Below are 57671 nucleotides of genomic sequence, written 5' to 3'. Positions count from 1 at the left end.
TGATCGGTGGCTGGGCAGCGTCTTATGTCGGCCACGCAGCGATGGGTGACTTTACCGGCGGCACCGCTGATTCCGTGGGTGAAATGTTCGGCGGACTGCTGGCCAGCCCGGCCAAGCTGTTATTCTGGCATACGATCTTTATGGCGCTGGTCGTGCTGGTTGTGGCCCGTGGCCTGAAAGGCGGTCTTGAGCGCGCGGTCACCATCCTGATGCCGGCGTTGTTTATTCTGCTGCTGATGGTCGTTGGTTATGCCACCACCACGGGGCATTTCGGCGAAGCGGTTTCATTCCTGTTTAACCCGGATTTCAGCGCCCTGACCGTCAATGGTGTGCTGGTGGCCCTGGGCCATGCATTCTTCACCCTGAGCTTGGGTATGGCCATCATGATGGCCTACGGCTCTTACCTCAGCCGCGATGTCTCCATTGGCCGCACGGCGGTGAGCGTTGCCATTATGGATACGGTTGTAGCCCTGCTGGCGGGCCTGGCCATCTTCCCGGTGGTGTTCGCCAACGGTCTTGAAGCCGGTGCCGGCCCTGGCCTGATTTTCCAGACCCTGCCACTGGCGTTCGGTAACATGCCCATGGGTACCCTGTTCGGCACCCTGTTCTTCGTACTGTTGCTGTTCGCCGCCTGGACATCCGGCATCTCACTGCTGGAGCCGGTGGTTGAGTGGGTAGAGGAAAAAACCAGCTTTGCCCGTGTGGGTAGCGCCGTGATTGCCGGTGGTGCCTGCTGGTTGCTCGGTATTGCCTCCATCCTGTCCCTGAACGTGTGGGCCGACGTGGCGCCGCTGGGTATGTTCGCTGCATTCGAAGGCAAGACCATTTTCGATCTGCTGGACTACTTCACTGCCAACATCATGCTGCCGCTCTCCGGCCTACTGACGGCCATCTTTGTAGGTTGGTTCGTGGCCAAGGAATCCCTGAAGAGCGACCTGGCCCTGCAGGAAGGCACTTTTGGCCTGTGGTACAACCTGATCAGGTTTGTAACGCCGATTGCCGTGGCAATCGTGTTTGTCTATAACCTGCTGGCGTAATCAGCCGGTCTGATTATCAGGCAATAAAAAACCCGGCGCTGGAGACAGCTGCTGGGTTTTCTTGTTCTAGCGGTTACTGTTTACCAGTCGCTTTCGTCATCTTCGCTCATGGCCCGCAATTCCTCCATAAACGGTCGAACCGCCCGTTTATCGCTTTCCGGTGCGTTCCTTGCTGTATCCATGGCGGAAGTAGCGGATTGCATCATCGCCCGCATCTGGGCTTTTTGTTCTTCGGTCATATGAGGGCTATTTTCGATTTCAGCCAACGCCTGCTGAATTTCCTGTTGCGCCACGCCTTCCTGTTGATCTATCTCCAGGGCGAACCAGGCACGGAACACCCGGTCGCCGGTCTCGCCCCATTGGTCAAGACTAGAGAAACCATGTTGTTTAACGACTTTTTCAAGTTCGCCGTACATGGCATGGCCTTTCAGATCTTTGAGGCTGGAAGAGAACACGGTGGAGAAATCCATGTTTTCGTCGTCCTGTTCGGCTTCCAGGGCGTCGAGAAAGTCTTGATGTTCTTCGGCCAGGGTTTCGGCGGCGCCGAGGCTGTCGATGAATGACCGGACGGTCTTTTCTGTGAGGTCGCGTGCCAGAGCCTGGGGGGCGAGCGTGAGGGCAATCAGGGCGAGTGCGATGATGATGGGCGTAAACAGTTTCTGGCTAATGGATTGGTGTAACGGCATGTCGCGCTCCTTTGCGGGTGTTGATTCCGGGTGTTTGTGGTCTGCTTTTGAACGGGCCCCGGCGTTATTGCGTCAGATTAGCCTGCGTTGCACGGTTCTGCCAGCGCAGATGTTGTCAGACTTTCCCGCCCAGCAGGATGCGCACAGCGGTGCAGGCATCTTCCAGTTCTTCATCCCTGGGTTCGCGGCCGCCGATGATATCGCTGTACAGACAGGATTCGGCGATGCGCACCATAAAGTAGGACAGGCTCTGGATATTCATCGGTGGGCTCAGGTGGCCGGCGCGAACTTCGTCTTTTAGTAAGCGGGTGTTCACTTCCACGGTGCGGGCGTGCAGGGTGGAGTGAGACGAGGTGAGCATTTTCAGGGCGTATTCAGGGTCCTGGTGCAGGAATTTGCGCAGGGGGCTGAAGTGCAGCATGGTCATGTTGATGTGGCGGAATACGCCGACCACGTAGTCTACGCCATGGCCGGGGGTTTGGGCCCGGGCTTCTTTGTACAGTGGCTCATACAGGGACCATAGGATTTCACCAATCAGGAGGTCTCGGTTGCCGACCCAGCGGAACAGGGTGGCTCGGCCGATGTGCAGGTCATCGGCGAGGGCGGCGAGGCTGATTTTCTCCCCTTTTAGCCACATTCTTCTGGCGCGACGGAAGGCGTCCAGGGGGGTGGTTTTGGTGATTTGCTCGGTCACTTTGGGCTCTTTGGTTGGTGTGGAGTCATTCTAGCGGTTGCAGAGCTTTGGGGCTATGGCCCTTTGGCCTTGGTGCTGTTTTCCTTCCTGGCCTGCGGGTTGGGGAGTTTGTGGGAGTGGGGGCCTGCTTTCCAAAAAACGCTACGAGCACATCCATGTGCGCTTCGCTCCGGCCATCCATGGCCTCCGAGATTTTTGGAAAGCAGGCCCCCACTCCCACAGCCAGACTCGGTCAGATAGTCGGTGAACGAAAGTTTCCTGCATGGTCGGGGTAGTGTGTGAGGGATTGGTTAAACCCAAAGATCCCCTATCGGTGTATCAGTGCCAAAGTGATGCTGTACCTGGGCCTGGAAAAGTTCGGCGGTGGCGATGGCGTCTATCAGGGCGTTGTGGCCGGCGTAGTGGGGTAAGCCATAGCGGGTTCGGCTGTCGGCCAGGCGGATGGAGATGGGTTGTTTGCCCATGAGTTGTTGCCACCGGCTTGGGTTTCGTTTGGGGTGCAGGTGGGCTTCGATGGCCATGGTGTCTATGACCGGGAAGCGGAGTTGTTCTTTCAGGCGCCACTGCAGGGCCCGGTTCAGGAATGGGCGTTCGATGTTGCGGTAGTGGACCACGGGGATTCGGCCGTTGAGGTGTTGGAAGAGGGTGTCGAGCACGTCGGTAAGGTCCGGGGCGTATTCGATTTCGCTGTGGGTGATGCCGTGGATGGTGACGGTGTCTTGCTGCAACGGCAGTTGCGGCCGGACGATCTGGTGCCAGGCTTTGCCGAGTTGAATGCCGCCGAGGGTAAAGGGGACCAGGCCGATGCTGACGATGGAATGGCGGTCGGCATCCAGTCCCGTGGTTTCGAAGTCGAGGGCGACCAGTGGCACCTCTTCAACGGCGGTTTGTGGGTCAGGGCAGCCGGTTTGGTAGAAGGCTCGGATTCGGGCATCCTGCGCTTTTTCTGCGGCTTTTCGGTAGTTGTCTGGCCAGTCCTGTTTGCTGTTTCCGCTTTTGATGCTGTCAGACATTCTTGGTGGCTCCTCCGGCGTTGTAACGGAAGCGCAGGAACTTCTGGGCGTTGCTGACGATCTGGAAGGCGTCTTTCAGATGACTGCGTTCGAACGGGGACAGGTCTTCCGGGCGTACGTTGTTGTCGGGCTCCCGGCCTTCTTCGATGGCCAGGGCCTGGTGGCGGATGCGGACAATGGAGATGAATTCCAGGGCGTCGCGCAGGTTGCCGGCATCGTCTTCCAGCAGGAGTTTGGTCTGGGCGATGTCTTTCAGGCGCTCGAAGGAGTTCTGGGAGCGGCTGCCGCTGGCTAGTGCGTGTACCCGAATCAGGTCCGACAACGGCGCGGTGCCCCTGCGTTTCAGGTTGAAGGTTTTCTGGTGCTTGCCGTCTTCTTCAAGCACGAAAGTGCGGAAGAAGCCGAGCGGTGGTGTGCGGTTCAGGGCGTTCCTGGCCAGGAAGGTAAGGAAGCGCTGACTGCCGCTGGCTTTCTCTACAATCAGGGTTTTCAACTGTTCGGTGAAGTCGGTTTGCCCGTAAATGCCATCCAGGTCGAAGAAGATATTGCTATTGAGCAGGGCTTCCGCCTTGGGGTTTTCGATCCAGTCGGTGAAGTAGCCTTTCCAGACACTCAGCGGTTGTCGCCATTTCGGGTTGGTGGCCATGATATCGCCGGTGCAGTACGCGTAACCACATTCGGCCAGTCCATCGGACACGAACTTGGCCAGCGCCAGAAAATATTCATCGTGCTCTTCAGGTATGAAACTGTCGTCCAGCACCATGGCGTTGTCCTGGTCGGTAACAACCAGCTGTTCATCCCGGGCCATGGAGCCCAGGGCCATGAAGCAGTAGGGCACCGGTGGCGGTCCGAGCTTTTCTTCACCCAGTTCCAGCAGACGTTGGCTGAAGCTGCGACCGATACCGGCCATGGCGCTGCCGATCATGTGGGAGTTGGCGTCTTCGTTGACCATGCGTACAAAGCTGTCGCGGACTTCCAGGCTGATTCTCTTCAGGCCTTTGACGTCGTTCTGGTGGTAGATGTTACTGACCAGGTACAGGCTGCTCTGGCTTTCATACTTGACGATGTCTGACAACGCAATCACGCCCCGCACTTCGTCGCCTTCCATCACCGGCAGGTGGTGCACGTTGTTGTGGAGCATGGTGAGCATGGCTTCGAAGATGAAGGAGCGGGCGCTGATAGTGATCAGTCCTTCCGACATGATGTCGCTGATCGGGGTTTCCGAGGCCAGGGCATGGGTAACCGCACGGGTACGTAGATCCCGGTCGGTGATGATGCCCTGCAATTTCGGGCGTTCGCCGCTTTCATCCATCAACAGCAGCGCCGATACGCCATTGTCTGTCATGATTCTGGCGGCTTCCTGCAGGCGAACGGTGGTCGGAGCGGAAACCGGTTCCCGGGATATCAGGCGGGTAACCTTGGCGGTCATCAGTTCGTTGGATTTCTCTCTACGCGAAACCGCCGAACGCAGTCGGCTGCGGTCTTCAATCTCAACAAAGTCTGCAAAGTTTTCGTCGGTTTCCCACAGGTGCTGAAAGGTGGTATCCGGAATCTTGTAGATCAGGCAATCTTCGATGGCTTTGGCGGGAAACCGGACTTTCTTGTTCATCATCAATCCGAACTGGCCAAAGATTTCGCCCTCGCCCACGCGGTTATACAGTTCACCGGAGCGGCGGAAAATCTCCACGGCGCCGCTGCGGATATAGTGGAGCCAATGATTGGTCTGGCCGAGTTCAAGTATCTGGGTGCCGGCGCGGTAGTAGACCACCTCAATACCGCTGACAACTCGTTCAAGAAGTTCTTCAGGCATGTCATTGAACGGGGGGTATTGGGCAATGTGGTTGCGGATGTCCAACAGTTCGGCCTGCATGGGCTCTCCAGAGTGACTGAGTCTTGATTAAATGTTTGCGTTTGGCTGACCGGGTATTCCAGAGTCTGGCCAAACTATAGCAGCTGTCTGTTCACTTGGTGTACCTTGGCCACGGTGGGTAAGCACGAGAGAGTGTTTTATGGTCAACAAGTTACTGGTTACCGGTGGTATCCGGTCTGGAAAAACAGGGCTGGCGGAGCAACGGGCGCGAGACGCCGGCACAGATGTGGTTTACGTGGCTACCGCCACCGCCGGTGATGATGAAATGGCCCTGCGTATCCGGCGCCACCAGCAGCAACGCCCGGCACACTGGCAGTTGGTTGAGGAGCCGGTTTACCTTGGCCAGGCGCTGTCAGGCCTGGCTGCCGGGCATGATACCTCGCCGCTGGTTCTGGTGGACTGCATGAGTCTCTGGTTGAGTAATCTCCTGTTCGCCGACCGCTCGCTGTTTCAGCCTGAACGTGCCGCCTTCCTGACTGCCGTGGAAACCTATCCGGGCCCGTTGGTGATCGTCACCAATGAGGTAGGGCTGGGCACCATCGGCATGGACCCCCTCACCCGTCGCTTTGCCGACGAGCTGGGGTGGCTCAACCAGGCACTCGCGCAGCGCTGTGATGAGGTGGTGATGTCGGTGGCTGGTCTGCCACTGACCCTCAAGACTGGTGGCTGACCAGGCTGCGGAAGGTGCCAAACTCGGACTGGTCCACCTGAATCCGGCTGCGGCAGGCATAGGGCACGGAAAAACCAGCAAACGATTTCTCCAGGGGAATGCCCAGCACGTTGGCCAGCACCATGCGAATAACGCCACCATGGCAAACCATCAGGATACGCTGGTTCGCAAGTTTTTCCTGCCAGCGATCAAGCCCGAGAGTGACACGCTGGTAGAAGTCGGTAATGGCTTCACCTCCGGGCGGGTTGGAATTTATGGGATCCTGCCAGAAGCGGCTGAGATGGTCGCCATAACGTTCCTGGACCTGCCGCGAAGTTAACCCCTCCCAGTCACCAAATCCGATTTCCCGCAGGTCATCTTCGATGTGCAGGGGAATCCTGCGTCTTTGCGCGAGCTGTTCTGCAAACTGGCGGCACCGCGTCATCGGCGAGCTGACAATGGCATCCCAATGGTCGTGATCGTGCACGGCGGCTTCCATCTGCTGCCAGCCGACGGGGCTCAGCGGGTCGTCCTTGCTGCCCCGGAACTTTTGGCCACCCTCGGGTTCGCCATGGCGTATCAGGTCGATTACCGTGGTTGTCATGGTTCTACTCCCCGGATTTTCCGCTGATGCCGGCATCAGCAAAGCTGGCCATGTTGTTATGCAGTGCGCAGGCTGCCCGAAGCAAAGGCAGGGCAACCGCGGCGCCGCTGCCCTCACCCAGGCGCATGCCCAGGTCCAGCAGTGGGGTCGCATCAAGTGCTTCAAGCACCGCGTCGTGACCAGGCTCGGCAGACCGGTGCGCAAACATGAGCCAATCGCGCGCTCCGGGTTGCTGTTTAACCGCCACAAGCGCGGCGGCCGAGACGATAAAGCCATCGACCAATACCGGGATCTTGCGGGCTGCGCAGCCGAGGATGGCACCGGTCAACGCCGCAATCTCGAAGCCGCCGAGGGAAGTCAGCACAGACAAGGCATTTCGGTCGTCGCCATGCCGGGCCAGTGCTTTGGATACCACCCGGGTTTTGCGAGCGACCCCCTGGCTATCAAGGCCGGTGCCCGGCCCTACGAGCTTCCCGGGTGGCAGGCCAAGCAATGCGCAGGCGAGTGCGGCGGCACTGGTTGTGTTGCCGATGCCCATGTCGCCACCGATGAACAACCGGCATCCGGCGTTGGCCGACCGCTCGGCTGCCTGGTCGCCACTGGTCAGTGCAGCAGCTACCTGGCCCGGGCCAAGGGCGGGTGTTTCGGCCATGTTGGCGGTACTGGGGCCGATAATCTGGTGAATGACGCCGGGGAGCATGGGTACCTCGCCGACCGTGCCCAGGTTCACAACTTCCAGGCTGGCGCCGAGTTCCCTGGCCATTACGCTGATGGCCGCGCCACCGCCAGCGAAGTTGGCAACCATCTGGGCGGTGACCTCCTGGGGAAAGGCGGAAACACCTTCAGCACATACGCCATGATCACCGGCAAACACCACCATGCGGACAGGATCAACGGTTGGCTTGTCTGTGCCGTTCAGGGCCGCCAGGGTAATCGCCAGCTGCTCCAGTTGCCCGAGAGAGCCTGGCGGTTTGGTCAGAACCTGCTGTCGCGCTGCGGCAAGTGCGGCGTGTTCGGCTGAGGGGGTGGGGGGCGGTGCTAGCCAGCTTTGAGGCAGGGCCATGACGATGATTCCTTGTGGGCGGAAAACCGAGGATGGTCTTACCGTGAGGCGAAGGTGTCAAGATCAGGCTCCACTCGGTTAGACTTGCCAGCATCTGATTCATGGAGCCCACATTTGGAAACGTTTCTGGTTGCGGTGTTGGTATGTGTCGCGGCGGTTGCACTGGACTGGCTGGTTGGTGAACCGCGCCGGTGGCACCCTCTGGCAGGCTTTGGCCGTTGGGCCTCGGTGGCGGAAGCTGGCCTGAATGGCCAGCCGCAGGCCGCAGCAAGGAGCCTGTGCCTGGGTGCGCTGGCAACCGCAATCGTCGTCACGCCGGTGCTGGCACTGGCTGTAGCGCTGCAATTCTGGCTGGCCGGCTGGCTATGGTTGGTGGCTCAAGTGGCCGGCGTATGGCTCGCAATGTCGTTACGGGGGCTGGCGGAACATGGCCGAGCGGTGTCCACGGCATTGACTGCGGGTGACGGTGACCAAGCCAGGAGAGCGGTAGGGTGGATTGTCAGCCGGGATGCAGCGGCGCTGTCCGACGAGGGGGTGGCCGCAGCTGCCTCGGAATCCATGCTGGAAAATGGTGCCGATGCGGTGTTCTCAAGTCTGTTCTGGTACCTGCTTGCCGGGCTGCCGGGTGTGGTTTTGCACCGATTGATCAACACCCTGGACGCCATGTGGGGCTATCGCAACTCCCGATTTCTTTACTTCGGTCGGTTTGCCGCCAGGCTGGATGACCTCATGAACTGGCTGCCTGCCCGGCTGACTGCCCTCACTTACGCGATGTTGGGAAGTACCCGGGTGGCGCTCCGTTGTTGGCGTACCCAGGCAAGAACCTGGGATAGCCCCAATGCCGGGCCAGTGATGTCGGCCGGGGCGGGCGCCCTTGGTGTGACCCTCGGTGGACCGGCGCCCTATGCCAACGGCATCAAGGAACGGCCAGTGTTAGGTCGTGGTCCCGGGGCCTCGGCAGCGACAATCGAAGGTGCCATTGCCCTGGTACAGCGTGGGGTAATGCTGTGGTTGTCGGTGCTGTTCATCCTCGCCCTTGCCGGCAGCTGGTTGGTGCCTGGAGGTGCAGGATGACGGCCTTCGACCTTCCTGAATCCCCGGAGCATGGCGGGCGGTTACAGGCTGCAATACAGCGTTGGGGCATTCCCCGCGAGCAATGGCTTGATCTGTCCACCGGCATCAATCCGGTACCCTGGCCGGTTCCGGCCATTCCACCGGAGGTATGGCAACGACTGCCAGAGCCGGACGATGGGCTGGAAGAGATCATCCGTTGCTGGGCAGGTGCGCCCGAGCGTGCCAGCTGCCTGCCGGTGGCGGGATCCCAGGCGGCGATCATGGCCCTGCCTGCCGTGCGTGCCAGGATGCATGGTGTTGGTCGGGTGGCGGTGCCCGTGCCGGGATATCGCGAGCACGGTCATGCCTGGCGTCGCGCCGGTTTCGAGGTGGTGGCGATTCCTGAGCAGGCAACAGAACAAGACGATCTGACCTGGCTGGATTCTGTGGATGTTGTGGTGTGGTTACAGCCGAATAATCCGACCGGGCAGCTGGTCGATCCGGCCTGTCTCCTGCTTTGGCAACAACGATTACAGGCACGTGGGGGCTGGCTGGTGCTTGATCAGGCCTTTGTTGAGGGAGAGCCCGGGTTCGGGTTGGAACCCTGGGCGGGTGGGCCGGGTCTGATACTTCTGCGATCACTGGGCAAGTTTTTCGGCCTGGCCGGGATTCGCGCCGGGGCAGTATTGGCCAGCCCGGAACTAACCCGTGCGCTGGCTTTTGAGTTGGGCCCCTGGACCGTCAGTGGCCCGGCGCGTTATCTGATGGCAAGGGCTCTGGCCGACAGGGCATGGCAGGTGGAGGCGCGAGGCAGGCTGCAGACGTCTCGGCTGCGGATGGACGGCGTGCTCAGGACATCTGGCATGCCAGCAGCTACTGGTACGTTGCTGTTTCGCACAATCCATCACGAAAAGGCAGCACAAATAGCGGACGAGTTGGCCCGTCGTGCCATCCTGGTCCGGTGGTTTGATGAGCCGTCAGCCCTGCGCTTCGGTTTGCCGCCTGATGAGACCGGTTGGCAACGTCTGGGAGGTGCGTTGTCTGAATTAACATATCTCATTGACCACCCCCACCCTGGTTGATAGTCTTGCCCGCAATTTCAGGTGCTCTGAGCGTTCCAACCGGGCTGGCGATAGTCCGGCGAACGCAGTGAGTGAAACGGGAAGCCGGTGAGAGCCCGGCGCTGCCCCCGCAACGGTAATCAGGTGAAAGGCAATCCAATGCGCCACTGTGCCTATGGCATGGGAAGGTGATTGCCCCGGAGCATCCGCTCTACCTGGAAGCCCGGAGACCGGCCTGGAATTTGGAGCCCATGAGTTCCAGACACCTACGTTGCGGAGGGCAGCGGCGGTGGGTGAACCGGCCAATGCAATTGATCGACGCCCCTCCACCCTCCGTCAATACAGACATTTCTCCTCCGCATTAATCAGTATCAACCGCACGGGTGAGTGCGGTGCGAAGCGAGTGAAGAAATGAAGCGGTCCAAAGCCTTGTCTGCCCTTGTGTTCATACCTTTTGCTCTACCGGCGACTGGTTCAGAGTCTGAACCCGCCCCGGATACTCTCGAGCCTATTGTTGTAACTGCCACGCTTGGCCCCCGTACGGTGGGAGAAAGCCTGTCTTCGGTGACGGTCATCGAAGAAGAATCCATCCGTCGCGAGGCGCCTGCCGAATTTACCGATCTGCTGGCGGCGCAGCCCGGCATTGATCTGGTCACTAACGGGTCATTTGGCAAGAACACCAGTGTATTCACTCGTGGCACCGCGAATGATTCCACGGTCTTTCTGGTTGATGGGGTGCGCCTTCGCTCTGCTACCAGCGGTGGCGCGCCCTGGCAGTATTTTCCAGTTGATCTGGTCGAGCGTGTGGAAATCGTCAGGGGCCCCCGCAGCGCACTCTATGGCGCTGACGCGGTAGGCGGTGTCATTCAGGCATTTACACTGGATCCAAAGCACGGTAATCGAGGGTGGGTTGAAACCGGAGCAGGCAATTTCAACACTCAGAAAACCAGTGCTGGCGCATCGGCGACTCACGGCGCAACTCGGTTCAGCCTCAGCGGGCTGCACAAGGAAACCGATGGCACCAGAATAGTGAAAGATGGCGAGGACAAAGGCTTTCGCAATACCGCCGGCGTCGGGCGTGTTGTGCATGAATTGCCGAGCGGAGGAGAGGCCAGTCTCGTCATAATGCAGTCAGAGGGCAATACTGAGTTTGACGGTGGCAACACGGATTTTATGATCCGGACCGTCGGCGTCACATTGAATACTCCTGTCAGTGATTATTGGGCGACGTCCATCCAGCTTTCCGAATCTGCTGACGAGCAAGAAAGCTTCCGCAGTGCCGGCGATTCTGTATTCAACACCAAAACCCGAACCGCACGATGGGAAAACACTTTCACCGCAGGCGTGCACGAGCTCGCAGTCGGGGGAGAGCTGCAATCCGACGAAGTGAAAAGCACCATCGAGTTCGATGAGAACAGTCGCACCAATGCCGCGTTATTCACCCAACTGCGCTTAAACTTCGGCCCTTCCGATATTCAGTTATCCTTTCGCGGCGACGACAACGAGGCCTACGGTCGACAGGAAACCGGGGGCATTGCCCTTGGTCACTCGTTTGACCGCGCCCACCGGGTACGGGTGAGTTATGGCACCTCGTTCCGGGCGCCTACGTTCAATGATCTTTACTATCCTTTGGAGATATTCGATTTCGGTGGCAGTTATGCCGGCAACCCGGACCTCAAACCGGAGGAAGGAGCGTCCGTGGAGTTGGGGGTTAGCGGTCGTTACGAACACTGGTACTGGGATGCCGCTCTTTATCAACTGGACGTAGAGAATCTGATTGAACTCCAGAGCATCAGCGGTGATCTCCGGCCTGCCAACGTGAGTGAAGCCCGTATTCGTGGCGCGGAGCTGGCCTCCGGTCTGCGTTCGAATGGTTGGGATCTTGGGGTCAAACTCACCTTGATGGATCCGCGCGACCGTGAGACGGATAACCGTCTGCGTCGTCGCAGTCACCAATCGCTGAGGGTTGACCTGGACCGTCAAATGGGTGCCTGGAGCCTGGGAGGTACCGCTCTGGCCAGTGGTTACCGCTACGATGATGCTAATAACCAAAATCGTTTACCGGGCTACGTCACCTTCAACCTTCGTGCAGGGTGGGAATTTGCTCCGGACTGGACAGCACGGCTGACGCTTCAGAACGTTACGGATAAGGAATACGCGACGGCAACCCGATTTGATGGTTCAGGATACCTGGCGGCGGGCACCGCAGGGTTTCTTTCGGTTCGCTATGACTTCCGATAAAACTGCATAATCTTGCCGGGGAGGCGCCAGTGGGAAAGCTTAAGGGTGTGAGCATACTGCTCGGCTGGATGCTGTTGGCATCTCCGGCCCTGGCATCCTATGTCTGCGCCACGGATGATCTGGGCGAGGAGATATGCCTGGAACACCCGGCAAAACGTATTGCCGCACTTTCGCCTGGGGCGACAGAACTGGCATGGGCGGCGGGCGCCGGTGACCAGGTGGTTGCCGTGGTGGCTTACAGCGATTATCCGCCGGCAGCCCGAGAGGTCGCTTCAGTGGGTAGCCATACCCGCATGGATATGGAACGGCTGCTGGAGCTGCAGCCGGATCTCGTGATTGGCTGGGTAACCGGGAACCCGACGGAGCAGCTGGTCACACTCAAGGATATGGGCGTCCCGGTGTTCTCCATTGAGCCCCGGAGTTTTGAAGCTGTCTCCAACACCATTGAGCGCATCTCCATACTGGCAGGTACTGAAGCAAAAGGCTTTGCAGAGGCAGAGCGATTCCGTCAGGGCATTGCCGACTTGCAAGGGGCGTACGCCAAGGCTGATCCGGTGCCGGTATTTTACCAGGTTTGGGATGAGCCCCTGATGACGGTCAACAGCCAGCACCTGATCGGTGAAATGATTGAACTTTGCGGTGGTGATAACGTGTTTGGTCAGCTGGACCGGCTAGTGCCGAGGATCAGTGCGGAAGCGGTGATTGCGGCGAATCCCGAGGCCATTCTGGCGGGTGGAATGGGTGAGGAGAATCGCCACTGGCTGACGCGCTGGCAGGCATTCCCCAGCATCACTGCGACAGAGCGAAACAACCTGTTTTTTATTCCGCCGTCACTGGTTCAGCGACCGACTCCGAGAATGCTTGAGGGAACGCAATTGTTTTGCGAGAAACTGGAGGTGGCCCGTGGCCGACGGCCCTAGTGGAGTAGCGGTGTGATACGCCCGATCACCCTGCCCCTTGCCATTCTGGCCGTAGCCGGGCTGATCGCCATGTTGATGTCGGTTGGTATTGGCAGTGTCGCAATTGCACCTGCGGATGTGCTGTTGGTGTTTCTGGGTGAGGGCTCCAACCTGCACCGCACTCTGATTCTTGAGCTCCGGCTACCCAGAACGCTGTCGGCCTTTGCCACCGGAGGTCTGCTGGCGGTGGCCGGGGCATTGATGCAGGTGCTGCTGCGTAACCCGCTTGCCGATCCCTATGTATTGGGGCTGTCCGGGGGTGCCGCCGTGGGGGCATTGCTGGCGATGTTGGCGGGGCTCGGCGGCGCGGTTATCTCCGGTTCGGCCTTTGCCGGTGCCATGCTGGCCACCTTGATGGTGTTCGGGCTCGCCCACGGCACCGGCAGCTGGACGCCCTCCCGCCTTTTGCTCACGGGGGTTGTGGTGGCGGCTGGCTGGGGCGCGGTCATTACCTTGATGTTGTCTATCAGCCCGGCCAGAGAATTGCCGGGCATGTTGTACTGGCTAATGGGCGATGTGTCCTACGCCAGGGCGCCCTGGCCGGGGCTTGGCGTGCTGGTGCTGGTCTGTGCGCTGGTGGTGCCTCTTGGCCGCAGTCTGAATGTATTGGCCCGTGGCCCCATGCAGGCTGCAGCCCTGGGGATCTCAGTGCGCCCACTGGAATGGCTGATTTACATACTGGCCAGCCTGCTCACGGCCACGGCGGTGACCATGGCCGGTAGCATAGGCTTTGTAGGGCTGGTGGTCCCGCATATGCTCCGGTTGGTGCTTGGTAACGACCAGCGCCTGATTTTACCGGCCTGTGCGTTAGCCGGTGGCACACTGTTGGTGCTGGCGGATACCCTGGCAAGGGTTGTAATCGCGCCGGAGCAGCTGCCGGTGGGTGTGATCACCGCGCTGTTGGGCGTTCCCACTTTCCTGTATCTGTTGTACCGGAGTCGCTGATGTCCGGTAACCAACGCCCCCCAATGCAAACCCTGAGTACCCGGGAACTGGTCATCGATATTCCTGGCCGGGCCGACGGTTACCCTTTGGATCTGGCAATAAAATCAGGTCAGGTTTGGGGCGTACTCGGGCCCAACGGTGCCGGCAAGACCACGCTGTTGCACACCCTCGCAGGCCTTCGTTCGCCCCGCGCCGGTGCTTTGTTCCTGAATGATGTACCTACAACGAAGCTAAAGCGGAGAGCCCTCTCCCAACAGTTGGGGCTGGTGTTCCAGGACCGACAGGATGGCTTCCCGGCAACGGTACTGGAAACCGCGCTGATCGGGCGTCATCCGTGGCTGGCACCCTGGCAGATGGAAGGGGCAGACGATCTGGCCACGGCAGAGAGATCACTGGAAGCGCTCGATGTCCTGCATCTGAAAAACCGCCTGGTCAGCACCCTGTCTGGCGGCGAACGCCAGCGAGTGGCGATTGCCACGCTGATGACTCAGTCGCCCCATACATGGCTGCTGGATGAACCGACAAATCACCTGGACCTGCACCACCAGGTGGCCGTCATGAAATTGCTCACTGACCGGGCGGCAGCGGGTAACGCCATTTTCATGTGCCTGCACGACCTGAACCTGGCTGCCCGCTGGTGTGATCATATTTTGCTGATGTACCCCAATGGCGAAACCTGCTGGGGCCCGGCCGAAAGGATGCTGGCGCCGAACGCTCTGGAACGTTTGTACAACCAGCAACTGGCAACGGTGGAAGTGGATGGCGCGCCTTTCTTCGTGCCAAAACGAATCTAGCTCATAAGTATCGTGAGGGCAGCGAATTCAGACGACAGGAAAAGCAACACATGTCAGACAACAAAGTCCCAGCGGCCATGATCACCGCCCCGGGTTCCGGCCAGGGCAAATCCATGGTTACGGCCGCCCTGGCGCGCCTGCACCGGAACGCCGGCCGGAACGTCCGGGTGTTCAAACACGGGCCGGATTACCTTGATCCCATGGTGCTGGAGGTGGCCTCCGGTAACCCGGTTTACCAGTTGCACCCCTGGATGATCGGCGAGGACGAGTGCCGGTGGCGGCTGGCCGAGGCCGCCCAGAGCGCCGACCTGATCCTGGTGGAGGGCTCCATGGGGTTGTTTGATGGCAGCCCCAGCAGCGGTGATCTGGCCAAACTGGCGGGTATTCCTGCCTTGCCCGTCATTGATGCCAAAGGCATGGCTCAGACCTTCGGCGCGGTTGCCCTGGGCTTGGCGAGCTTTGATTCCGAACTCCCTGTTCATCAGGTAATTGCCAACAAGATTGGCAGTCCCTACCACGGCGAGCTGTTACGGGAGAGCCTGCCGGATGGCATCAGTCTGTTGGGCGCGATACCCCGAAACGATGCCATGAATATCCCGGACCGGCACCTTGGGCTGGTCCAGGCGGCAGAAATGGACGACCTTAGTGATCGGCTGGATAGAGCGGCCGAAGTCCTGACATCAGCGGGTCTGGATGGACTTCCCAAGCCCGTCCCTTTTCATTTTCAGGCACCACCCAGGCCAGAACCGCTGCTGACCGGGCGCCGGATCGCCGTGGCCAGGGATGCGGCCTTCAGCTTTATATACCGGGCCAACCTGGATCTGCTCACAGCCATGGGCGCTGAGCTGGTGTATTTTTCGCCCCTGCACGATTCGGAAGTACCGATGGCCGACGCGCTCTGGCTGCCGGGCGGCTATCCGGAACTGCATGGCCGGAGCTTGGCGGAAAACCAGCCTATGCAATTGTCGATCCGCGCCTTCCATCAGGCCGGTAAGCCCATTCTGGCAGAGTGTGGCGGGCTAATGGCCTGTGCCGAAGAACTGGCAGACAAAGACGGCACGGTGCATGGCCTGCTGGGCCTGGTACCCGGGCGCGCTACCATGGCTAACCGTTTGACCGCGCTGGGGCTGCAAAGTCTGGAAACCCAGCTGGGCGGGTTGCGGGGCCACACCTATCACCATTCCAGTCTTGATACCCCTTGGCAACCTGCGGCCAGGGCGAAGAAGCAGGCCGGCTCTGACGGAGAGGCGGTGTATCGCCACCAGAATCTGGTGGCCAGCTATTTTCACGGCTACTTCCCGTCGTCGCCGGCCTTGGTTGCCGCGATCTTTCGCGGCGAGGACATCCGGTTTTCCTAATGAATACAAATGCGTGAATCCAAGGAGAGTCATCATGCGTGAACGCGCCAAAGACCCCGAACGCCATGCCAAGCGCATGGCCGCCAAACAGAAAATCATGCAGGAACGTATCGCCCGCGCCCAGAAAGAACAGGGCGTGTTGCTGGTGCTGACCGGCCCAGGCAAAGGCAAGAGCAGTTCCGGCTTCGGCATGGTAGCCCGGGCCCTGGGCCATGGTATGAAAGTGGGCATCGTCCAGTTTATCAAGGGCGCCTTCAGCACCGGCGAGGAAGCGTTCTTCCGGAGCCTGCCGAACGCGACCTACCACGTGATGGGACAGGGCTACACCTGGGATACCCAGAACCGGGAACAGGATGTGCAGAGCGCGACTGAAGCGTGGAATATTGCAGCGGACATGCTCAAAGACGACAGTTATGACCTGATTCTGCTGGACGAACTGAATATCGCACTGAAGTACGACTACATCGACCTGGACCGGGTGCTGGACGACCTGCAGGCCCGGCCGGAGATGCAGCATGTGGTGGTCACCGGCCGTGGTGCTCCCCAGGAACTGATCGACCTGGCCGACACGGTCACCGAGATGGGTGTGGTCAAGCACGCCTTCAAGGATCAGGGCATCAAGGCCCAGAAGGGCGTGGAGCTGTAAATGCCCACCCTGATGGTGCAGGGCACCACCTCGGATGCCGGCAAGACCACGGTGGCGGCGGCCCTGTGCCGCTGGCTGGCGCGTCAGGGCGTGTCGGTGGCGCCGTTTAAACCCCAGAACATGGCCCTGAACAGTGCGGTCACCGTGGATGGTGGCGAAATCGGCCGCTCCACGGCATTGCAGGCGCTGGCCTGTGGTCTGGAGCCCCACAGTGACATGAATCCGGTGTTGCTGAAGCCCCAGAGCGATTGCGGGGCCCAGATCATCCTGCGGGGGAAGGTTCACGGCAATATGGATGCCCTGGATTACCATGCTTACAAGGCCGAGGCCATGGCCTCGGTGCTGGCCAGCTGGCAGGCCCTGAGCGAGCGCTATGATGTGATCATTGCCGAGGGTGCCGGTAGCCCGGCGGAAATTAACCTGCGGGCCAACGACATTGCCAACATGGGCTTCGCCGAGGCCGCTGATTGCCCGGTGCTGCTGGTGGGTGATATCGATAAAGGCGGTGTGTTTGCCCAATTGGTGGGCACCCTGGCGTTGATCTCCGGCAGTGAACAAGCCAGAACGGCCGGATTTATCATCAATCGGTTCCGGGGTGACATTGCGCTGTTGGAGCCCGGGCTGGACTGGCTGGCCGAACATACTGGCAAGCCGGTGTTCGGGGTCTTGCCCTATCTGCACGGGTTGGTGATAGATTCCGAAGACAGTGTCAGTGCCGCCGGCACCAGCGAGGCCGGCGCCTTGAAAGTGGTGGTGCCGGTACTGCCAAGGATCAGCAACCACAATGATTTTGATCCGTTGCGATTGCACCCGGGTGTGGACCTTGTTTTCGTCGGCCCGGATGAGTCCATTCCGCCGGCAGATCTGATTATCCTGCCCGGCAGCAAAAGCACCCGGCACGACCTGCAGTGGCTGAGACAACAGGGCTGGCCTGAGGCCATCCGGAGACACCTGCGCTATGGCGGCAAGCTGCTGGGTATCTGTGGTGGATTCCAGATGCTGGGACTTCGGGTGGAAGACCCGGACGGCCTGGAGGGCGAAGTTGGCAATACCGAGGGCCTGGCATTGTTCGAGATGGTCACCCGCATGGTGTCGGGTAAGCAGCTCAGACAAGTGACCGGCAGGCTATCCCCCGAGGTTATTGGAAGTGGTGTAACGGCGACAATGACCGGCTATGAAATGCACAATGGAGTCACCGAGGGCCCAGCGCTGGCCAGGCCTTTGGCGGAGCTTGATGGGCGACCGGATGGTGCAGTCAGCGCCGACGGTCAGGTGGCGGGCACCTATGTGCATGGTCTCTTTGATGAGCCTGCCGCCTGCGATGCCATTCTGTGCTGGGCCGGTCTCAATACACGGAATGCACGGTCAGTGGACTATCAGAGTCACCGTCTGCAGCAGCTCGACCGCCTGGCAGATCAGGTGGAGCGGTGCCTGGACACGGACCGGTTAAGGAGGTTGTTGCAGTTATGAGCAACCAGAACGACCCATTCACTGATGCCCAACGTGAGGGGCTTTACCGGGCCATCTTCGAGCGCCGGGATGTGCGCTCGCAGTTTTTGCCGGATGCCATTCCGGATGAGGTGCTGGCCCGTATTCTGAGGGCAGCCCACCATGCGCCGTCAGTGGGCTTCATGCAGCCCTGGGATTTCATCGTTATCGACAGCCTGGCGGTGCGCGAGCAGGTGTTGGCCAGCTTCAATGAGGAAAACGCAAAAGCCTCGGAAAACTACACCGGCGAGCGGCAGCAAACCTACCGGACACTCAAACTCCAGGGCATTCTGGAGAGTCCCATTAATCTTTGCATTACCTGTGACCGGTCCCGCGGCGGTCCCCATGTGCTCGGCCGTAACTCCATCATGGAAATGGATCTGTTCAGCACCTGCCTGTCAGTACAAAACCTGTGGCTGGCGGCGCGAGCAGAGGGTATTGGTGTGGGCTGGGTCAGTATTCTGGATCAGGACATACTGTCCGACATCCTGCAGCTGCCAGATCACGTATATCCCCTTGCGTATCTGTGCCTGGGTTATGTCAGCGAGTTTCTGGAACAGCCGGAGCTGCAGGCCAAAGGCTGGCGTTCACGGCTTCCGCTGGAAGAGCTGGTGCATGGCAATGGCTGGGGTCAGCCTATTGAGCATCAGCGTCTGGCAAGTTACCTGGCCGGCAAGTGAAGGGCACAGAAAAACAGCATGATCGTTTTCCTCACAGGTCCTGAATTGGGTACGATCAGACTCGATTTGGGGCTTCTGTTCAGGAGGTGAGATGAAGTTTTCCGAGCTCTACCAGCAGGCACTGGCCCGCAAAGGCGGCGAACAGGCCCTGAAATCCATGCTGCCACCGGTCACCGGGAAGCAGCGCCTGGCCAGGATCAGCGACGACCGTTACCTTTCCGAGATCACCCGGTGCATTTTCAAGGCCGGGTTTGTCTGGCGGGTGATTGAGAATAAATGGCCGGATTTTGAGGCGGCGTTCGAAGGGTTTGTGCCCGCCTACTGGCAGCAGGTCCCGCCGGAAGTCCTGGAGCGGCTGGCAACGGACGAGCGGATTGTTCGTAACATGCAGAAGATCCGCACGGTTCCGGAGAATGCCCGGATGATCATGGATGTGGCGAAAGATCATGGTAGCTTTGGCCACTTTCTGGCGCAGTGGCCGTCAACCGATCAGGTGGGGCTGCTGCTGTACCTGAAGCGCAACGGCGAGCGTCTGGGGGGTAATTCCGCCCAGTATTTCCTGCGTCGGGTGGGTTGGGATGGTTTTATCCTGTCTCACGATGTGGTGACCGCACTCACCCGTGCAGGAATTCTGGATGCGTCTCCTGCCAGCAAGAAGGGGCTCACCCAGGCCCAGGAAGCATTTAATCGCTGGCATGAGGAAACAGGGATGCCCATCAGTCAGCTTTCCCGGATAGTGTCATTCACGGTGGATAACTGAGCATTGCGCAGAACCAATGACCGCCTGAGACTACAGAAACAGCAATAGCACCAGTTCACTGAACACGACCACCGCGCCCAGGGTGTCGCCTGTATAGCCGCCAAGCTGGCTGCGCAGATAGCCTCCCCAGAGCAGGGCAGCCAGAAGTACGGCAGTGACGGTCGCGGGAATAAGCAACGGCTGCCAGAGTGATAACCCAGCTGCAAGCAACAATACGAAGCCGGCCGCCGCCAACAACCGGCTGCGGGAGAAACCGTCCGCCACCGGTTTGGATTTGCTTTTGTCAGGATCGGTGACGTAGGGGAGGCAAGCCATCAACACCAGGGGTGTCAGCCGGGAAGCCGCAGGTGACACCAGCAACGCGAGCCAGATTAATTCGGCATCGGCCAGCAGGGCCACTTTCAGCAGCAAGGCCATCACCAGCGCCACCGTGCCATAGGTACCAATGCGGCTGTCCTTCATGATCGCCAGCCGTTTTTCTAAGGTATAACCCCCGCCGAGAGCGTCAACACTGTCCGCCAGACCGTCCTCGTGAAAAGCCCCGGTGATAAACAGGTGCAGAATAACCACCAGGATAATGGCGACCACTGGGCTGGCGATCAGTGAAAACAGAAAGTAGGCGGCGCAATAGACCAATCCAAGCAGAAGGCCCACTAGGGGAAAATAGGTGCTGCTCTGGTTCATGAGGCGCTGGGAGTAGTCAATCCGCACGAGCATGGGGATGCGTGTAAGGAAACCGATAGCCAGCCAGAAGGCTTGCCATTCATGGGCAACGCGTGACCAAAGGGGCAAAGGGCGCCTCCATGTTTGAGCCAAAGCGGCCATTGTACTTTAGAGCGCCATGAAGTGCTGCCTTGTGCAGACGTTTACTGGCCGGGAGAAAGTGACAGAGTCAGGACGGCGTGTGGATGAGGTCGCTTGAGGCAGGCAGCCAAACGTGCACACAGAGTCCGGGGTGTCCATCTGCTCTATCCAACAGTGTCAACCGGCCGCCATGGAGTTCAGCAATACGTCGGGCAATCGCCAAGCCCAAGCCCGCTCCGCCACCTGCGCGTTGATCCAGCCTTACAAACCTGCTCAGAGCGCGCTCCCGTTCCTTTGAGGGGATTCCTGGCCCCTGGTCGCATACCGAAATGGCATAACCTTCGCCCGCGGGCACCAGCTGAATTGAAATTACGGTATGTGCTGGGCTGTACTGGATAGCGTTAGCCAGCACGGTGCGCATCAAGGTGTTAATCAACGTGCTGTGGCATCGAACCAGGCCATTGCCGCCGGTTTTATCATCCAGTTCTGGCTCGATGTGCTTTTTCAGGGCTAGCGGGGCAATATCCGCGATGCTCTGTTCCAGCAATTCTGGCAGGTTGTGAATGTCCGGCATTGAGTCGGTGCCCGCGTCTACCCGGCTGAGTAGCAACATCTGTTCTACCAGGTGAACCATCCGGTCCACGGCAACGATCAGTTCGCTGAATTGTTCGGGGTTTTGCTCGCAGGCTTTTTCCAGGTTCAGCCGAAGCACGGTCAGCGGTGTGCGTAGCTCGTGGGCGGCGTCGGCGGAGAACCGGCGCTCACGCTCCAGTGCCTGGTTTAGCCGTTTCAGTAAACCGTTGACGGCCTGAACCAGTCCGGCAACTTCCTTGGGAGCCTGCCGGTCGTCCAGGGGATGAATGCGTTCCGGGGCCATATTGCGAACGGGCTTTTCCAGCCGGCGCAGAGGGCGGAAACTGATCTGTATGGCGGCTATTACCGCTAATGCCAGCAATGGCAGGGCCAGCAAGAGTGGCAGGATATTGCCCAGCGCCAACTCCTGGCTCAGTTCTTCGCGGATATCCTCACGTTGCGCGGCACGTATCCAGAATCCGGTGTCCGGGTCCTGCAGGGTAAAGGTGCGCCACCGATAACCGGTAGATTCGGCCCAGGTATAGCCGGGTGTAAGGCCTAAAGAATCGTCGGCATTCAAGGTGTCCAGCAACGGGGAGCCTTCGGGAGTCCAAACCTCAAAGGCCAGCTTTTTCTCATACTTGTGGCCGGCTCCATCCGGCAGGATCTCATCCCGGTCCGACTCAAGCTCTGCTTCGGTCAGGCCAAGCCCGGGAAGCTGCAGGGTTTCTTCAAGGGTGTCAGAAAGCTGTTCCAGTGATTGGCTGTCGGCCAGGTGCCGGATCAGCCCCTGCACGATCCGGGTGCTTTGGGCCAGCTCGGCGTCGAACAGTTCTTCCAGCTCGTGGTTACTCTCAACATAGCTCCAGCCGGCGGCGATCAGAGCGATTAGCAGCACGGCGGAGGTAACCAGCAGTGTAAGGGTGCGGGTCAGGGACATACGGGTTCCGCGGCGGCCTGGCTGTCGAGCAGGTAGCCTACACCCCGTACGGTTCGGATGGCTGCCTTGCCAATCCGGCGGCGCAGATGATGGATATGTACCTCCAGGGCATTGCTCTCGGCCCCCGCCTCCCAGCCGTAAAGCTGTTCCTCCAGCCGGCGCCGGGTAGCCACCTGGTCCGGGTTGCGCATCAGGTAATGCAGAATCTGGAACTCGCTGCGGGGCAAGGTAGTGGATTCGCCGTCAACGATCAAATGGCCGTTCTCCGGATTCAGGGTCAGGCGCCCTACCGTCAGCCCCGTGGAGGGGCTGGTTGCGGCACCACGGCGGGTTACCGCTCGAATCCGGGCTTTCAGTTCGGCCATGGCGAAGGGTTTGGTCAGGTAGTCATCGGCCCCGGCGTCCAGTCCCTGAAGCTTTTCGTTCAGATCTGATCGGGCAGTGAGGATGATGACCGGGGTTTGGTTACCCTGCTGGCGGATGTTCCGGACAATTTCCAGGCCGTCCAGCCGCGGCAGGGTCAGGTCCAGAATGGCCAGGTCAAAGTGTTCCTGCAACAGGGCGTTCAGGGCCTGCTGGCCATCATCCAGCCAGTCCACCGTGTTCTGGTCTTCCCGCAGCATATTGAGCATGGTGCGGGCAAGGGAGTGGTCATCTTCCACCAACAGTATGCGCATTCACGAGCCCCGTTCTGATATCTGAAAACGAGTTTGCCACAGAAACCTTAAGCCGAGCTTAAGAATTCTTGCGTGTCGTCTTAAGGGAGGTTTAAGGCTCTGACAATACTCTGACAGTCGTAACCCATGGGCCTTGCCCGGCTGTTGGAGAAACCTGATGACAGATCCGCTGACGATGTCTATCTGCTGCCCGCCCGACTCCTCGGAGGTTACACCGGTGCTGAGGTGTGCCAGCAGGTGGTTCAGTGAAATCGCCCCGCAAAGCGCCATGGCGACGACGGTGGCTGAATTTATCCGTCGCCGTTTCCTGCAGGCGTACGGAGCCGAGCCGAAGTTGCGCATTCCCTCTCTGCTGGCGTTGACCACGGCTCAGGGCAGCCTGATGGCAGCGGTGGGCGTGCGTAATGCCGGCGCCGACAAGCTGTTCCTGGAAGACTACCTGTCGGTGCCAGTGCAATCGTTGATGCCGGAGTCAGGAACCGAACGCCACCGGATCGCCGAAATTGCCCACCTGGCGGGGGTGGAAGCTGGTGTCAGCCGCTATCTTTTTGCCTGCCTGTCGGTGTGGCTGGATGGCGCTGGGTACGACTGGGTGATGTGTACCGGCACCGATCAGCTGCGTAACAGCTTCCATCGGTTCGGCATTGCTACCCGGGTGCTGGCGGATGCCGATCCTTCAAAACTGCCGGATGGCGGTGCCGGTTGGGGTCGCTATTACGACCATCACCCGGTGGTTATGACCATCCAGGTGGCGGATGGCATGGCCGCCCTGCGTGAGGCCGGTTTGCTGAAACTGGTGCAACCGGTGGTTGCCTCCGAGATAACGCCGCAGGCAGATCTGGGGGGTGCCTATGGCCGGCTTGCCTGAGCTATTGCACGAGCGTGTCCGGCAGCATCCGGAACGTATCGCACTGCAGGGGCCAGACGCTGGCCTCTGTTATCAAAAACTATGGCTGGCGGCCGAGGTCGTGGCGGACCAGCTGCAGACTCTGGGCATCAAACGCATCGGCCTGTGTGGCGACAACACCCCGGCCTGGGTGATTGCGGATCTGGCCTGCCTGATGGCCGGTGTGGTGTGTGTCCCGGTGCCGGTGTTTTTCTCTAGCAGCCAGACCGAGCACCTGATTCAGCGGTCCGGGCTGGAGGCGTTGCTGTTCAGTGCCGAGATTCAACAGGCGGAGACCATCGGCCACGGCGTGTGGCTTCGGCATTTGCCGGTGTTTCCTGGTGCGGCCTGCATGCCGGAACACACCGCCAAGATTACCTTTACGTCCGGTAGCACCGGTACTCCCAAGGGTGTGTGTTTGTCGGCGCAGCAGGTGGCGGCGACCGCCGGTGCTTTGCAGCATCGGTTGGACGGCGTGGAGCTGCAGCAACATCTGTGCATCCTGCCGCTGGCAACCTTGCTGGAGAACATTGCCGGGTTATACCTGCCACTGCTGATGGGTGCCACGGTCACGGTCGCCCTGCTGCAAACCCTGGGCATGACCGGCAGCAGCGGCCTGGATCTGGACCAGCTGGTGGCCGGCCTCAACCGGCATCACCCTCATACGGCGATTCTGGTGCCGGAGCTGGCGATGTCGCTGGTTAATGCCGCTGAGCAGGGTTTGCTGGCGACGGATTCGTTTCGTTTTTTAGCGGTTGGTGGCGGCCGGGTATCACCGGATCTGCTGGCCCGGGGGCGGGCGGTTGGATTGCCGCTTTATGAGGGCTACGGCTTGTCCGAGTGTGGCTCGGTGGTGGCCCTGAATGTGCCGGGCGCAGAACGTGAGGGCACCGTTGGCCAGCCCCTGGGGCATGTGCAGGTAACCGTGCATGACGCAGGCCGCATTCTCGTTCGGGGCAACGCCCACCTGGGATATCTGGGTGACGAGCCCGAGGGTGATGACTGGCTGGATACCGGTGATCTCGGCACTCTGGATGCAGAGGGTTTCCTGACCGTCAACGGCCGCGCCAAGAATCTGATGATTACTAGCTTTGGCCGCAATATCAGTCCGGAATGGCTGGAGAGCGAACTGGTGCAGGCACTGGGAGCCGGCCAGGCCGTGGTATTCGGTGATGGTGAGCCACACCCCAGCGCCTTGGTGGTGATTCCCGATAACCGAAGCCCCGACGCTGTGCGATCGGCCCTGACGACACTGAATGCCGGTTTGCCCGACTATGCGCGTTTGCAGGCCGTGTACCTTCGCCGGCAGCCGCTGACCCGGGCCGAAGACCACATCACCGCCAACGGGCGCCCGGTGCGGTACCAGATTCAGGCTGACCTGCCCAGGCTGATGGCCGAAGCCTTTCCCTTATTCATGAACCTTTCGGTGCCTGCGGGTACACCTACCCAACAAACCACGCCAGGAGACTACAACATGGCATTTTTTGACCGACTGCAATCCGACACCCAACAGGCCCGGGAACACGTAACCCGCGCCCCGGTTATTCAGGCCATCCGTGAGGGTCGCTTTGACCTTGAGGGCTATACCTGGTTCCTGGCCCAGGCCTATCACCATGTGAAACACACGGTGCCATTGATGATGGCCTGTGGCGGCCGGTTGCCGGAGCGACTGGAATTCGTGCGCAAGGCGCTGGTGGAATACATCGAGGAAGAATACGGCCACCACGAGTGGATCCTCAACGACCTGGCCGCCTGTGGCAAAGACAAGGAAGCCATTCGCCACGGCCAGCCGGACAGCGCCATCGAGTTGATGGTGGCCTACCTGTATGACCGAATTCAGCGCGGCAATCCGGCGGCTTTCTTTGGCATGGTACAGGTGCTTGAAGGCACCTCCATTGAACTCGCCACGCCCCTGGGTGAAGCCATCCAGAAGCAGCTCGGCCTGCCTGACCAGGCCTTCAGCTACCTGTATTCCCACGGTGCCCTGGACCAGGAACACTTCGAGTTCTTCCGCAACCTGATGAACGAGATCACTGACCTGGACGATCAGCAGGCCATCATTGATGCAGCCCGCATGGTCTATCGTCTTTACGGCGACATGCTGCACAGCATTCCGCTGCCGGCCCGTGGCAAGGAGCAGTGCCATGAGGCTGCATGATCGTACCTTCCTGCTGCTGGGCGGCACCGGAGGCATTGGCCAGGCCCTGATCCGGCCGCTGGCGGAACGCGGTGCTCGGGTGATCGTCGCCACCCGCCATCCCGAGCGGCTGGAAAAGCGGGCGGGTGTATCACCGGTGCATCTTGACCTGGCCAGCCCGGAGTTGGGCCAACAGCTACAGCAACTTACCGGGGTGTACCCGGACATTGACGGGGTCATCCACTGTGCCGGCCAGAACCGGTTTGCGGCCCTGGAGGGCATGGCCGTCAGCGACCTGGACACCCAGCTTACTGTCAACCTGCGCTCAGCCATGCTGGTGGCCCGGCATTTCGCACCCAGGTTCCGCAAGGCCGGCGAGGGCGCGCTGGTGTTCGTTGGTTCCACTTTCGGCAGTATTGGTTTTCCTGGTTATACCGCTTATTGTGCCAGCAAGTTCGGCCTGCGCGGCTTCACCGAAGCGCTTCGCCGGGAACTGGCCGATACCCCGGTACAAGTGGTGTACGTGGCGCCAAGAGCGACTGCCACTGCCATGAACCCGGAGCCGGTAAACGAGCTGAACCGGGCGTTGGGTAACACCATGGACGCACCGGACATGGTGGCGGCCCAGATCATCCGCGCCATGGAACGGGACGATCGGCGGTGTTTTCTGGGCTGGCCGGAAAAGCTGTTTGTGGTGATCAACGGCATCCTGCCAAAGCTGGTCGACAAGGCGATGCTGAAACAATTACCGGTGATCCGGCGCTTTCTGGATTCGGGAGCAGCGTCATGAAGCGGACAGCTACAATGTTGGTCGGGTTAGACTACACTTCTCCGTAGGCAAGGCTGAAAATGCTGGGGAGACAGGCCGTTCATGGCGAGCAATTACGGGGCAGTCCAGCCGGACCAGATGCCAGCTCATTTCTTCCATAAACTGGCGTCAAGCGTCCCTGGCGTCCTGTTCACCTATTGGCTGAGCCCGGACGGGCAGTCGCATTACTACCCCTATGTCAGTGATCAGGTAAAAGATCTGTTTGGCGTTGAGCCTGCCCGTCTCAAAGAAGATGCCGGAGCCGTGTTCTCGGCGATTCACCCGGAAGATGCAACCGGTGTTGCGAAAAGCATCGAACAGTCGGCCCAGACTCTGGAGCCCTGGTGTTACCGGGCACGTCTTAAGATGCGTGACGGCCAGTATCAATGGTTTGAAGCTCAATCCGTGCCAGAGCGCCAGCCTGATGGCAGTACCATCTGGTATGGCCAGTTTCACAACATCCAGCACTACAAGGAGTTGGAGCAGACCCTGAGGGACAGTGAAGCAGAATTCCAGTTTCAGGCGGGCTTTCAGAACCTGATCGCCCGGTTGTCTGGAGAGTTTATTCAGCTCGGGTTTGGCTCAATCGATGACTGTATCGACGAGTTACTCCGTGCTATTAGTGACTTTTTCGGCATTGATCGGGCCTATGTCTATGGCTTTTCGCAAGATCACCTGACAATGACCAACACCCACGAATGGTGTGCGCCGGGCGTGACGTCCCTGATGCCAGATCAACAAAATGTACCGATCGGGTCATTCCAGTGGTGGCAGGCGCAGATCAACTCGATGAAAAGCCATAATAAGGTGGTTTTCATTGAAGATGTCCGTCGGTTACCGCCCGAGGCCAGCAATGAGCGTGCCCTGCTGGAAGCTCAGGGGGTCAGCTCCATGTTCTGCGTGCCCATCTGGATACGTGGTCAGGTCATGGGTTTTTTCGGTGTCGACTCGTTATCGCAACGGTCCTGGCGGCAGGACATGGCAGACCTCCTGATTATTGTCTCCGGCCTGCTGTCCGGTGCCCTTGAGCGCAACCGGCTGGAGGAGGACCTTCTGAACCAGTCGATCCGGGACCCGCTTACCGGCCTGCATAACCGCCGTTACCTCATGCCCAGACTGGATGAAGTGCTGGCAACCTGCAATCGTCATGGTGAACGCTTTTGCCTGGCGATGTTTGACATCGACCATTTTAAACGGATCAACGACAACCTGGGCCACCTGGCCGGGGACCAGGTACTGGTGCGATTTGCCGAGCTTCTGCTGGCCAACACACGGAATACCGATGTGGTGTCCCGGTATGGTGGCGAGGAATTTCTTGTGGTTTTTACGGAAATGGTGGATTCGGACGCCCAGCCTCTGGTGGGGCGAATCATGCAGGCCGTCAGAGCTGAGCAGTTTGTGATTGGTGGCGAGACTTTCGGGATCACCGTAAGTGCCGGCTCTGCCTGTGTGGCGGAGCTTACCGAAGAGCCTGTCAGCCCGCATGCTTTGATTGGCCTTGCAGACTACCGGTTATACCAGGCCAAGCAGGGTGGCCGCGATTGCCTGGTCGATGCATCGGGATTATCACGCATATAATAAAAGAGCATTTCACCTCATATATCGTTTTAGTATATTCTTAGATCAAATTTAATGATCGATAGATCTCAGAGGTGAATACCATGTCACAGCCGATCGTTCAGCATTTCTTCGACGAACCCACCAATACCTTCAGTTACGTGGTGCGTGATCCCGACGGCCAGGCCTGTGCCATTCTCGACTCGGTACTGGACTTTGATTATGCCTCCGGCCGCACCGACGTGCGCTCGGCGGATGCGATTATTCAGTATGTTCGGGACAACCATCTGACCGTTGAGTGGATCATGGAAACCCACGTGCATGCGGATCACCTGTCTGCAGCGCCTTATCTGCACGAACGCCTGGGTGGAAAGACCGGAATTGGCGCCAGAATCATTGATGTTCAGGAAATCTTTGGTAAGGCATTCAACGCCGGTACCGAGTTCGCCCGGGACGGAAGCCAGTTCGACCAGCTTTTTGAAGAGGGCGACACCTTTGCCATCGGCAATCTGGAAGGACGGGTTTTGCATACGCCGGGCCACACACCCGCCTGCCTGACCTACGTAATTGGCGATGCCGCCTTTGTTGGCGACACCCTGTTCATGCCCGATTACGGCACTGCGCGCTGCGACTTCCCCGGAGGCGATGCCCGTACGCTGTACCGTTCCATCCAGAAGGTCCTGTCATTGCCGGCCGAGACCCGGATCTTCCTGTGCCACGATTACAAGGCTCCGGGCCGCGATGAGTACCATCACATGACCACGGTTGCGGAACAGCGTGAGGCGAACGTGCACGTGCATGAGGGTGTGTCGGAGGACGAGTTTGTCAGAATGCGCACCGAGCGTGATGCCACCCTGGACATGCCCCGGCTGATCCTGCCCTCGGTGCAGGTGAATATGCGTGCTGGCCACATGCCGCCGGCAGAGGATAACGGCCAGGTATACCTGAAAGTTCCGGTTAACCGGTTCTGAGCCGGGTATGAGCCTCAAACGCTACCTGCCCATTCTGCAATGGGCACCACAATACAATCGTGATCAGGTGACCAGTGACATGATCGCGGCGGTGATTGTGACCGTCATGCTGATTCCCCAGTCACTGGCCTACGCGTTGCTGGCGGGCTTGCCGGCCCAGGTAGGGCTGTATGCCAGTATCCTGCCGCTGGTTGTGTACGCGGTGTTCGGTACCAGCCGCACCCTGTCAGTAGGCCCGGTGGCGGTGGTTTCGCTAATGACGGCAGCGGCCCTGGCGCCGCTGGCAGACATGGGAACACCGGAGTACATTGCCGGTGCGGTGCTGATTGCCGTGATGTCTGGCCTGATGCTGACGGTGATGGGCGTCCTGCGGCTGGGTTTCCTGGCGAACTTCCTCAGTCATCCGGTCATTTCAGGATTTATCACGGCCTCGGGCATTGTCATCGCGGCCAGTCAGCTCAAACATGTGTTCGGTATTCAGGCGTCCGGCCATAATCTGCTGGATATTGGCGGCTCGTTGCTGGCCTCCCTGCCACAAACCAATGTGCCCACCTTGCTGGTGGGGGGCGGCGCGCTGGCGTTTTTGCTGTGGTCCCGCCAGTTTCTGAAACCGTTGTTGATCCGGCTTGGGCTGGCTAACCGGGCTGCGGATATCTTTACTAAAACCGCGCCAATCCTGGCGGTGGTGGTCACGACGCTGGTTGCGTGGTGGCTGAATCTGGACGAGAAAGGCGTCCGCCTGGTGGGGGATGTGCCGGCCGGATTGCCTTCCTTTACCCTGCCCACGCTGGATATGGCCATCTGGTCCCAGTTGGCGGTCAGTGCGCTGCTGATCAGTGTGGTGGGTTTTGTGGAATCCGTGTCTGTGGGCCAGACCCTGGCGGCCAAACGGCGCCAGCGTATTGATCCGGACCAGGAGTTGATTGGCCTGGGTACCGCTAACCTGGGCTCCGGGCTCTCCGGAGGTATGCCGGTGACCGGTGGCTTCTCCCGTTCGGTGGTGAACTTTGATGCCGGTGCAGAGACGCCGGCGGCGGGTGCCTACGCGGCCGTAGGTATTGCCCTGGCCACGTTGTTCCTGACGCCGGCCATCGCCTGGCTGCCCCAGGCGACCCTGGCGGCGACGATCATTGTGGCGGTCGCCACGTTGATTGACCTGCCAGCGCTGGGCCGCACCTTCCGCTATTCCCGTACCGATTTCGGTGCTATGTTGGCCACCATCCTGTTGACCCTGGTTCACAGTGTGGAGGCGGGAATCATTGCCGGTGTTGCTTTGTCGATCGGTCTGTTCCTGTACCGCACCAGCCGTCCCCACAGTGCGGTGGTTGGGCGCGTGCCGGGCACCGAGCATTTCCGGAATATTCTGCGCCACGACGTGGAACTGTGCCCGAAAGTGACCTTTCTGCGGGTGGATGAAAGCCTCTATTTTGCCAATGCCCGCTTTCTGGAGGAACGAGTGATGGATCTGGTCACCCGGGAACCGGAGCTGACCGACCTGGTGCTGGTTTGCCCGGCGGTGAACCTGGTGGATGCGTCCGCCCTGGAGAGCCTGGAAGCCATCAATGAGCGGCTGACCGATGCCGGGGTGCGCCTGCATCTGTCGGAGGTGAAAGGCCCGGTGATGGACCGGCTGAAGGGTACCGAGCTTATCCGGCACCTCGGTGGTAACGTCTACCTGAGCACTTATGAGGCCTGGCAGTCCCTGACCGGGCGTACCGCCCTGGAGTGACCGGGGGCAAGTGATCCCATTGACCGGCCGGGGGGTATCAGTAAATACTGCGCCCGCGCATCCGATGCTTTGGTAACCGGTGATTTTGATGGGAATGACAGAAAATCTGCTTTCAACCAGCCAGTGGTTGCTGACCGCGTCGATCTTTGTGCTGGTGTTGCTGGCAGCTTTGCGCTCAGTGGATTGGGAGGCGCTGAGGAAAGATAACGCCACCCAGCACTCGCTATTCGGTGCGGCGGTGGTGTTGGGCTTTGTCTGGCAGTTACGGGCTGGTATCTCGCCCGGCCTCGCCATCCACATTTTTGGCATCACCGTGATCACCCTGATGCTTGGCTGGGCACTGGCTGTTATCAGCGGTCTGTTAGCGCTGGTGATCACCGTTATTACCGGCCGCGAGCCCCTGGTGATGTTTGCCGCTAACGGCCTGGTGACGGTGATGGTGCCGGCACTGGTTACCCACGCCATCATGCTGTGGGAGCGGCGCAGGGATTTCCGCAACTTCTTTGCCTACATCTTCTTTTGCGGTTTTTTTGGTGCCGGGCTGTCGGTGGCCGCAGCCGGTGTTCTGATGTGTCTGATGCTGTGGTCCAGCGGCGTCTATACCTTCGAGACCCTGGTGCACGAATACCTGCGTTACCTGCCACTGTTCATGATTCCGGAAGGCTTTGTGAACGGCGTTTTTGTGACCGGCCTGATGGTGTTTCACCCAGACCGGCTCAGCACCCTGGATCAACGACGATACCGATAACGCCCGGTCAGATGCCTCCGCCCTGGACGGAGGTTTGTTCATGTTTGCCCAGGCTGTGATGTCGGCTCACCTGATCGCGCCACTGTGCCAGCCAGGGCAGCAAGGCTTTCGCTGGCATTGGCCGGGCGATGCCATAACCCTGAATCAGGTTGCACCCCATGTCTCTCAGGGCGCGAGCATGCTCCATGGTTTCCACGCCCTCAGCAAGAACCGGGTGGTCGAAGCGTTGCGCAAGGAAAATCACGCTCTCCACAATCGCGCGGTCACTGGCATCGGTGAGCATGTTGCGAACGAAACTCTGGTCGATCTTGATCACATCCACCGGCAGGGTGCGCAGGTAAGTCAATGACGCGAAGCCGGTGCCGAAGTCGTCCAGTGCCACCTGTAACCCCAGGGACCGGCAGCGAGCCAACACATTGCTTGCACGCTTGGTGTCTTCCAGCGCGGTGGATTCCAGAACCTCCAGGGTGATTTGCCCGGGGCGGACATCCGGATGGCTGTGCAAGTAGCTTTCCAGGTAATCGGCAAAACTGCGATCCATCAGGTGAGGAGCGCTGATGTTGATGCTGACGGCGAGCGATTCGTCCGCCTCATGCCACAGATTCATCTGATGAATGGCTTCCTTGAGTACCCACTGGCCCAGCGGGATCTCCAGATGGCTGTTGGCGACAGCCGGCAAGAACTCACCGGGGCCAATCAGTCCTTTGTCCGGATGATTCCAGCGAATCAGCGCCTCAAACCCAATGACTTCGCTATCGTCCAGGCGTAACTGGGGCTGGAAATAGAGTTCGAATTCTTCGTTCTCCAGCGCGCGGGATATTTCCATCAACTGGTTCCGGCGCTGCCGGCGATGGGCATCCAGGCCGGGGTCGAAAATGTGGAACTGATTCCGGCCCTTCTCTTTGGCGGCGTACATTGCCTGGTCGGCATGGCGAATCAGGCCCTCTGCATCGGTGTCGTCCTCCGGATACAGGGTGACGCCCAGGCTGGCGGTCAGGTTGACCGTCTGGTCACCAATCTGCAGGGGCTCGCTGACATTGGCGAGTATTCGCGAATACACCGCCTCGGGGCTGTCGCTTTGCAGCAACAGTACGAATTCATCACCCCCGATGCGGGCGATGGTATCGCCACTGCGTAGGGCGCGGGTCAGGCGCTCGGCGGTCGCTCGCAGCGCCAGGTCGCCGAGGTCATGGCCCAGCTGGTCGTTAATGGCTTTAAAGCCATCCAGGTCCAGGTAACAGATGGACAGCACCCGCTTCTGACGATCCGCGTGGGCGCTGGCCGAGCGAAGACGCTCTTCCAACAGTTGTCGGTTGGGTAGCCCGGTCAGGTCGTCATAGTTGGCAGCGCGGTCCAGTTCCTTCGCATGATTTTTCAGAGCAGTGATATCTGAGAACGCGGCCACATGGTAGAAACGCCCCGGCTCTTCAAGGTGAACGCGGCTGATCGACAGCAGCTCTGCATATTCTTCCCCGCTTTTCCGGCGGTTCCAGATTTCGCCCCGCCAGTGATCCGTCTTCTCAATCGACGTCCACATGGACTGGTAGTATTCGCGGGAGTGGCGACCGGAGCTGAGGATGGAAGGATTCAATCCAAGTACTTCCGGGCGACTGTAGCCGGTGATACGGGAGAAAGCCGGGTTGACGTCGATAATCCGATTGAAGTGATCAGTAATGACAATGGCTTCGTGGCTGCGATCAAACACACTGGCGGCGATGCGCAGGCCGCGTTCACTGTTTTTCCGATCGGAGATATTGGTCTGGATAACAACGAAGCCGGGCTCGACACCCTCGCTTTCGCCAACGGGCATACAGTAGGTGTGTACCCAGTAGGGCGTGCCATCCGCCGTATAATTGAGAATGTCTTCCTCGAACACTTCGCCACGGAACAGGTGTTGGCGAATACGGCGGACGGTCTCGGTGTCAGTGTCCGGCCCGTAGAGGAGTTCGCCGGGGTTCTTTCCAACTATGCTGTCGAGGTGAAAGCCAGTATGACGTTCGAAAGCGGTATTCACCCATTCGATGCGACCACCCGCATCCAGAATGATCACCAGGTTGCGGGTGGCAGAGGCCACCAATGCCAGGCGCTTGGAGTCAAACTCCGGTGACGTATTGTTGGAATCAGGGGCATTCGACATATGTCGGGTGTTCCGGGTGTCGGTGGTTTAAGTGTCTCTCCTCCCTGTGAGATGGTTTGGTCAGCTTATCAATCAGGCGCCGGGAATACGTCCGTAGAATCCGTGGGGATCAGTTTGTCCATTTATTGCAATCTCACAACGGGGCACGATGCTAGCCTATCTGGCCTGTTAGGACATTCGACCATAGCGGTGTCTGGTTGATTGATGTCAATTTCCGGGGAGATTCTTAGGGCGCACCGGACGGTAAGCGTTCATCAGCGCCAGCGCGAGTGTTTTTGCAGTTTGCGTTGCAGGGTCCGTCGGTGCATGTTCAGGGCCCGGGCAGTGGCGGAAATGTTGCCATCGTGCTCGTTCAGCACGCGCTGGATGTGTTCCCATTCCATTTCTTCCACGGACGGCGGTTCGGGCCTCAGGTCCGGTGGTGCGTCCAGGGGTTCAAAACCATTCATTAACTGGGCCACGGTAACCGGCTTGCACAGGTAGTTGACGGCGCCGCGGCGCATGGCTTCTACCGCGGTGGCGATGCTGCCGTAACCGGTCAGCACCAGTACGTCCAGGTCCGGCTTCTGTTCCAGAAGTTCCGGCAGCAACTGCAAACCACTTTCCCCGGCCAGGTTGAGGTCCAGAACACACCGGTTCACCGGCCTGGTACGGATGGCCTCCAGAGCGCTGTCAGCATCGCTGGCGCAGAGTGTTTCGATGCCCTGGCGAGACAGCGAGCGGGCCAGCACCTGGAGAAACGCCTGGTCATCGTCGACCAGCAGCCAGAGTTCCTGTGTAGTCATGGTTGTATCTCCTCGCCTTGGGGCTGGGCTACCGGTAAATCGATGACCATGGTGGTGCCTGTGTCACTGGCCTTGGCCCGGAGATTGCCGCCAAGCCTCTGGATCGTGGCATTGGAAAGGAACAACCCGACCCCGAGGCCATGGTGGGAGTCGACAATGTCCTCACCCGGCGTGCCCTGCAGAGCGGTTTCCAGGCCGTCACCGTGATCTTTAACAATCACTTCCACCCGGCCGGAATCGGACAGCTGGCTTCTGACAGCGACCCAGGACGGGCTGGCTGTCAGGGCGTTTGCCAACAGGTTGAGCACCGCCTGGTCCAGGGTGGCATCCACGGCCACGGAGGCATTCGGGTGCGTACCCTGCCACTGCACTGGCACGGACGGCCACAGCAGTGTGACCGACTCTCGCAGCCTCGCTAGCCAGTCTTTGACCGTTAGTACTTCCAGTTGCGCCGTGCGGGCTTCAATCGCCGCCTTGGTCAGTTGTTGCAGATGTTGACTGCACAGGTACAACTGCTGCCCCATCAGGTCGAGATCTTCCGTCAGTGCTACGGAGGCCTGGCCTTCGGTGTGGGAACGGATTTCATCCAGTAACAGGGTCATGGTATTCAGCGGGGTACCTAGCCGGTGGGCAACGGCGGCCGACGACAGGCCCAGCGCGATGATCTGCTCATCCCGCAGACGGTTTTCCCGGAACTGCGAGAGCTGGGATTGTTGCAGGCGAAGTCTGCGGGCGAGCGTGCCCACCACCAGCAGCAAAATGGCAGCGGTAAGGGCAAAGGTTACCCACATGCCTACCAGGTGCAACCTGGCCAGGTCTGCCGAGTGGTGATCGTGCATGACCGGGGTGTGCCAGAGCACCAGCGCCGTGTATACCGCAACGCCGGTGATGGTAAGGACAATGCTCTGGCGGCTGGGCACCAGAATGATTGCGACGGCAATCGGCAGCAGCAGCAAAGATACCAGGGGGTTGGTGTAGCCACCGGTGAAATACAGCCAGCAGCCGATCAGCAACAGATCTGTGGCCAGGGTCAGGCTGACTGGTGCGGAAGCTTCGGGGGGCTTACGGCTGAACCACAGCCAGGCCAGCGTGGCCAGAACGGCATAAAGCAGGCTGAGGATCAGGGCTTCGGCCTGGTGGGCCAGTGTTACGGTGGTTTCGGCAACAGCGATCGCGACCAGTTGCGTGGCAATGATGGCCAGCCGCATACCCAGAAGATAACGGGCAGCCTGACGAAAACCGGTTTGAGAGTGTGTGAGCCATTCCATAGCGGGCATTCTAGCAGTATGCCGTCGGCCATGGAGGTGAAAACGGCGTTTGTTTGCGACGGGTCAATCGGTGAAATAACAGACCAGTTGCTGGCGCACCACATCACCGGTCAGTTGCAGATGTTGCGCCTGCAGATCATGCACCTGAACCGACCGGTTGACCGGAGATTCGGTGCTGCTGGACGTTGGGGGGGCGGGCAGGCGCTCAGGGTGATAACGGCATTGCTGGATGTCGGGAAACAGCGCCGCGTAGGCGATGCCGGTTTCTACCAGGTCCTGGAAAAAGTGAGAACCGTAGGACAGGTCTGGCACCATCTCGCCGGCCTTTTCTGAGACCTCAACCAGGGCGGCGACCCCGGCAATGTCAGCAAAGCGGACCGGAACGCCAAGATCCGGGCTGCTGGTGCCCCAACGGCCTGGGCCGATCAGCAGGGTCGGCACACTGGATGCGCGGACAGCTTCGCCGACACGGCGGGCAACGTCGTAGCGCTGGCTGGTGGACAGTCCGGCGTACACCGAAGCGTCTACCCGGATCACCCGTTCGATGGCCAGGTTGATGTTGCCGCCCATGAAGTGGCCCTGGGTTCTGAATAGCAGCTTACGCTCAGGCAAGTCGTCGGGCAGAGCCACCGGCCCGGTCTCGCCGATGGTCGCCAGCGGGCGGCATTGCACCAGGTTGAAGGCGGGGTTGCCCTGTTGGTCCAGGTGCAGGGTGAATTCCACATCCACCGGGTGCCGGTAGCCCGCTTCCAGGGTTTGCAGCAGGTGTGACAGCCGGCGGATAAACGGAGTGCGCTGCACCAAAGGGCGGAAGGTCAGCCGCCACACCGGGCCTTGCAAGCCAATCTGCTCGGCCCGGGTACTGGCCGCCCGATCCACCTCGGCCAGGTGATCCATGGGTAGATCGTTGGTGGTTTCCAGCAACTGGCTCAGGGGCCGGGTGTCGAGTGTGCCTTCCTGTAGGTCCAGCAAATCCACCAGGTGTTGGGAATATCGGTAGCTTTCGTCCTGGTTGCGGAATGGCTGGCGCATGGGGTGGTCCAGCGCCATCACGCAGGCGTGATCGCCTTCAATGCGGTCAACCGCCCGGGTGCCCAGGCCCATCACCAGCCGGACCATCCCCGCTTCCGGGTCCATGCTGCTGTCCCAGGCGAAGGTGTTGCGCGACACCCCTACCCCGGCGGCATCGGGCAGGTAATAGCGACCATGAAACCGCCCGTTGACCCGCTGGATCAGCAGCGCCATGGGCTCTTCCCGCTGGTCCAGGCCCCGCTGTTTGCGGTACACCAGGGCATCTTCACTCATGGATGACGCGTACACCTGGCGGATTGCGTCTTCCAGTGCCGACAGCCGCTGTTCCGGTGCCCCCTGGTTGACCAGGAACACGCTGTCGTATTTACCGGCAAAAGCATTGCCAAAGCCGTCTTCCTGCAGGCTCGATGAGCGCACCAGGATAGGATACTGGCCGTAATGGTCCAGCAGTCGCTCCAGCTCGGCCTGTATCTCGTCGGGAAACTTGCCGGCCAGGATCGCGGCTTTGAGCGCGGGCGCCTCACTCAGGTAACCCTCTTCGGAGCGCTGCCGCATGATCGCCGGCCAGAGCCCGTTGTGGACCAGGAAAGCGTAATAGGCATCTGTGCCAAGATAACTGGAATCGTGGGGCTCCAGCTGGCTTTGCCACCGTTCAGGAGCGTCTTTCAGCAGGATGTTGCGGGCAATCAGCATGCCGGTGGCCTTGCCACCAATGTAGCCGCTGCCGACCAGGCGGCTGCGAATGCCCAGCAGGTCCTCCAGCGACAGGTAACGCCGTGCCAGTTCCAGTATCCGGGAATCGCGGCTGATCATTACTTGCAGCACTTGCTCCTGCAAGTCTTCGATACAGTCGGTGTCCTGGTCGGACAAAGCCCGGCTGGCTTCCTGGAACAACCGGTCCCAATAGTCCAGCAAGGGTTGGCGATGCAGGTGTTCAAGCTCGAGGCTGGCTTGCAGTCGGGTGGCATCGCTGCTGTCCGTTATGGGTTGAAACTGTCCATCATGCTCCCGGTGCGGCAGGAACATGGTGGGCGATTGCCGGCGCCAGGCTTTGATTGGATGAATCTGCACGTCATCGCCGTGGCGATGCACATCAATCATCACCTGGGTGGTCTGGCGAATCCGGTCGAGGGTGCGCCGGGAGTGGCGTTCCGGATGCAGGGCAAACCAAGCCACGGTGTCCAGTTCAAACAGAAACGGGCACACCACCCGGAAAAAATTGCCCACCATGGCATCGGTGGCCCAGGCGTTGAGCAGTTCGCTCAGACTGTCACACACATAGAAGGCGCCACGGCCATGCTGCTCGATCAGGTGCCAGACCCGGCTGGTAAAGCTTTCAAAGCCGCCGAGGGCGTCGATGGTGATGGTTCGAACCGACGGGTGGTCCCGGATAATCGGGGCATGGTCGCCAAAGCGAAGGTAGATAATCTGCCGGCCGGCATCAGAGGCGGCGTCTACGAAGGGAAGAACAAATCGGCGATAGTCGTCCAGGTCGGAAACCCGCCAGACCACGTTATCGCCGATTCGAAGGCCATCCAGAACCTCATCCAACCCACTGAGGCCAGTGGAAACCCGGTCGTCAGGCTGGAGAGGTTCGTTGCTGATCATGGCCGGATCAGATAACACCCATGGCGTTCATCGCCTTGGCAACGCGCAGGAAGCCGTTGATATTGGCGCCCAGCACGTAGTTGCCCTCGGCACCGAACTCGGCGGCGGTCTCGAAGCAGTTCTTGTGGATATCGATCATGATTTCCTCAAGGCGCTTCTGGGTGTAATCGAAGGTCCAGGAGTCGCGGCTGGCGTTCTGCTGCATTTCCAGGGCAGACGTGGCAACACCGCCGGCGTTGGCTGCCTTGCCCGGGCCGTAGGCAATCTTGGCATCCTGGAACACAATGATGCCTTCCGGCGTGGTCGGCATGTTGGCGCCTTCGGCCACGGCAACACAGCCGTTTTCAACCAGCATCTTGGCGTCTTTGCCGTTCAGTTCGTTCTGGGTCGCGCAGGGCAGCGCCACATCGCAAGGCACGCTCCAGATATTGCCGTCTTCCACGTACTTGGCGTCTTTATGGAATTCAGTGTAGGCACTGATCCGGCGGCGCTCCACTTCCTTGATGCGCTTCAGGGTCTGCAGGTCGATGCCCTTCTCATGGACAATCATGCCCTGGGAATCCGAGCAGGCAATGACCTTGGCGCCCAGCTCGTGGGCTTTCTCGATGGCGTAAATGGCCACGTTGCCGGAACCGGAAACCACCACGGTCTTGCCTTCCAGGGAGTCACCACGGGCTTTCAGCATTTCGTGGGTGAAGAACACCGTGCCGTAGCCGGTGGCTTCGGTACGCGCGCGGCTGCCGCCCCAATCCAGGCCCTTGCCGGTGAACACGCCAGATTCGTACCGGTTGGTAATGCGTTTGTATTGGCCGAACAGGTAGCCGATCTCTCGGCCGCCAACGCCGATGTCGCCGGCTGGAACGTCGGTATACTCACCCAGGTGGCGGTACAGCTCGGTCATCATGCTCTGGCAGAAACGCATGATCTCGTCGTCGGACTTGCCCTTGGGGTCGAAGTCACTGCCGCCTTTACCGCCGCCAATGGGCAGTCCGGTCAGGGCGTTCTTGAAGATCTGTTCAAAGCCCAGGAACTTGATGATGCCGAGGTATACGGACGGGTGGAAGCGCATGCCACCTTTATAGGGCCCCAGGGCACTGTTGAATTCGACGCGGAAAGCACGGTTGATATGAATCTCGCCGCGGTCGTCCTGCCAGGGCACACGGAAGATGATCTGGCGCTCAGGCTCACAGATACGCTGGATGATTTTCTTGTCGGCAAACTCCGGGTACTTCACCAGAACCGGCCCGAGGGTTTCCAGAACTTCGTGAACCGCCTGGTGGAATTCGCTCTCGCCCGGGTTGCGGTGCAGAACGTCCTGGAAAATCGGTTCGAGTTTTTCGTCGAGTTTAACTGTCATGGCAAGGCCCTCGGAATACGCGTATTGAAAACCGCCGAAAAGCGGTTGCCCAAAAAAAGGGCAGTGATTGCACCACATTGGCGCATAAGTTGGCAAGATGGCCGGGTAAAATTTATTCAAACCTCACCCTTAGGGGTATCTCCAACGGGGTGCGGCATTGTGTCCCAGGCCAGGCGTGTTGTCGCCCGTTAGAATTTCCGACATTCGTTGTTCCTCATTATCAAACCGCGCCGTTACAAGGAACGCCCTGCATGCTCAAGAAACGTCTGGCTCGCAGTATCAGTCTGGTGTTGGCTGGTTTTACCCTCACCCCTGCCGTTCACGCCCAGATGGGAGGAGAAGATTCGTTACTGATACGGGTGACGGAGGGGCAATCCGCAGAGGCGGCAAGGCTTTCGGCTGCCGCCGTGCAGTCGGAGCCGGTGCAGCGGTTGTCGGGCAGCGCGTCGGTGTCGCTGTCTCGAATGGGAGGGCGGGGCCTTGACCCGGTGATTCGAGGCCAGAATGAGGAACGGGTAGACGTGCTGCTGGATGGCATGCGGGTTGAAGGTGCCTGCCCAAGCCGTATGGACCCGCCCACCAGTCGATTGAGCACGGCACTGGCGCCGGTGTTGGAAGTGCGAACCAGCAATCGCACTCTGCGTTGGGGGCCGATTGCCGGTGGGCAGGTGGTGGCCACCACGGCGGCACCGGAATTTTCCGGCGAGAATCTCACCACGGGCCATCTCACCTTGGGCGGTGCGGATAATGGCGATGGCAAGCTGGTGAATGGCAGTGTCGCGGTTGGCAGTAAGGCCTCCTACCTGCGGATGGCCGCAGGCTATGACGAAGCCAACGATTATGAGGACGGCGACGGCAACAAGGTTCGCAGCTCCTATGAGAATACCGAGGGCCGGGTGGACGCTGCCTGGACAGCGGACAACGGTCTCTATATCAAAGGCCTGGTGACCCGGCAGGAAGAGCGGGATGTGAAGTTTCCGGGCCGAGGCATGGATGCGCCAAAAACCGATACTGAGCTCTATAGACTGGAAATCGGCGCACCAGTGGCCGAGGGCGCCTGGAGCCTGATGGCCTGGCAGGCAGACGTGGACCATGTGATGGATAACTTCAGCCTGCGGGAGTCTGCCATGAAAATGCAGACCGACTCGCAAACCCGCACCCAGGGTGCCCGGCTAGTGCTGGACCAGACCATCAACGTTACCAAAGACATCGCCATTGGTTTGGACATGGAAAGTAATGAGTGGGATGCCACCATGTACAACGGCATGAATCTGGACAACCCGGCGTCGTTGATGTGGCCGGGTGTGGAGCGGGACCGTGTTGGTGTCTTCGTGGAGGCATTTCACCGGATTCGGGTCAATACCCGCCTGGGTGCCGGTATCCGCTATGACCGGGTTGAAATGAATGCCACCCGCGCCGGAGACAGCTTCCGGATGATGCCCGGGGCGCCCATGACCATGACCCCTGCAATGCTGTATATGAGCGCCTATGGCGTGACGGACACCAAGGCCGACGATAACAATGTCAGCGGTTTTGTCACCGGGGAGTGGCGACTGTCTCCGATCAACACCCTGGAAGCCACCGCTTCGCATAGTGTTCGTTCCCCCAGCGTGAACGAGCGCTACGTTGCCCAGAGAACGATGCGAGGCTCCTGGATTGGTAATCCGGATCTGGAAACCGAAAAGCACAACAAGCTGGAAGTGAGCCTGTCTGGCCGTGATGGCAACTGGAGCTGGCGGCCGGCGGTCTGGGTGGACCAGGTAGAAGACTATGTTTATCGATTTGATACCCGCAATCCAGACGGCACGGTGGATACCCGGTACGCCAACATCGATGCTCGATTACTGGGTGTGGAAGGTCTGGTTGGCTGGAGCAACGGCACCTGGAGTAGCAGCAGCAAGCTGGCCTCCGTTCGCGGAGAAAATCGCGATGCGGACAAGGCCTTGCCGAGAATTCCGCCAATCCAGTTTATTCAGACCCTGGGCTGGCATTATCAGGGGCACACCCTGGAGGCAGAGTGGCAACTGGCTCGCCGACAGGACCGGGTGGATCTGGAGTCCGGCCTGGACCCAAGCACTTCACCGGGTTATGGCGTGTTCAATCTGTCGGGAACCCATCCGCTGGTGGCGAACCTGAGCTTTACCTGGGCGGTGGATAATCTGTTTGACAACACCTGGGCGTATCACGTCAGTAAGGACAACCTCGCAGACAGCGGTGTTTTCAGGGTCAACGAGCCCGGTCGCACTCTGCGTGCCGCGCTGACCGCGCGCTGGTAGACACGGTTATGGCGGTTGCCCGCTTCTCATAGCCGGCGGGTGACATTGTGCCCCGGGTAGATGACGAATCTGCCCGGGGCTTTTTTGATGCCTGGCCGGGTATTCGGAGTGGCCAACCTGATCAAAGTTGATAGGTGGTGCTAGAATGTGGTTATCAAGAAAGACTAAAAAGGTATAAAAGAATGCTCAGACCTGCGCTGTTGACCTGGCTTATGGCTTCCTGGTTGCTCCTGCCTGCAGCGGCTCAGTCTGATGAGTTGGCGTTGGCGGACGTGGTGCGTGCCTCAGTAAGCGAAGTCCTTCACCTGGATGGCCGGATTGAAGCCGTGCAGCAAAGTACGGTCTCCGCCCAGACCTCCGGCACCGTGGTCGAGCTGCCCTTCGATGTGGATGATTCGGTAGCCGCCGGTGACCTGATTGTCCGCCTGGAAGACAGCGAGCAGCGTTCGCGACTCAATCAGGCCCTGGCCGGCCTGGAAGAAGCCCGTTCCGGCCTCGACAATGCTCGCCAGCAATATGAGCGGGTAGAAGCCATCCATGAGCGGGGCCTGGTGTCACGGCAGGAATTTGATCAGGCCAGGAACAATCTCAGCGCATCACAGGCCCGGGTAGAGCGTGCTGAAGCTGCCGTGGATGAAGCCCGGAAGCAACTGGATTACACCCGGATCGTTGCTCCTTACGGCGGTATTCTGACCGAGCGCCATGTGGAGTTGGGAGAATCTGTGAACCCGGGCCAACCGCTCCTGAGTGGGTTATCGCTGGAACAGTTGCGGGTGGTGGTGGATCTGCCCCAGAAATACGCAGACCTTGCCCGCAGCGAACGCCAGGCAACGGTTACCCTGGCCGATGGCCGTGTGCTGGAGACCGGTGAGCTGACTTTTTACCCTTATGCCAACCCGGAAACCCACACCTTCCGCCTGCGCCTGCGGCTGAATGAGCCGAATGGCAGTCTGTTTCCGGGCATGCTGGTCAAGGTGGGGGTGCCGGTAGCAAGCCGGGAGGCCTTGTGGGTGCCCGCGTCCGCTCTGGTTCAGCGCAGTGAGTTGAGGGCGGTGTTTGTGCTTGATAGTCAGGGCCAGGCGCGGCTTCGACAGATACGCGTGGGCAGCCGGGACGGCGATCGTCTGGAAGTTTTGTCCGGTGTGTCTGCGGGTGAGCGGGTGATTACCAACCCAGCGATGCTGGTTGGCAGCGACCGGCTGAATCTCAGCCAGCCTTCCGCAGCTGAACAGGAGTAACCGGCGTGACGGATCAATTGCCTCCGGTAGGCCCCTCCGGTGCCATTGCCCGGGTTTTCCAGAACAACCACCTGACGCCGTTGCTGGCCATTCTGGCCATTATCCTCGGTATCCTTTCGGTCGTCATAACGCCCAAGGAAGAGGAACCCCAGATTGATGTCACCATGGCCGACATTATGGTGGCGTTGCCGGGTGCCAGTGCCCGGGAGGTGGAGAGTGCGATCGCCACGCCTGCCGAACAGGTAATGAGTGAAATCAAAGGTGTGGAGCACGTGTATTCGGTGTCCCGTCAGGGTCAGGCGGTAGTGACCGTGCAATTCGAGGTGGGTATCGCCCGCCAGGAAGCGTTGGTTCGGCTTTACAATCAGGTGTACTCGAATCAGGACTGGTTGCCGGCGAACCTGGGTGCCACACAGCCGGTCATCAAACCCCGCGGCATTGACGATGTGCCGGTGATGACCCTGACCCTCTACGACCCCACCGGTGAGCACACAGGGGAAGAACTTACCCGCCTTGCTCATATGCTTGAAGTCGCCCTGAAACGGGTGCCCGGTACCCGGGACATCTACACCGTCGGCGGCGTACCGGACCGGGTGGATATTGTGTTCAATCCGGCGTTGCTGGCGGGGTTCGGACTCACCACGGCGGATATCGAAAGTGCGTTGCAGTCGGCCAATGCTGCCAGTCAGGAGTCCAGAATAGCCCGGGACAATTTTTCGATTCCGGTGCAGGCCGGCACGTTGCTGGAATCGGCGGACGACGTAAAGCGCCTGGTGGTGGGCATGCACCAGGGCGCAGCCGTGTTCCTGGATGACGTTGCCGAGGTTCGCCGTGGGCAGACGGTTCCGGACCAAAGCGTGTTAACCGGATTTGGCCCCGCCCATCCGGAAGGTCGGGCCGGCAAGGCGGGCGATGTCTATCCGGCGGTCACCCTGGCCATCGCCAAGAAACCGGGCGAGAACGCCATCGACATCACGACGGCCATTGAACAACGCCTCAGTGAATTGCGAAACCGGGCCTTACCGGCGGATATCGAAGTCCTGGTCACTCGGGATTACGGCGTAACCGCCTCGGAGAAGGCGCAGAAACTGATCTCAGACCTGATTTCCGCCACCCTGGCTGTTATGCTGCTGGTGCTGGCCTTCATGGGCTGGCGCCAGGCCTTGATTGTGGGCGTCTCGGTACTGATTACCCTGTTGCTGACCCTGGTGTTCTCCTGGGCCTGGGGCTTTACTCTGAACCGGGTGTCGCTGTTCGCGCTGATCTTCTCCATCGGTATCCTGGTGGACGACGCCATTGTCATTACCGAGAACATCAACCGCCGGATCCAGAACAGCCGGCGGGCGATCAAAGACATCATTCCGGTGGCGGTGGATGAGGTGGGCACCCCCACCATCATGGCCAGCCTGACCATCATGGCGGCGCTGTTGCCCATGGCGTTCGTGACCGGCCTGATGGGCCCCTACATGAGCCCGATTCCAATCAACGCGTCGGCGGGTATGGTGATGTCCCAGGTTGTCGCCTTTGTTGTGGCGCCCTGGCTGGCGTTCCGGCTGCTGAAACACAGGCGGGGCGAAGAGGCCGGGGAACAAGCCGATGCCGGCAATTCCGCCGAGGGTGTCAGCCCCCTCGCCCTGAAGCTATTCAGCGGTGTGCTGACTCCGTTCCTGGGGGACCATGCCTGGCGGCGCCGGTTCCTGGCCCTGGGTGTCATCCTGCTCACCGTGGCTGCGGCGTCGCTGCCGGTGTTCCTGGCGGTGATACTGAAAATGCTGCCGTTTGACAACAAATCTGAACTGCAGATTGTGGTGGATATGCCTGAACACACGCCGATGGAGCAGACCCAGCGGGCGCTGACAGAAATGGGCCATTACCTGGAAACCGTGGAGGAAGTCGATAACTGGCAGGCCTACGCGGGCACAGCATCCCCAATGAACTTCAACGGGCTGGTGCGCCAGTACTACTTGCGGGGTGCCCCCTACCACGGCGATATCCAGGTCAACCTGGCCGGAGCCGGGCAGCGTTCCCGGCCATCCCACGACATTGCCCAGGCGGTGCGCGGGCCGCTGACCGATATCGCCCGGCGCTACGATGCCAGCGTCAAGATCGTGGAAGTGCCGCCGGGGCCTCCGGTGCTGTCACCGGTGGTGGCCGAAGTCTATGCCGCCGATGCGTTCCGGCGGGCTGAGCTGGCAAACCTGATCGCTGCGGATATGGCGACGATCGACGGCTTGGTGGATATCGATACCACCCTGGAAGCGCCCACCCAGCAGTGGGAAGTGGTGGTGGACAGGGCCCGGGCCGCGCGGTTGGGAGTCTCCCAGGCCCAGGTGGTGGCAACACTGCAAACGGCCCTCGGCGGTGTCAATGTCAGCTACCTGCATGACGAACAGGCCAAGTACCCGGTGCCGATTCGGGTGATCCTGTCTGAGGCCGACAAAGCCCAGCCATCGGCCCTGATGTCCATCAAGGTGCGCAGCCGAGACGGTAACCTGGTGCCCCTGGCCAGCGTTGCTGACGTGCGGGAAGCGGACTGGATGGGCGCCATCTACCACAAGAACCTGCTGCCGGTAACCTACGTGACCGCCGACATGGCCGGTGATATCGACTCACCGCTGTACGGCATGTTCCGCATGGTCAGCCTGCTTAACCAGCAGGATGAGGCTCCGGAGCAGTTCTTTATCCAGCAGCCACCGTTGCCGGAGAAAGGCACCCTCAAGTGGGACGGCGAGTGGCAGATTACCTACGAGACCTTCCGGGATATGGGGGCTGCTTACAGCGTGGGCGTGTTCATGATTTTCGTGTTGCTGGTGGCCCAGTTCCGTTCCTACCTGCTGCCCTTGATCATCATGGCGCCGATTCCGCTCACCCTGATTGGTATCATGCCCGGCCATGCCCTGCTGGGTAAGGAATTCACCGCCACCAGCATGATTGGCATGATTGCCCTGGCCGGTATCATCGTGCGCAATTCCATCCTGCTGGTGGTGTTCATTCAGCAATTGCTGGAGGAGGGAGTAGAACTCGAGCGTGCGGTGGTACTGGCGGGCGCCGTGCGTATCAAACCCATTGCCCTGACAGCCATCTCGGCGGTGGTGGGTGCTTACTTCATCCTGACAGACCCGATATTCAATGGCCTGGCGATTTCGCTGATTTTTGGTTTGCTCATGTCAACGATGTTCACGGTGATCGTGGTACCGCTGTTGTATTACACCCTGGCCCGTTGCCGTCGGATTTGAGCACGGGGCAGGCGCTAGCGCGTCGGCCAGTAGCGTTGCATCTCCAGGAACAGGAACGAGGCGCTCCAGGTAATTAGAAGAAAGCCGGTGAGCGCTTCAATTCCGGTCAGGTGGCGCAGTGCCCCCAGGGCTTCGATATCGCCATAACCGAGGGTGGTAAACGTGGTGAACGAAAAGTAGACGGTGGTCATCAGGCTGCCATCAAAGTTGCCCACAAGCTCGCCCCATCCCTCAGCATGGTGCATGTAGTAAAACGCGGTGGCAAAAATCCAGACCTCAGCGGCGTGTGCCGTCAGGCAACCGAGTACCGCGACAATCAGACGGAAGTGATGGCTTTTGCGCATTTTGCCGAGGAGGCTACTCAGGCGAAGTAGTGTCTCATTGTGAATAATGACCACGATACAGACCAGAGCAGTGTTCAGCAGCGTTACGTTCCAGAGGGTGTCGTGAGTGTTTTCCAAAGGACGGAACTCCCGGTTGAGCATGCGCGACAAACAGGCTGTGAACATTTGTCGCAGCCTGACAACAATCCGATTGATGTCGAAAATTGTATAGTAGTTTTAACGCAGCGATGCGACCTTTCCACTCTAAGCGTGAAATTTGCCCATGTACAAGCGTCTGATTCCCCTCCTTATCGTGGCCCTTGGCGTTGCCGGCTTTCTGTTGTTGAAAGCAACGCGGCCTCAACCGCCTGAAGTCTCTGCCTCGGAGCGCAGCTGGCAGGTGCAGGTGCAGGAGGTGGTTCCGGATACCCGGGTGCCGGTGCTTCCGCTGTATGGTGAGGTGGTGGCGCCGGATCAGCAAACCGTTACCGCTACCCTGGCGGGGCGCATTGCCGAACGCCCGGCGTCGGAGGGCAGCCGGGTGCGCCAGGGCGACCTGCTGTTGGCCCTGGATGACGCAGATGTTGAGCCGGCCCTGGCCCAGGCCAGAGCCCAGGTGGAAGACCTGCAGGCCCAGATCCGCTCCGAGCAGGTGCGGCATCGCAACGACCAGCGGGCGCTGGCCAGCGAGCAGGCCATTGTGGACAACGCCCGCCGGCAGTTTGAACGGATTGAATCACTGGTTGGCCGTAACCTGGCGTCCCGGGAAAACCTGGAAGTTGCCACCGACGCCCTGGCCCGGGCGGAGTTGACCGTCAGTACCCGTGAGCGCGCCATTGATGAGCACCCCGCGCGGCTGCAAAGCCTGCAGGCCCGGTTGTTACAGGCCAACGCAAACCTGGCGGCGACGGAACGGGACAGCGAGCGGGCCCGGGTTGCTGCCCCCTTCGATGGTGTGGTCACCAACGTGCAGGTGGCCGTGGGGGATCAGGTGTCCCGCAATCAATCGCTGTTATCAATCTACCCGATCGCCGGCCTGGAGGTGCGTGCCAGGGTGCCGGAAGTGTTCCAGCGTGAACTGCTGGCGGCACTGGAGCGAGGGGAAACCTTGCAGGCCCGGACCCATGGCGGAGAACATCGGTTTGTGTTGAGCCGGTTTGCCGGGTTGGCTGACCCTTCTGGTACCGAAGCCGTGTTGACCCTGGAGGGTGAGCCGGCAGGTCTGCGCCCCGGCGCTCTGGTGCCCCTGATACTGGAGCGGCCGGCCCGGGAGCAGGCCGTGGAAGTGCCGTTCAGCGCCCTGTACGGCGCCGACAGTGTTTACCTGATGACCGACGACCAGCGCATGCAACGGGTACAGGTGGAACGGATTGGCGAGGCGGTGGCCAGCAACGGCGAACGCCGGTTGCTCATTGCCGGCGACCAACTCACCCCCGGCGCCCGACTGATCACTACCCACCTGCCCAATGCCATGACCGGCCTGAAAGTTGAGGTGGCGGGCGACAACGGGGAGTCATCAGAGTGAGGCGCAGAAAAGGCATTATCGGTTTCTTCGTCCACCACCGGGTAGCCGGCAATCTGGTTATGCTGGTGATGATTCTTGGCGGTGTGCTGGCCCTGGGCCGGATGAATATCCAGTTCTTCCCCACCTTCGCCCTGGACGTGGTAAGCGTGCGGGTGGTGTGGAGTGGCGCGTCTGCAGAGGATGTCGAACGGGGCATCACCGATCCCCTGGAACAGCGACTGCGCAGTGTCGATGGCCTGAAGAAAATGACCTCTACTTCGGCCCAGGGTATCTCTTCCATTACCCTGGAATTCCACGAGGGTACCGACCCGATCCAGGCGGTGGACGACGTTCGCCAGCAGGTGGACGAATTCAACAACCTGCCTGCGGATGCGGAAGAACCCCAGGTGGCCCGGGTGGAACGCTATGAGCCGGTCGCCCGGCTGTTGATCTACGGCGAGGTGGACCGGAGTGAGCTGCGAACCCTGGTGTACCGGTTTGAAGATGAGCTGCTTGATCGCGGCATTGATCGCATCGCCATCCGCGGCCTGCCGGAACAGCAGATCAGTATCGATGTGCCGGTGGAGCGGCTGGAAACCCTAGGACTTTCACTGGAACAGATTGCCGACCGGGTCGCTTCGTTGTCGCGGGACCTGCCGGCGGGCATGATGGCCCAGCAGGATGCCACCCGGGAACTGCGTTCGGTGGAACAGCGGCGCAGCCCCCAGGCGTTCGAGACCGTTCCTGTGCTCAGTGGTGATCGGGTTCGAATGCAGCTGGGTGATATTGCTGTCATCCGCCAGGAAGCCCGTGACAACCAGACGGTGATGGAGAACCATGGCGTGCCTGCGGTGGAACTACAGCTGCAGCGCTCGGAAAACGGCAACTCCCTGGCCGCCGCCAAGGTGCTGGAAACCTGGCTGGAAGACACCCGGCCGGTGCTGCCCGATTCCATCAAAATGGAAGTGTATGACGAAACCTGGCAGCTGTTGCAGGATCGTATCTCCCTGTTGGTCAACAACGGCCTGGGTGGCCTGGTGCTGGTGGTGGGGTTGCTGTACCTGTTCCTGCCGGGGCGCGTGGCCATGTGGGTGGCGATCGGAATTCCTACCGCCTTTCTGGCCGCGCTGGCGGTGCTCTGGCTGATTGGTGGCTCCATCAACATGATTTCCCTGTTTGCCTTGATCATGGCGCTGGGGGTGATCGTGGACGATGCCATCGTGGTGGGCGAGGATGCCGATGCCCATGCGCGAATGGGTGAGGAATCTATTTATGCCTCCGAGGGTGCCGCCAAGCGCATGGTTTGGCCGGTGCTGGCATCGTCTCTGACCACTGTGGCCGCGTTTATGCCGTTGCTGGTGGTGGGTGGCGTGATCGGCAACATCCTGGGTGACATCCCCCTGGTGATGATCTGTGTCCTGATTGCCTCGCTGGTGGAGTGCTTCATCGTGCTGCCGGCGCACTTGCGCCATGCCTTCAAGCGCAAAACTGAAAAGGCAGGCCAGCCGGCGACTGCAAAGCGTCAGCCAAACCCGGTCACTCGGCTTCGCAATGGCTTTGAGCGGCGGTTTGATGCTTTTCGCGATGGCCCGTTCCGGCGATTTTCCCGTTACAGCCTGAAGCATCGCGGCGTGACGGTGGCCAGCGCTCTGGCCCTGGCAATCCTCACCGTCGGTCTGCTGGCTGGCGGTCGTCTGGGTTTCAATTTTTTCCCGACACCGGAGCCCTCGGTGTTCTACGCCAACGCCAGTTTTGTCGCCGGTACCGATAAGCGCGAGGTGGCGGATTTCATGCGCGAGATGCAGCGCACTCTGAACGAAACAGAGCAGGCACTGGGCGGTAATCTGATTCTCCATGCGGTGACCACCTACGGCGCTACCCAGGGTGCGGAAGGTAGTTCCCGGAATGATGACGAGCTCGGTTCCATGTTGGTGGAATTGGTGCCCTCAGACCGCCGGGATGTCCGCAACCCGGAATTCATTGATCAATGGCGCCAGCGTCTGCCGTTACCCGCAGGGCTGGATTCGCTCAACATCAGTGAGCGCCAGGCCGGACCGCCAGGGCGGGATGTGAACATTCGCCTGACTGGCGAAAGCGCCGATAACCTCAAACGTGCCGCAGACGAAGTTGCCCAGGCACTCAGCACCCTGCCGGGGGTGCTGGATGTGGAAGATGACATGCCCTGGGGCCGGGAACAGTTGATCTATCAGGTGAGCCCCTATGGTGAAGCCCTGGGCTTGACCACCATGGATCTCGGGCGTCAGCTGCGGGCAGCCTTTGATGGCCGTATTGCCCAGATCTATCAGGACGGCCGTGACGAGATTGAAGTGCGGGTGCAGCTACCCCGCGATCAACGGGAGCGGTATTCCACCCTCGAGCAAATGACGGTGCGTATTCCGGATGGCCGGTTCGTGCCGTTGACCCAGGTGATGAACCTGGACCACCGCCAGGGTTTCCAGGCCCTGCGCCATGCCGACGGCAAACTGGCGGTGGAGGTGACCTCGGCCCTGAATACCCGGGTGGCCACCACCGATCAGGTACTGGAAAGCCTGCAGGCCGGCGCCCTGCCGGACATTGCCAGCCGGTACGGCGTGCGTTATAGCTTCGAGGGGCGGTCTGCCGATCAGCGCGAAACCATGGACGACATGAAAACCGGCCTGGTGATCGGTATCGCACTGATGTATGTGGTGCTGGCCTGGGTGTTTGCCTCCTGGAGCCTGCCGCTGATCGTGATGGCGATCATTCCCTTTGCCCTGGTGGGTGCCTTGTTGGGGCACTGGCTGATGGGGTTGCAGCTGACCATTCTGTCGTTGTTCGGCCTCTTCGGCTTGTCCGGGATTGTGGTCAACAACGCGATTATTCTGGTGTCGTTCTATAACCAGCAGCGCCAGAAAGGACTGGGTATTACCGATGCCCTCAATGAAGCAGCCGTACAGCGGGTTCGGGCAGTGTTGCTGACCTCCCTCACCACCATCGGTGGCCTGTTGCCGCTGTTATTTGAAACCTCCCTGCAGGCGCAGTTCCTGATTCCCATGGCGACGTCCATCGCCTTTGGCCTGGGCCTGTCCACCTTCCTGGTGTTACTGGTGATACCGGCACTGTTGTCGTGGCTGGAGCAGTTCCGGGAATGGCGTGCGCAGCGCCACGGCGAAACGCCGGAACCCCTGCAGGGTTGAACGTTGGGGGGCGAATTGGCCAACGGGGAGAACGTTAAGGTGCACAGTGCAGTGAACGTCAGCGGCTTACGTAAAACCTTCGGCCAGGGCGATTCGGCCGTTGCCGTGTTGTCTGGCCTGGGCTTTGATCTGCCTGCCGGCAGTTCGCTCGCCCTGATGGGGCGTTCCGGCTCCGGCAAGTCCACCTTGCTGAATATTCTGTGTGGGCTGGAGCAAGCGGATGACGGTATCGTGACGTTGTTTGGCGAGGACGACCGGACTGCCGACTGGCCATGCCTGCGCCGCGAGCGAATCGGTGTGGTGTTTCAGGAAGCCAACCTGATGCCGACCTTGTCGCTGCTGGATAACGTGCGCCTTCGCGCCTCTATGGCCGGCCAGCCGGAAACCCGTTGCCAGCATTGGCTGGAGGTGCTTGGTATCGGAGAACTTGGCCACCGGTTTCCGGACCAGGTGTCTGGCGGCCAACGCCAGCGGGCGGCGCTGGCCATGGTCTTCGCCATGGCGCCGGACCTGATTCTGGCAGACGAACCCACCGGCAGTCTGGACCGCAACACGGCCAACGAGGTGGCTGATGAGCTGTTCAGACTCCAGGGCGAAACCGGTTGCAGCCTGATTCTCGCTACCCACGACCCGGAGCTGGCGGCCCGCTGCCAGCAAACGCTGGACCTTGGCCATCGGTCCGGGGGCTGAGCGCCCATGACGGTGTTTACCGCCCTGCTCAGCCACTATCGCCGGCACCCCTGGCAGGGCGCCGCGCTGGCCCTTCTGATGCTGCTGGCCACCGCCTTGTGGACCGGTATTCACCACCTGACCAGCCAGGCCCGCGACAGCCTCGGCCAGAGTGAACGGCTGGTGGAGGTCCGTGAACAGGTGCTGCGAGTTGATGGTGCAGCGCTCTCGGTAGAGGATTTTGTCTCGCTTCGCCGTCAGGGCCTGTGCGTGATGCCCTGGCTGGAAGTCTTGCCGGACGGGCAGTCCCGCCGGGTGATTGGCGTCGACCCTCTGGCGGCGCTGTGTTTTCAGGACCAGGCTGATGTTGCCAGCTTTGATGGCCAGCCACTGGTTGGCCAGCCGTTCCTGGATATCGCCGACGCAGCTGCTCTAACGGCCGCCGAACAGCAGCTGTTCCTGATCCTGGCGGCGGGCGAGGGTCCTTTGCCCTCGGCCTATCGTACGGCCCCTTTCGCTTTGTCACCGGATACCGGCCAGCTGGGCGACAGTTTCCTGCTGAACCTGGATGCCTTGAGTGTACTGGTGTTGCTGATTACCGGGTTGCTCCTGCGCAGTGTCTATCTGTTGTCGCTGTCCCAGCGCCGGGACAGTTTCGCGCTCCTGGCCCGCTTTGGGGTGTCTGGCCGGCGGGTGCGCGGGCACCTGCTGTTGGAGCTTCTGTGTCTCGCCGCCCTCACCCTGATACCGGGTATCTGGCTCGGTCAGGCGCTGGCCTCGGTACTGGAAGGTGGCTTCGCCAATGTCATGGAAGGGCTGTTTGATAGCCGTCAGTTGGCGACCAGCGGCAACCACTGGCGGGTGCCCGCATTGGTGATGACCGCGCTACTGCTCGCCGTTGCCATGGTGGATTGGCTGATGCCGATGGTTGCCCGCACCACGCCGGTCAGCCGCCTGCGGCCCGCAGCGGCCACATCTTTGGTGTTGGTTGGCCTGGCCGGTGTGTGGCTGGCCGATGTCTTGTGGCTGCTGTTTGTGGCACTGGCACTGGTGTTAGCCGGTATCGGGTGGTTAATGCCCCGGGGCCTGTCGTTGTTGTCTGGTGCAGGTGTGCGGGCCAGCGCCAAGCCGGGTTGGCGCTGGTGGTGGGCCGAGTTTGGCGTGTTGTGCCGGCGCCTGGCGTTGCCCCTGGTGGCGTTACAGTTCTCCCTGGCCATGGTGTTGGCCGTGCAGGCTTTGGTGATTACCTTTGAAGACACCTTTGATCGCTGGTTGAGCCAGCGATTGTCGGCGGATGTCTACGTGCAGGTGCCCGAGGGCGCGGACAGCGCACTGGCTGCCAACTGGCTGACGGAGCATCTTCCAACCGCAGGCGAAGGGCTTTGGCACCATGTCCAGCGTGGTTCGGGCCGCTTGCGGCATGGGCAAGCCTGGCAAGATGTGGATATCTTTGCCGTGGCGCCGGTTGGCCCGCTGATGACTGGCTGGGGCCTGCTTGTGCAGACACGACAGCCCTGGCAGGCACTGGCGTCTGGTGCCGGTGTGATGGTTAACGAGCAGCTCGCCTATCGCCAGGGACTGTCCGTGGGCGCCGAACTGGAGCTGGTGCTGGCGGAGCGGGCCCTTAAACTGCCGGTGCTGGCCATCTACCCGGATTATGGCCGACCCGCGGGAGAAGTGATGATTGCCGGGCAAATTCTGCCGCCGGATTTCGAGGTGACGTTCGAGAGTTTCTCGATCTCCCCGGCCAGTGTCCCTATTGAAACCATCACTGACGCCTTTCGCGCACTCTGGGGCGAGCCGGCGTTGACCATCCGCGACAATCGCGCCATTCAGGACCTGGCCAACCGGGTGTTCGAGCAGACTTTTATGCTGACCCGTGCCATGACGGTGCTGACCCTGGCACTGGCGGCGGTTGCCCTGTTACTGATGGGCTGGGTGTTTCTGTCCACCCGCCTGTGGTACTTCCGGCTGCTGGAAGTCTGGGGCATGACTAAAGCAGAGATCTTCCGGAAACTCCTGCTGTTGGCGCTGGCAGTCACCCTGAGTGCAGCGGCGCTGGCTTTGCCGCTGGGCGTTGGCCTGACCTGGGTACTGGTGCAGCGCATCAACCCCCTGGCCTTCGGCTGGTCACTGCCGATGGCTGTCTATCCGGTCTTCTGGTTGGAATTGCTGGCCCTGGCGTTGCTGATTGGCGGCTGTATTGCCTTGCTGATGCGCCGGCAGTTGGGGCGCCCTGCGGTTCGGCCATCGGTGACCGGTAGCGTGACAGGAGAAGAGCGATGAGGCTCCGTTGGCTGACCATGGTGCTTGTCTACGGGTTGCTTGCAGGCTGCAGCGAGCCTGGCACAGACGCGGGTTTTGCCGGTCTGGGCGGAACGACCGGCACTGACGACGGATTCGAGCAGCCGGGACCGGGCACGGAACTGGTTTTCCCCCGGGACTTCGGCCCTCATCCGGCCCATCGCATCGAATGGTGGTACCTCACCGCAAACCTGGAAACGGACGCCGGCGAACCACTGGGTCTGCAGTGGACCCAGTTCCGCCAGGCCATCGAGCCCCGGGATTATGCATCCCCGTCACCGGAGCCCTCGGGCTGGCCATTAAAGGCGGCCTGGATGGCCCATGCCGCCGTCAGCTACCGGGGGCAGCATTGGTTCGGCGAACGACTGGCACGGGGTGATCTGGGCCAGGCCGGTGCCACCGCGGAGCCCTTCCAGGTTTGGCTCGACCATTGGCAACTGACCACGGGCGAATCGTCGGACCAGTGGCAGCTAAAGGTCAGTCATGGGCAACCCGCCACGGAGGACTACTGGGCGTTTGATCTTGAGCTGACCGTGCGGGGGGCGCCGGTGGCTCACGGGGTTGACGGGTTCAGTGCCAAGTCGGCCAGCGGTGAAGGCTCCATGTATTTCAGCCTGGTGGACATCGAGGTGACCGGACAGGTGAGGTTAGGGCGTGAAACGCTGTCGGTAAGCGGCAAGGCCTGGTTCGACCGGGAGTGGAGTAGCCAGTTTCTGAAAGCGGGTCAGCAGGGCTGGGACTGGTTTGCCCTGCACCTGGATTCTGGCGACAAACTGATGGCGTTCCAGCTAAGGGAGCAGCAAGATCATTTCCGCTCCGGCACCTGGATGCCGGCGGGTGGTGAACCGATTGCTCTGGCTCCGGGCCAGTTGCAGTTGGAGCCGGGGGCTGGTGCCGGGCCTGTTCCCACCCGGTGGCGCTTGACGGTGCCGGACCATGATCTGGATCTGACGCTGTCGGCTCCCCCAGGCAACTACACCAACGATGGTTTGTATCCCTACTGGGAAAGCCCGGTAACGGTGACTGGCAGTCACGAAGGTGTCGGTTATATGGAGCTTACGGGCTACTCCGAACAGTAGCGCGCTACCAGACCAGGTCGCCGGATGGTGAAGTCTGCTCAGACCGCAGATCAATGATCGCTTCCTGGTTTTGCTGTTCGGCTTCAATAAGCTCCCGCAATCGGATTTCCTGTTCTTCCAAGGGGCCCGACAGGTCAATGATGATTTCCACGCGCCGGTTCTTGGCCCGGTTGTCTGCGGTGGTGTTTGCCACCCGGGGTCGGGTATCGGCCAGGCCGGTCACTCGCAGGCGCTCGGGCGACACCTGTTCCCGGGCCAGCAACACATTCGCTACTGCGGCTGCCCGGGCCGCTGACAGGTCCCAGTTGCTGAAGAATCTTTCCGTACGGATCGGGATGTTGTCGGTGTGGCCTTCTACCGCCAGATCGCCGGGCATGTCGGCTAGCACCTCTGCCATGTCAAGCAGCAAGCCCTCGAATTCCCAGGTCAGCTGAGCAGACCCGGACGGGAAGGATCCCTTCTCTTCGACCCGGATAACAATTCGGCGCTGGTCTTCCGAGACATTGATGCGCCCGTCCATAATCGCCGGCTCCAGTACTTCCAGGATCTCTGCCAGGTTGACATCCATCTGTTCCTGAATAGCGTCCTGCACCGCCTGCTCGGTGGGGTCGTTAAGTGTCTGCAGTTGCGGCTGCTGATCGGTGGTGGTCTGGCGGATTTCATTGACCACCGTCGGCTCCGGCGGTGCCGGTGAGAACTTGTCGAAGATCGGGCTGGTGCCCATGGGGACTTCCAGGGCCGGAACTTCCCGCTGAACGCCAAAGGCTTTGGATAATTCACCGGCAATCTGCTTGAACTTCTGGGCGTCGATTTCGGAGAACGACAGCAGTAACACGAAGAAGCACATCAGCAACGACATCAGGTCGGCAAAGGTGACAACCCAGGCCGGTATCGCACGCTTTTCCTCTTCCGGTATCTCGTCCATGGTCAGTCGCTTACCGTCTCCGCTTCACCTTTCTTTGCGCGCTCTTTCGGGGGCAGGTAAGAAGACAGCATCTGTTCAATGATTCGGGGGTTGGTGCCTTCCTGTATGGCCACCAGCGCATCAATGTAGAGGGACTGCATACGGGCTTCTTCGGTCATTCGCAGCGACAGTTTGTCGGCGATGGGCGTGGCAATCATGGTGGCGATCATGGCGCCGTAAAGCGTGGTAAGGAGCGCCACCGCCATGGCCGGGCCGATGGATTTCGGATCTTCCATATTCGACAGCATCTGTACCAGGCCGATCAAGGTACCGATCATACCCATGGCCGGCGCCACATCAGCCAGGGCGTTGAACACCTTGGCCCCGGAACGGTTGTGGTCCAGGGTCATCAACCGCTCTTTGTTAAGCAGCTGTTTAATGGTGTTGGCGTCCTGGCCATCCACCAGCATCTGAATGCCCTGGGCCAGAAACGGAGAGCTGACGTCCCGGCCCTCAAGCCCCAGAACACCCTGTTTACGAGCTATCTGCGCGACTTCCACCAGCTCGTCTATGCTGGCCTGGGTTTCTGGCAGTTTGAACTTGAAGGCACGGGCAGCCACTTTGAAGGCATCGAAAAACTGGCTAAAACTGAACTTTGCGAGAACCACCAGCAGGCTGCCCCCGACCACGATCAGCAAAGATGCCGGGTTGAGAAACACCTCAGGGGACACGCCCAGTATCACTGCCGATGCAATAAGCATGATGGCGCCGACCAGGCCGATCAGGGTGGCAAAATCCACGGTTACTCCGTTCACTGCACAGGGTTGGGGAAGAGAGACGAGAGAATACCCTCTGATTATTCCTTAATCAATTGTCATTGTGGAGACGTTGTTGTCGTCCTGCTGTGCTTTCCATGCGGCATAGCGGTGGAGGTCTGACTCCACCAGTTTCAGGCACAGCGCCACTATGCCGGCGTCTTCGAGAAAGCCGATGCCGAAAATGATGTCTGGAATCAGATCGATGGGGTTCAGCACATACAATAGCGTGCCGGCGATGGCGGCAATGCTTTTCCAGGGAATGGCTTGATAATCGCCCCGCCAGTAATCCCGAACTAACGCAAACATTAAACGGATGTCGGTGGTGAACCGGCGCAACCGGCCGCTGCTGAGCACCTTTTTCTCAATCGCTTTCTGGCGCTCTAACAGAGACTCCAGGTCGTCTTTGCCAACCTTGTCTGCCTCGTGTTTCAGTTGTGAGGCCGCTGCTTTTTCGGAAAAGAATGCCATAGCTTTGCCTGGTCGTTATTCGATACCCCTAACGGTAACGAAACTCGTGGATGACGTC

The 57671-nt window shown here is 60.2% G+C and carries 47 protein-coding genes and 1 riboswitch (2 of these 48 only partly in view); of the genes, 28 read left to right on the top strand and 19 right to left on the bottom strand.

The annotated features are described in order from the left end of the window. On the top strand, window positions 1–1037 hold the 3' portion of the coding sequence (locus tag ACTZWX_RS05640; RefSeq protein ID WP_444713101.1) for a sodium-dependent transporter. It extends 358 nt beyond the left edge of the window; the window shows 1037 of its 1395 coding nt (coding positions 359–1395); its start codon lies beyond the left edge, outside the window; it ends in the stop codon at window positions 1035–1037. An 80-nt stretch (window positions 1038–1117) separates the two neighbouring features. On the opposite strand, the gene ACTZWX_RS05635 is transcribed toward ACTZWX_RS05640, so the two are convergent. The 4 genes from ACTZWX_RS05635 to ACTZWX_RS05620 form a co-directional block, all read right to left on the bottom strand. Then, window positions 1118–1723, bottom strand: a complete 606-nt coding sequence (locus tag ACTZWX_RS05635; protein ID WP_444713100.1) for a hypothetical protein — start codon at window positions 1721–1723, stop codon at window positions 1118–1120. 115 nt (window positions 1724–1838) lie between these two features. Then, complete coding sequence (locus ACTZWX_RS05630) at window positions 1839–2417, bottom strand: QsdR family transcriptional regulator (RefSeq protein ID WP_444713099.1); 579 nt, start codon at window positions 2415–2417, stop codon at window positions 1839–1841. Between the two features lie 290 nt (window positions 2418–2707). Then, entirely contained in the window at window positions 2708–3430 is a 723-nt protein-coding gene (locus ACTZWX_RS05625; protein WP_444713098.1) for a 3'-5' exonuclease, read from the bottom strand. Beyond that, window positions 3423–5300, bottom strand: a complete 1878-nt coding sequence (locus ACTZWX_RS05620) for a putative nucleotidyltransferase substrate binding domain-containing protein (RefSeq protein WP_444713097.1) — start codon at window positions 5298–5300, stop codon at window positions 3423–3425. The genes ACTZWX_RS05625 and ACTZWX_RS05620 overlap by 8 nt, the downstream gene beginning before the upstream one ends. A 139-nt stretch (window positions 5301–5439) precedes the next feature. Between ACTZWX_RS05620 and cobU the strand changes: the two genes are divergently transcribed. Next, window positions 5440–5970: a bifunctional adenosylcobinamide kinase/adenosylcobinamide-phosphate guanylyltransferase gene (gene cobU, locus ACTZWX_RS05615; RefSeq protein WP_444713096.1), complete on the top strand. Its 531-nt coding sequence runs from the start codon at window positions 5440–5442 to the stop codon at window positions 5968–5970. Here cobU and ACTZWX_RS05610 read toward each other — a convergent pair. Together ACTZWX_RS05610 and cobT are read right to left on the bottom strand one after the other, a co-directional pair. Beyond that, complete coding sequence (locus ACTZWX_RS05610) at window positions 5954–6553, bottom strand: histidine phosphatase family protein (RefSeq protein ID WP_444713095.1); 600 nt, start codon at window positions 6551–6553, stop codon at window positions 5954–5956. The two genes, cobU and ACTZWX_RS05610, sit on opposite strands and share 17 nt — an antisense overlap. 4 nt (window positions 6554–6557) lie before the next feature. After that, window positions 6558–7616: a nicotinate-nucleotide--dimethylbenzimidazole phosphoribosyltransferase gene (gene cobT / locus ACTZWX_RS05605; protein ID WP_444713094.1), complete on the bottom strand. Its 1059-nt coding sequence runs from the start codon at window positions 7614–7616 to the stop codon at window positions 6558–6560. Window positions 7617–7730: 114 nt separating this feature from the next. Here cobT and cbiB point away from each other — a divergent pair, with 114 nt between their 5' ends. From cbiB to ACTZWX_RS05550, 11 genes are all read left to right on the top strand, one after another. Then, a complete protein-coding gene (gene cbiB, locus ACTZWX_RS05600) occupies window positions 7731–8690 on the top strand; it encodes an adenosylcobinamide-phosphate synthase CbiB (protein ID WP_444713093.1) in 960 nt (319 codons plus the stop codon). Next, a complete protein-coding gene (gene cobD, locus ACTZWX_RS05595; RefSeq protein ID WP_444713092.1) occupies window positions 8687–9751 on the top strand; it encodes a threonine-phosphate decarboxylase CobD in 1065 nt (354 codons plus the stop codon). Before cbiB ends, cobD begins: the two co-directional genes overlap by 4 nt. A gap of 39 nt (window positions 9752–9790) precedes the next feature. After that, window positions 9791–9983: riboswitch (cobalamin riboswitch) on the top strand. 158 nt (window positions 9984–10141) lie between these two features. Then, a complete protein-coding gene (locus tag ACTZWX_RS05590) occupies window positions 10142–11971 on the top strand; it encodes a TonB-dependent receptor domain-containing protein (RefSeq protein ID WP_444713091.1) in 1830 nt (609 codons plus the stop codon). 29 nt (window positions 11972–12000) lie between these two features. Next, window positions 12001–12891, top strand: a complete 891-nt coding sequence (locus ACTZWX_RS05585; protein ID WP_152437074.1) for a cobalamin-binding protein — start codon at window positions 12001–12003, stop codon at window positions 12889–12891. A 69-nt stretch (window positions 12892–12960) separates the two neighbouring features. Further along, a complete protein-coding gene (locus ACTZWX_RS05580; RefSeq protein WP_444713419.1) occupies window positions 12961–13875 on the top strand; it encodes a FecCD family ABC transporter permease in 915 nt (304 codons plus the stop codon). Window positions 13876–13898: 23 nt separating this feature from the next. Further along, window positions 13899–14669 (top strand): ABC transporter ATP-binding protein, encoded by a 771-nt coding sequence (locus tag ACTZWX_RS05575; protein WP_444713418.1) that lies wholly within the window; start codon window positions 13899–13901, stop codon window positions 14667–14669. 50 nt (window positions 14670–14719) lie between these two features. After that, window positions 14720–16027, top strand: a complete 1308-nt coding sequence (locus ACTZWX_RS05570) for a cobyrinate a,c-diamide synthase (protein WP_444713090.1) — start codon at window positions 14720–14722, stop codon at window positions 16025–16027. 34 nt (window positions 16028–16061) lie between these two features. Further along, entirely contained in the window at window positions 16062–16673 is a 612-nt protein-coding gene (gene cobO, locus ACTZWX_RS05565) for a cob(I)yrinic acid a,c-diamide adenosyltransferase (RefSeq protein WP_444713089.1), read from the top strand. Further along, a complete protein-coding gene (locus tag ACTZWX_RS05560) occupies window positions 16674–18143 on the top strand; it encodes a cobyric acid synthase (protein ID WP_444713088.1) in 1470 nt (489 codons plus the stop codon). Then, complete coding sequence (gene bluB, locus ACTZWX_RS05555) at window positions 18140–18841, top strand: 5,6-dimethylbenzimidazole synthase (RefSeq protein ID WP_444713087.1); 702 nt, start codon at window positions 18140–18142, stop codon at window positions 18839–18841. The genes ACTZWX_RS05560 and bluB overlap by 4 nt, the downstream gene beginning before the upstream one ends. 91 nt (window positions 18842–18932) lie before the next feature. Then, window positions 18933–19601, top strand: coding sequence for a DNA-3-methyladenine glycosylase I (locus tag ACTZWX_RS05550; RefSeq protein ID WP_444713086.1), 669 nt, complete (start codon window positions 18933–18935; stop codon window positions 19599–19601). A gap of 30 nt (window positions 19602–19631) precedes the next feature. On the opposite strand, the gene cobS is transcribed toward ACTZWX_RS05550, so the two are convergent. The 3 genes from cobS to ACTZWX_RS05535 form a co-directional block, all read right to left on the bottom strand. Then, window positions 19632–20393 carry an adenosylcobinamide-GDP ribazoletransferase gene (gene cobS, locus ACTZWX_RS05545; protein ID WP_444713085.1) on the bottom strand — a complete coding sequence of 254 codons (762 nt, stop codon included), beginning with the start codon at window positions 20391–20393 and terminating at the stop codon, window positions 19632–19634. 100 nt (window positions 20394–20493) lie between these two features. Continuing rightward, window positions 20494–21918: an ATP-binding protein gene (locus ACTZWX_RS05540; protein ID WP_444713084.1), complete on the bottom strand. Its 1425-nt coding sequence runs from the start codon at window positions 21916–21918 to the stop codon at window positions 20494–20496. Further along, window positions 21909–22595 (bottom strand): response regulator transcription factor, encoded by a 687-nt coding sequence (locus ACTZWX_RS05535; RefSeq protein WP_444713083.1) that lies wholly within the window; start codon window positions 22593–22595, stop codon window positions 21909–21911. The genes ACTZWX_RS05540 and ACTZWX_RS05535 overlap by 10 nt, the downstream gene beginning before the upstream one ends. A 157-nt stretch (window positions 22596–22752) precedes the next feature. Here ACTZWX_RS05535 and ACTZWX_RS05530 point away from each other — a divergent pair, with 157 nt between their 5' ends. From ACTZWX_RS05530 to ACTZWX_RS05500, 7 genes are all read left to right on the top strand, one after another. After that, entirely contained in the window at window positions 22753–23463 is a 711-nt protein-coding gene (locus ACTZWX_RS05530) for a thermostable hemolysin (protein WP_444713082.1), read from the top strand. Continuing rightward, window positions 23447–25639, top strand: coding sequence for an AMP-binding protein (locus ACTZWX_RS05525; protein ID WP_444713081.1), 2193 nt, complete (start codon window positions 23447–23449; stop codon window positions 25637–25639). The genes ACTZWX_RS05530 and ACTZWX_RS05525 overlap by 17 nt, the downstream gene beginning before the upstream one ends. Next, window positions 25626–26408, top strand: coding sequence for an SDR family oxidoreductase (locus ACTZWX_RS05520; protein ID WP_444713080.1), 783 nt, complete (start codon window positions 25626–25628; stop codon window positions 26406–26408). The genes ACTZWX_RS05525 and ACTZWX_RS05520 overlap by 14 nt, the downstream gene beginning before the upstream one ends. A gap of 81 nt (window positions 26409–26489) precedes the next feature. Continuing rightward, window positions 26490–28004, top strand: a complete 1515-nt coding sequence (locus tag ACTZWX_RS05515; RefSeq protein ID WP_444713079.1) for a diguanylate cyclase — start codon at window positions 26490–26492, stop codon at window positions 28002–28004. Window positions 28005–28087: 83 nt separating this feature from the next. Then, window positions 28088–28954: an MBL fold metallo-hydrolase gene (locus tag ACTZWX_RS05510; protein ID WP_444713078.1), complete on the top strand. Its 867-nt coding sequence runs from the start codon at window positions 28088–28090 to the stop codon at window positions 28952–28954. 7 nt (window positions 28955–28961) lie between these two features. After that, complete coding sequence (locus ACTZWX_RS05505; protein WP_444713077.1) at window positions 28962–30683, top strand: SulP family inorganic anion transporter; 1722 nt, start codon at window positions 28962–28964, stop codon at window positions 30681–30683. 88 nt (window positions 30684–30771) lie between these two features. Then, the gene (locus ACTZWX_RS05500) at window positions 30772–31431 is read left to right on the top strand and encodes an energy-coupling factor ABC transporter permease (protein ID WP_444713076.1); all 660 of its coding nucleotides are present in this window, start codon (window positions 30772–30774) and stop codon (window positions 31429–31431) included. A 7-nt stretch (window positions 31432–31438) separates the two neighbouring features. Here ACTZWX_RS05500 and ACTZWX_RS05495 read toward each other — a convergent pair whose 3' ends face one another. The 5 genes from ACTZWX_RS05495 to gdhA form a co-directional block, all read right to left on the bottom strand. Continuing rightward, the gene (locus ACTZWX_RS05495) at window positions 31439–33568 is read right to left on the bottom strand and encodes a putative bifunctional diguanylate cyclase/phosphodiesterase (protein ID WP_444713075.1); all 2130 of its coding nucleotides are present in this window, start codon (window positions 33566–33568) and stop codon (window positions 31439–31441) included. 254 nt (window positions 33569–33822) lie between these two features. Next, on the bottom strand, window positions 33823–34353 hold the full coding sequence (locus ACTZWX_RS05490; RefSeq protein ID WP_420194934.1) for a response regulator transcription factor: 531 nt from the start codon (window positions 34351–34353) through the stop codon (window positions 33823–33825). Continuing rightward, window positions 34350–35621: a sensor histidine kinase gene (locus ACTZWX_RS05485; protein WP_444713074.1), complete on the bottom strand. Its 1272-nt coding sequence runs from the start codon at window positions 35619–35621 to the stop codon at window positions 34350–34352. The genes ACTZWX_RS05490 and ACTZWX_RS05485 overlap by 4 nt, the downstream gene beginning before the upstream one ends. Before the next feature lie 63 nt (window positions 35622–35684). Then, window positions 35685–38261, bottom strand: a complete 2577-nt coding sequence (locus ACTZWX_RS05480) for a PEP/pyruvate-binding domain-containing protein (protein ID WP_444713073.1) — start codon at window positions 38259–38261, stop codon at window positions 35685–35687. A gap of 7 nt (window positions 38262–38268) precedes the next feature. Next, window positions 38269–39618 carry an NADP-specific glutamate dehydrogenase gene (gdhA, locus tag ACTZWX_RS05475; RefSeq protein WP_444713072.1) on the bottom strand — a complete coding sequence of 450 codons (1350 nt, stop codon included), beginning with the start codon at window positions 39616–39618 and terminating at the stop codon, window positions 38269–38271. Window positions 39619–39869: 251 nt separating this feature from the next. Here gdhA and ACTZWX_RS05470 point away from each other — a divergent pair, with 251 nt between their 5' ends. From ACTZWX_RS05470 to ACTZWX_RS05460, 3 genes are all read left to right on the top strand, one after another. Further along, on the top strand, window positions 39870–41894 hold the full coding sequence (locus tag ACTZWX_RS05470; protein WP_444713071.1) for a TonB-dependent receptor domain-containing protein: 2025 nt from the start codon (window positions 39870–39872) through the stop codon (window positions 41892–41894). Between the two features lie 182 nt (window positions 41895–42076). Beyond that, a complete protein-coding gene (locus tag ACTZWX_RS05465) occupies window positions 42077–43132 on the top strand; it encodes an efflux RND transporter periplasmic adaptor subunit (protein WP_444713070.1) in 1056 nt (351 codons plus the stop codon). A 5-nt stretch (window positions 43133–43137) separates the two neighbouring features. Next, window positions 43138–46368, top strand: coding sequence for an efflux RND transporter permease subunit (locus tag ACTZWX_RS05460; RefSeq protein ID WP_444713069.1), 3231 nt, complete (start codon window positions 43138–43140; stop codon window positions 46366–46368). A gap of 14 nt (window positions 46369–46382) precedes the next feature. Here ACTZWX_RS05460 and ACTZWX_RS05455 read toward each other — a convergent pair whose 3' ends face one another. Further along, window positions 46383–46853 carry a potassium channel family protein gene (locus tag ACTZWX_RS05455; protein WP_444713417.1) on the bottom strand — a complete coding sequence of 157 codons (471 nt, stop codon included), beginning with the start codon at window positions 46851–46853 and terminating at the stop codon, window positions 46383–46385. Window positions 46854–46974: 121 nt separating this feature from the next. On the opposite strand from ACTZWX_RS05455, the gene ACTZWX_RS05450 reads away from it, so the two are divergent. Genes ACTZWX_RS05450 through ACTZWX_RS05430 form a run of 5 tightly spaced genes read left to right on the top strand, consistent with a single transcriptional unit; the run spans window position 46975 to window position 55423 of the window. After that, window positions 46975–48216, top strand: a complete 1242-nt coding sequence (locus tag ACTZWX_RS05450) for an efflux RND transporter periplasmic adaptor subunit (protein WP_444713068.1) — start codon at window positions 46975–46977, stop codon at window positions 48214–48216. After that, a complete protein-coding gene (locus ACTZWX_RS05445; protein WP_444713067.1) occupies window positions 48213–51371 on the top strand; it encodes an efflux RND transporter permease subunit in 3159 nt (1052 codons plus the stop codon). Before ACTZWX_RS05450 ends, ACTZWX_RS05445 begins: the two co-directional genes overlap by 4 nt. Window positions 51372–51410: 39 nt before the next feature. Further along, window positions 51411–52061: an ABC transporter ATP-binding protein gene (locus ACTZWX_RS05440; protein ID WP_444713066.1), complete on the top strand. Its 651-nt coding sequence runs from the start codon at window positions 51411–51413 to the stop codon at window positions 52059–52061. 6 nt (window positions 52062–52067) lie between these two features. Continuing rightward, window positions 52068–54326 (top strand): FtsX-like permease family protein, encoded by a 2259-nt coding sequence (locus tag ACTZWX_RS05435; RefSeq protein ID WP_444713065.1) that lies wholly within the window; start codon window positions 52068–52070, stop codon window positions 54324–54326. After that, complete coding sequence (locus tag ACTZWX_RS05430) at window positions 54323–55423, top strand: lipocalin-like domain-containing protein (RefSeq protein WP_444713064.1); 1101 nt, start codon at window positions 54323–54325, stop codon at window positions 55421–55423. The genes ACTZWX_RS05435 and ACTZWX_RS05430 overlap by 4 nt, the downstream gene beginning before the upstream one ends. 4 nt (window positions 55424–55427) lie before the next feature. Here the strand turns inward: ACTZWX_RS05430 and ACTZWX_RS05425 are convergent, their stop codons facing one another. The 4 genes from ACTZWX_RS05425 to ACTZWX_RS05410 form a co-directional block, all read right to left on the bottom strand. Continuing rightward, on the bottom strand, window positions 55428–56348 hold the full coding sequence (locus ACTZWX_RS05425) for a flagellar motor protein MotB (protein WP_444713063.1): 921 nt from the start codon (window positions 56346–56348) through the stop codon (window positions 55428–55430). 2 nt (window positions 56349–56350) lie between these two features. Beyond that, window positions 56351–57127, bottom strand: coding sequence for a flagellar motor protein PomA (gene pomA, locus ACTZWX_RS05420; protein WP_444713062.1), 777 nt, complete (start codon window positions 57125–57127; stop codon window positions 56351–56353). A gap of 63 nt (window positions 57128–57190) precedes the next feature. Further along, window positions 57191–57613 (bottom strand): YkvA family protein, encoded by a 423-nt coding sequence (locus ACTZWX_RS05415; RefSeq protein WP_444713061.1) that lies wholly within the window; start codon window positions 57611–57613, stop codon window positions 57191–57193. A gap of 56 nt (window positions 57614–57669) precedes the next feature. Then, a protein-coding gene (locus tag ACTZWX_RS05410; RefSeq protein ID WP_072678733.1) for a TIGR03643 family protein crosses the window boundary here: on the bottom strand, window positions 57670–57671 show a 2-nt sliver of it. The gene runs 256 nt beyond the window's last position; just 2 of its 258 coding nucleotides fall inside the window; its start codon lies off the right edge, out of view; its stop codon straddles the right edge of the window (only 2 of its three bases are visible, at window positions 57670–57671).

Origin of the sequence: Marinobacter sp. NSM, assembly GCF_052380025.1 — a bacterium.
Lineage (GTDB): Bacteria > Pseudomonadota > Gammaproteobacteria > Pseudomonadales > Oleiphilaceae > Marinobacter.
This window is presented reverse-complemented; position numbering and strand designations above follow the sequence as displayed.

Bases quoted from the DNA above. Each gene is read 5' to 3' on its own strand.
- ACTZWX_RS05520 (WP_444713080.1), top strand. From the start codon at position 25,626: ATGAGGCTGCATGATCGTACCTTCCTGCTGCTGGGCGGCACCGGAGGC.
- ACTZWX_RS05530 (WP_444713082.1), top strand. From the start codon at position 22,753: ATGACAGATCCGCTGACGATGTCTATCTGCTGCCCGCCCGACTCCTCG.
- gdhA (WP_444713072.1), bottom strand. From the start codon at position 39,618: ATGACAGTTAAACTCGACGAAAAACTCGAACCGATTTTCCAGGACGTT.
- ACTZWX_RS05610 (WP_444713095.1), bottom strand. From the start codon at position 6,553: ATGACAACCACGGTAATCGACCTGATACGCCATGGCGAACCCGAGGGT.
- ACTZWX_RS05485 (WP_444713074.1), bottom strand. From the start codon at position 35,621: ATGGAATGGCTCACACACTCTCAAACCGGTTTTCGTCAGGCTGCCCGT.
- ACTZWX_RS05580 (WP_444713419.1), top strand. From the start codon at position 12,961: ATGTTGATGTCGGTTGGTATTGGCAGTGTCGCAATTGCACCTGCGGAT.
- ACTZWX_RS05625 (WP_444713098.1), bottom strand. From the start codon at position 3,430: ATGTCTGACAGCATCAAAAGCGGAAACAGCAAACAGGACTGGCCAGAC.
- ACTZWX_RS05505 (WP_444713077.1), top strand. From the start codon at position 28,962: ATGAGCCTCAAACGCTACCTGCCCATTCTGCAATGGGCACCACAATAC.
- ACTZWX_RS05575 (WP_444713418.1), top strand. From the start codon at position 13,899: ATGCAAACCCTGAGTACCCGGGAACTGGTCATCGATATTCCTGGCCGG.
- ACTZWX_RS05480 (WP_444713073.1), bottom strand. From the start codon at position 38,261: ATGATCAGCAACGAACCTCTCCAGCCTGACGACCGGGTTTCCACTGGC.
- cobU (WP_444713096.1), top strand. From the start codon at position 5,440: ATGGTCAACAAGTTACTGGTTACCGGTGGTATCCGGTCTGGAAAAACA.
- ACTZWX_RS05465 (WP_444713070.1), top strand. From the start codon at position 42,077: ATGCTCAGACCTGCGCTGTTGACCTGGCTTATGGCTTCCTGGTTGCTC.
- ACTZWX_RS05490 (WP_420194934.1), bottom strand. From the start codon at position 34,353: ATGACTACACAGGAACTCTGGCTGCTGGTCGACGATGACCAGGCGTTT.
- cobT (WP_444713094.1), bottom strand. From the start codon at position 7,616: ATGGCCCTGCCTCAAAGCTGGCTAGCACCGCCCCCCACCCCCTCAGCC.
- ACTZWX_RS05635 (WP_444713100.1), bottom strand. From the start codon at position 1,723: ATGCCGTTACACCAATCCATTAGCCAGAAACTGTTTACGCCCATCATC.
- ACTZWX_RS05450 (WP_444713068.1), top strand. From the start codon at position 46,975: ATGTACAAGCGTCTGATTCCCCTCCTTATCGTGGCCCTTGGCGTTGCC.
- ACTZWX_RS05435 (WP_444713065.1), top strand. From the start codon at position 52,068: ATGACGGTGTTTACCGCCCTGCTCAGCCACTATCGCCGGCACCCCTGG.
- ACTZWX_RS05425 (WP_444713063.1), bottom strand. From the start codon at position 56,348: ATGGACGAGATACCGGAAGAGGAAAAGCGTGCGATACCGGCCTGGGTT.
- ACTZWX_RS05495 (WP_444713075.1), bottom strand. From the start codon at position 33,568: ATGTCGAATGCCCCTGATTCCAACAATACGTCACCGGAGTTTGACTCC.
- ACTZWX_RS05540 (WP_444713084.1), bottom strand. From the start codon at position 21,918: ATGTCCCTGACCCGCACCCTTACACTGCTGGTTACCTCCGCCGTGCTG.
- ACTZWX_RS05455 (WP_444713417.1), bottom strand. From the start codon at position 46,853: ATGCTCAACCGGGAGTTCCGTCCTTTGGAAAACACTCACGACACCCTC.
- ACTZWX_RS05570 (WP_444713090.1), top strand. From the start codon at position 14,720: ATGTCAGACAACAAAGTCCCAGCGGCCATGATCACCGCCCCGGGTTCC.
- bluB (WP_444713087.1), top strand. From the start codon at position 18,140: ATGAGCAACCAGAACGACCCATTCACTGATGCCCAACGTGAGGGGCTT.
- ACTZWX_RS05510 (WP_444713078.1), top strand. From the start codon at position 28,088: ATGTCACAGCCGATCGTTCAGCATTTCTTCGACGAACCCACCAATACC.
- ACTZWX_RS05525 (WP_444713081.1), top strand. From the start codon at position 23,447: ATGGCCGGCTTGCCTGAGCTATTGCACGAGCGTGTCCGGCAGCATCCG.
- ACTZWX_RS05415 (WP_444713061.1), bottom strand. From the start codon at position 57,613: ATGGCATTCTTTTCCGAAAAAGCAGCGGCCTCACAACTGAAACACGAG.
- ACTZWX_RS05500 (WP_444713076.1), top strand. From the start codon at position 30,772: ATGGGAATGACAGAAAATCTGCTTTCAACCAGCCAGTGGTTGCTGACC.
- cobO (WP_444713089.1), top strand. From the start codon at position 16,062: ATGCGTGAACGCGCCAAAGACCCCGAACGCCATGCCAAGCGCATGGCC.
- ACTZWX_RS05620 (WP_444713097.1), bottom strand. From the start codon at position 5,300: ATGCAGGCCGAACTGTTGGACATCCGCAACCACATTGCCCAATACCCC.
- ACTZWX_RS05470 (WP_444713071.1), top strand. From the start codon at position 39,870: ATGCTCAAGAAACGTCTGGCTCGCAGTATCAGTCTGGTGTTGGCTGGT.
- ACTZWX_RS05430 (WP_444713064.1), top strand. From the start codon at position 54,323: ATGAGGCTCCGTTGGCTGACCATGGTGCTTGTCTACGGGTTGCTTGCA.
- ACTZWX_RS05590 (WP_444713091.1), top strand. From the start codon at position 10,142: ATGAAGCGGTCCAAAGCCTTGTCTGCCCTTGTGTTCATACCTTTTGCT.
- ACTZWX_RS05515 (WP_444713079.1), top strand. From the start codon at position 26,490: ATGGCGAGCAATTACGGGGCAGTCCAGCCGGACCAGATGCCAGCTCAT.
- ACTZWX_RS05560 (WP_444713088.1), top strand. From the start codon at position 16,674: ATGCCCACCCTGATGGTGCAGGGCACCACCTCGGATGCCGGCAAGACC.
- ACTZWX_RS05550 (WP_444713086.1), top strand. From the start codon at position 18,933: ATGAAGTTTTCCGAGCTCTACCAGCAGGCACTGGCCCGCAAAGGCGGC.
- cobD (WP_444713092.1), top strand. From the start codon at position 8,687: ATGACGGCCTTCGACCTTCCTGAATCCCCGGAGCATGGCGGGCGGTTA.
- ACTZWX_RS05535 (WP_444713083.1), bottom strand. From the start codon at position 22,595: ATGCGCATACTGTTGGTGGAAGATGACCACTCCCTTGCCCGCACCATG.